This is a genomic window from bacterium (genome assembly GCA_021372615.1).
Taxonomy (GTDB): Bacteria; Armatimonadota; Zipacnadia; order Zipacnadales; family UBA11051; genus JAJFUB01.
Map to the genome: position 1 here is coordinate 1 of JAJFUB010000040.1, position 57,671 is coordinate 57,671.

The window sequence follows — 57,671 nt, forward strand, 5'->3', positions numbered from 1 at the left end:
GATCGGCACGGTCTGCTTGTCCTCGACCACGTAGTCCACGAACGCCTGCTGCAGGTACGTGTACAGGTCGGTCAGGTCGGGCGTCATGGGCTTCCAGCCCTTCTGACCGTACAGGTTGAACTGCCAGCCGGCGCTCATCCACGGCTGCTCGCCGACGATGAGGACGCAGTCGCGCCCGCTGTCGAAGCGCACGCGGGCTAGATTGCGCCCTTCCTGGCCGACGTTCATCACCGACACCGCCCGGTCGCCGAACACGCCATAGGCCATCGACAGCGCGTGGATGCCGTAGTAGACCAGATCGTTGCCGCAGCTCGAGGTCGCTACCCACACGTCGCCCCACTTGCCCTCTGCAACTTCCTGCTTCGTGTTCACGATGTCGGGGACGAAGCGCAGCGAGCTGGAGCACATGAACTTGCTGCCCGTCTCGTCCACGACCTTCTGGACCGCCAGCGCCTCCTTCGTCGTCATCGAGAGGGGCTTGTCGCAGAAGGTCGGCGTGCCGTTCCGCAGCGGGTAGAAGGCGTACTCGTACTGCCTGGCGGTGCCGTCATCCACGATGACGACAGCATCCACGTCATCACAGCAGGCTTCGGGCGTGTCGGTGACTTCGGGGATGCTGCACACCTCGGCGAGCATCTCGGCGGTGTTGCGCAGCGGGTCCCAGACCTTGGTGACCTGGCAGCCGGGGATGCGCTTGGTGGCGGCGGCGAAGGTGTACTTGTGCTCGGCATAGAGTTGCTGGCGCTTCCCATCGTCGAACCCGTTGTAGGTGCAGGCGAAGGCGGTGCCATGGAAGGAGCCGGGCGTCCGGGGGGCTTGCGGGTCCTTGTAGATGGGGCCGTAGCTGCCGGCGGAGACGAGACCGATGCGTAGCATGTGGAGACACTTCCTGTGAGTTGAGAGTTGGGAGTTCGGAGTTGAGAGTAACGGCGGTGGTCCGTCCCGGAGGGACGGTTCTGACGGGCGGGGGTTTCAACCCCCGACGACGGGTGGCCCGCCAGATCACACCGCCCCGTGACAGTACACGACCTGCACCGGCTCGTCCGTCGTGCGGCGAGCACAGTGCTCCACACCGCGACCGACGTAGACCGCCACGCCGGGTTCCAGCGGGATGACTTCGCCGCCCACCTTGATCTCCCCTACCCCGGAGATGACGAACACGGCCTCCTGGTCGGCATGGACCTGCGGCGTGCCGAACTCCGTGGCGGTGTAGCAGGCCCGACCGAGGTTGAACCCCGAGGTCGTCGGGATGGCCTCAGTGCCGATGAGGTCCTTGCTCCAGCGGTCGGGGAAAGGGCGCGGCTCGACGGAGCTCTCGTTGGTGCTCAGCATGGCGTACCTTCTTCTCAATATGCCCGTAGGCCCGCCTAGAGACCCAGCAACTGGGCGGCGTTGCCCGCGCCGATCTTCTCGACGTCATAGCCCAGATCCCGCAGGACCTCCATGCGGATGATCGCGGGCTCGGGGTAGCAGAACGGGATGCAGCTACCGAAGACGATGCGGTCGGCGCCGAGGGCCTCGACCAGCCGCTCCAGCTCCTTCGTATACACCACATCCGGGCGGCACATGTCCACCCAGGTGTTGGCCGGGAGGCCATCCCGCTTCGTAACCAGGTCGCTCCCGCCGACACCGGCGGCGTTGCTGACCAGGAACTTCGTGTTCGGGTGCGCCGCCGTCAGCGCCGCCACCTCATTGAGGTTCACGTCCGGCGTGTCCAGCAGCCAGTGACGCTGCCGGTAGTCCTCGACGCGCTGGGGGATGCTGACGACCATGCCCAGTTCTGCCGCGGCCTCGGCCAACGCGTGGCAGCAGCCATCGCTGAGCTTGTAGTTGTGCCACGACGGGTAGATGCGCACCCCCGGCGCCCCCATCGTCTCGCGGCACCACTGCAAGTCCTTCTCCCACGCCGCATAGGCCGGGTTGATGACGGCGAAGGGAATGAGCCGCTGTAGGGCGGGGGCTTGTACCCCGCCGCCGCTGTCGTTCCCCTCTCCGGAGCGAAGCGCAGCGGAGCGAGGGAGAGGGGTAGGGGTGAGGACGCCGTTGAGCGCCTCCCACATCTCCTCATTCCCCGCGTGGCAGTTCCGGTAGCAGATGGCGCTGGCGGACGACACGCAGGCCTGCGCGATGCCGGCGCGGTCCATCAGCGCCAGCAGCCCCTCAGGCGTGTTGTAGTGCAGCCGCCGCGCGGCGAAGTGACCCAGATAGGCATTGGTGTCAATCAGATGCATAGTGCGTGTCCTGTAGTGGCGCGATTCATCGCGCCCTAGCCTTCGCCCCAACCATGTGGGCGCGATAAATCGCGCCCTAGCCTTCGCCCCAACCATGTGGGCGCGATAGATCGCGCCCCTACGCTCTCCCCACCAGTCGCAGGAAGTTCCCCGAGGCGACCTGCTCGAGTTCGGCCAGCGACACCAGCCGCCCCAGCGCCTGCAGCTTGCCGACCGAACTGGCGATGCTGCTGTCCGTCGCAAACAGCAGGCGGTCCACGCCGACCGTGCGCAGGGCCAGCTCCATCATGCCCTCATCGTAGACGCTGCCGCTGATCTCCAGGTGCACCCCCGGGGCGTCGGCCAGCGTCTTGCAGCACCACTCCCAGTCGCCCCCGCCGCCGACATGGTCGGCGATCAGCTTGGCCTCCGGGTAGCGGCGCGAGACCTCGGCGATGTGCCCCGAGCTCGTCCGATTCGCCGGCCAGTTGGCCACCTGCGACGTCACCCGCTGCTGGTTGTTCACGATCCCCCAGCCCAGCTCGATGCAGCGCTCGATGACCGGGAAGTTGACCGGGTTGGTCAGCGTGTAGTCATCGAAGAGCTTGATGCCCACGAAGTTCGGGTGCTGGCGGCAGCGCTCGATCTCGGCGAGGGCCTCCCGGCAGTACCCGGGGTTCACATAGGCCCAGCCCCAGATGCGGTCGCCGCGACGCTCCATGAGATCAATGGTGCGGTCATTGGCCCGGCGGAACAGCTCGGGCGTGGCGGGCTTGGGGGTCATCACCATGCACACGAGGGTGTCCATCCCGAAGCGGTCGGCCGCAGCAAACACGGCTTCCTCGGTGGAGGGCCCGTCGGGGTTGTCGTAGCCGCTGGTGAAATGAACGTGCGTGTCTATGATGCGCATGGCCGTGAATGATGGATGATGAATGCGGAATGATGGATGCGCGATGACACGGTGTCTACTCCCATTCATCACTCATCATTCATCGTTCATCACTAGCTCCTTCCCACTAACCTCAGGTAGTTCCCGCTCCAGATCTTGGCCCTGTCGTCCTCGCTGATCTGCGCCGCTTTGATCTTCCCCACCCCGGCGCTCAGGCTGCCGTCGCAGGCGAAGACGAGGCGATCGGCCCCGACCTCCCGCACCGCCAACTCGATGGCGCCCTCGTCCACGACGCTGCCGCTGGTGTCGCAATGCAGCGACGGAGCCGTGGCCGCCTGCTTGACGGTCCACTCCCAGTCCCCACCGCCGCAGATGTGCCCGAGGATGATCTTGGCCTCGGGGTAGGCGTTGGCCATGCGGCTCAGGTGGCCCGCGTCGGAGATGTACGGCTGGCTGGCCATGGCGTCGGTGCAATGGCCCTGGTGCTCGAGGATGACGCAGTCCAGCTCGAGGCACTTCTCGATGATCGGCCGCAGCACCGGGTCGTCGAAGAAGTACTCGTTATACAGCTTCACGCCCACCATGTCCTCGATCTGCAGGCAGCGCTCGATTTCTGCGAGGGCCTCGGGGGTGTAGCCGGGGTTCACATAGCAGTAGCCCCAGATGCGCCCGGGGAACTCGCGCATGGCCGCGATGAGGCGATCATTGGCGGTGCGGAAGGTCTCGGGCGTCGAGGGCCGCGGGGCCAGGCAGGAACAGACGAAGACATCAATGCCCAGGCGGTCCCCCAGTTCAATCTGGGCGGCGTCGCGGGTTTCGGTGAAGCTGAGGCTGAAGTCGGACGGCCAGCTCACGTGCGCGTGGGCGTCAATAACCATGGGTGGACTCCTGGCCCAAACAGAGGCAGCGGACGAGGTCGGGCGAATGACCGATCTCAGGCGCCCCCGCAGAACCAGTTCAGGTAGTTGCGCTGGAAGACATCTTCAGGCTTGGTCAGGTACATGATGCCATCCACGATGCCCGCGATGGCGACGAAGGGGCTGAGGATGCCGCAACTGAGGATGCTGACCAGCAGGTAGATCAGCGCCAGCTTGGTGTTGCCCAGGTAGAAATGGTGGATGCCGAGCGTACCCAGCAGGATCGCCAGGATGCCGGCCACCATCTTGTCCTTGGGCGCCGCGGCGCCGGGGGTCGCCGCGCCATAGCCGGGCGTCGGGGTGACGAAGGGCACGCTGCCGGCGGCGGGCTTGTCCGCCGCGAACTCCGGGATCATGTCCAGGGACAGCCAGTTCGGGTCGCCCTCGCGGTTGAGCTTCTCATCCGGCGCGACCTGACCCGCCCGGATCCACTCTCGCACCTGCTCCTCGGGGTAGGGGCCGTTCGCGACGCCGTTGCGCAGTAGGTACCAGTTTGCCATCTTCCGTCCCTCCAGCACTCGGTGATCGAGTTTGCTTTTCCCTGTCCCGCACAGAACACCTCCTGCAGGTCCGTGGCTTTGTGCGGGGAATATGGGGTGCATGACGGGGGATCGCCCAGCGCGGAAGGTCACCGGACATCGTGCGCGGCAGAGAGCACCGATGAGGATCTACACCTGGTTCTATCCCGATGCAGTGCAACTGGCGCGCCCCGAGTACGTGGCGGACATCGTGGCGCGGCTGAAGCGCCTGCGCGCCACCGGCCTGTACTGCATGGCCGATGAGGGGGACGTGTTGCGCAACACCGCACCGTGGCGCGCGTTCGTCGCCCGCTGCCACGACGAGGGCCTCGATTGCCAGCTCGGCTTCCTGCCCTTCTCCGAGCCCCCCGACCCCACCCCCGAGATGCTGCGGCGGCGCTACACGTATCTGCAGGACGGCGAGCTCAAGTACCGCGGGCTGTGCCCGGCGTGGCCCGAGAACCGGATGCTGGCGGCCCATCGGGCCACCCAGCTTCTGGACGCCCTGCAGCCGCCGGCCCTGCACCTGGACTTCATGCGCTACTACTTCGCCAACAACCCGATCTTCGGCGTGAACCTGGAGTGGGAGGACGGGCGCAAGTGGCTGGACACGTACTTCCATTGCGACTGCCCGCTGTGCCAGACCGAGCGTCTGGAGCTGCTGGGCCGTGAGGCCACCACCTACGACCGCCAACACCCCGCCTTCATCTTCAAGCGCATCCAGCAGCGCGGCCAGCATGTCGAGGAGGTGCTGCGGGCCCTGCGGCGTCTGACGACCCAGCACGACATGCGCCTCACCGTCGCGGTTCGCGTCCAGGTCTTCAACCGCGCCCTGATCGAGGGCCAGGACTGGCCGCGTTGGTGTGAGGAGGGCCTGGTGGATGCCGTCTCGCCGATGAACTATGCCACCGACCTGGCGACCGTGGAGCACCGCTTCCAGGAGAACCAGCGGCTGCTGCGCCAGACACGGGTCGAGGTGCTGGAGGGCCTGGCGCGCCGCAGTAGCGCCGGGGGGAACACGCCCGAGCAACTCCTGGCCCAGGCCCAGCGGGTCGTCGAGCTGGGGGCAGACGGGGTGGCGCTCTTCCACCTGGGAGTGCTGGACGAGGAAGACTTCAGGCTGTGGGAAGCGCTGTGACGCCCCGGAGACCAGGGCCATGACCGCCACCATGCGACAACCGGCCGCCGAGACTGAGCGCGCCCCGCTGCTGGAGCTGCGCCACCTGACCAAGACGTTCGGCGGCCTGCGCGCGGTGGATGATGTGACCCTCGGGGTGCCCCCGGCGCATGTCTTCGGCCTGATCGGGCCCAATGGCGCCGGGAAGACGACGCTGTTCAATGTCGTCTCCGGCCTGTACGCGGCGACGGCGGGAGAGATCCTGCTGGACGGCAAGCGCCTGACCGGCCTGCCTCAGCACGCCATCGCTGCCCGGGGCGTGGCCCGCACCTTCCAGAACCTGCAGGTCTTCGGCGGCATGACCGTACTGGAGAACGTGCTGGTGGGATGCCACCGGCACGGTTCCCAGGGCGTCGTGTCGGCGCTGCTGCACCTGCCCGCCCTGCAGCGCGAGGAGCGGCGGCTGCGCGAGCAGGCCGATGAGGTACTGCAGTTCGTGGGCCTGTCCGACCATGCCGCCGACCAGGCGGCGGCTCTGCCGCCGGGGCAGCAGCGACTGGTGGAGATCGCCCGGGCGCTCGCGGCCCGGCCGTGCCTGCTGCTGCTCGATGAGCCGGCCGCGGGCCTCACGACTCACGAGACGGAAGTGTTGGGCGAGCTGATCGGCCGCATCGCCGCCACCGGGCTGACCACGGTGCTGATCGAGCATGACATGAGCCTGGTGATGGATGTCTGCAGCCTCGTGGCCGTACTGGACCAGGGCAAGCTGCTGGTGGTGGACGAGCCCCGGGCCATCCAGGCCAACCCCCAGGTGGTTGCCGCGTACCTGGGCGACGAGGAGTAGCGGCGCGATTCATCGCGCCGGAGGGACACGTACCCGAGATGGCCTCGCGGAGCCGTATGGGTACGCGACGGACATGGGCGCGATGAATCGCGCCGCTACACGCCATGACCAACAGCCTGCTGCTCACCTTATCCGGCCTCAACGTCTACTACGGGCGCCTGCACGTGCTCAAGGGCGTGTCGCTGCACGTCAACGAGGGTGAGGTCGTGGCGCTGCTGGGGGCCAACGGCGCGGGGAAGACGACGGCCCTGCGGGCCATCAGTGGTCTGCTGCGCCCCGCCAGCGGCACCCTGACTTTCGCCGGCCAGAGGATCGCGGGGCACAGCCCCGAGCGTCTGGTGCGGCTGGGCATCACCCAGGTGCCCGAGGGGCGACAGGTGTTCGGCCCGCTGTCGGTGCAGGATAACCTGCTGCTCGGGGCGTACACGCGCCTGCGCCGGATGCCGACGCGCGAACTGCAGTCCGACCTGGAGCGCATCTTCGAGCTGTTCCCGCCGCTGCGTGACAGCCGCCTGCGCCGCGCCGGCAGCCTCTCGGGCGGCCAGCAGCAGATGCTGGCGATGGGCCGGGCGCTCATGGCCCGCCCGCGGCTGCTGCTGCTGGATGAGCCCTGCCTCGGCCTCGCCCCGCTGGTCTCCCGCCAGATCATGCAGACGATCGTGCGCCTGCGCGAGGAGGGGACCACGATCCTCCTCGTCGAGCAGAACGCGCGTGCCGCGCTCCGCATCGCCGACCGCGGCTATGTCATGGAGACCGGCAAGCTGGTCCTGGAGGGGTCGGCCGAGGAACTCATGCGCAACAAGGACGTCCGCCGGGCGTATCTGGGGAAGGACTACGAAGAGGTCTAGGCCCCGCGTGGGCGCGCGTGAGGACACGCGCGCCCACGCGGCACTTGTCGCTTCCCGATTCCCGGGTCCCGAGGTCCCGCCATGGCCATCTACAACCCGCGCTATGAGAGCATGAACCGCGAGGAGCTGCTGCAACTCCAGCTCGAGCGGCTGCAGGCCACCGTCAACCGCTGCTACAAGAACGTCCCCTTCTACCGGCGCCGGCTGGATGACCTGGGCATCGAGCCCGAGGGGCTCCAGAGCCTCGACGACCTCCGCGCCCTGCCCTTCACGACCAAGGCCGACCTGCGCCAGGCCTACCCGTACGACCTGGTGGCCGTGCCGCTGCGCGAGGTTGTGCGGTTCCACCTGTCGTCGGGCAGCACCGGCTCCCCGACCGTCATCGCCTACACCGCCAACGACCTGAAGCACTGGACGGAGCTGGTGGCGCGCAACTTCGCGGCCGGGGAGATCACGCGCGAGGACGTCGTGCAGATCTTCTTCGGCTACGGGCTCTTCTCGGGCGGCTTCGGCCTGCACCAGGGCGCCGAGGCCATCGGGGCCTCGGTCTTGCCCGTGTCCGAGGCCGAGCTGCCCCAGCAGGTGAAGATCATGCAGGATTTCCGTAGCACCGCGCTGGTGGGCATGCCCAGCTACGCCCTCGCCATCGCGGGCGCGATGGAGCAGATGGGGATCGAGGCGAACTCGCTCAGCTTGCGGGTGGGCCTGTTCGGGGCGGAGCCGTGGAGCGAGGAGCGGCGCGCGGAGATCGAGCAGCGCCTGTACATCCGCGCGTACGACATCTACGGCCTGGCGGAGATGGGCGGCCCCGGGGTGGCCGGAGAGTGCCCCGAGCGCAATGGCCTGCACCTGGCGGAGGATCACTACCTGGTCGAGGTGCTGGACCCCGACACCGGCGAGCCGGTGCCCGAGGGCTGCGAAGGGGAGCTGGTCTTCACCACCCTGACCAAGGAGGCGCTGCCGCTCATCCGCTACCGCTCGCGCGACCTGGCTTCCCTGGACACGCGGCCCTGCCCGTGCGGGCGGACCACCGCGCGCATGTCCCGCGTCTTCCGCCGCACCGATGACATGGTCATCATCCACGGCATGAACCTGTTCCCCGCCGACGTGGCGCGGGTGCTGACGGACTTCCGCGAAGTCAGTCCGCACTTCCAGCTCGTCGTGGAGCACCCCGGTGCGCTGGACGAACTCAACGTCCGGCTGGAGCTGGCGGGCCTGCCCAGTGACATCAGCGAGCGGGTGTTCCGCGTGCGGGACACGATCGCCCAGCGCCTGCGGCAGGAGTTGGGGGTGGACCTACGGGTAACGCTGCTGGAACCGCGCAGCCTCAGCGGCCAGTCCGGCAAGTACCCGCGGGTGGTGGACCAGCGGAAAGTCTAGGGCCGCAACCGTTCCCCCTCCCTGTGAGACGCGCAGCGTCTCCGGAGGGGGCAGGGGGTAGGCAGCCGTGGCCGGTTCCCTACGACGCCCTACCCCCGCTGCTGCGCAGCGACCCCTCCCTGAAGGGAGGGGTTGGCGGTAGGCAGCCGTTGCCGTTCCCCACAGCCTCCTCCCCCCCGCTCCTTCGCCTCTACACTACCCGGTTGACCGGCGGCTCGCCGGCCAGGATGTTGACGATGTTCACGCAGGTGTCGCGGCGCACGTCCTCCACTGCCTCCTCGGAGTAGAAGGCGACATGGGGCGTGAGGATGACGTGCGGGAAGCTGCGGAGGGGGTGGTCCATGGGCAGCGGTTCCTGCTCGTGGACATCCAGCCCGGCGCCGGCGAGGGCCCCCGCCTGCAGCGCCGCCACGAGCGCCTCGGTGTCCACGACCGAACCTCGGCAGGTGTTCACCAGATAGGCCGTCGGCTTCATCAGACCCAGCGTCCGAGCATTGATGAGGTGGTGGGTCTCGTCGGTCCCCGGCACGTGCAGGTCCACGACGTCGGACCGCTGGAGCAACTCGTCCAGAGAGACCAACTCGACCGGCCGGCCGTCTACGGCTACATCGCTGGCGTAGGCATCGAAGCCGATGACTTCCTTGAAGAACGGGCGGGTGCGCTGCACGACCGCGCGGCCGATGCCGCCCATGCCGATGACGCCGAGGGTCAGTTGGTTCAGGCGGCGGACGGGCACGAGGTAGTCACTCGACCATTCGCCCGCGCGCACCTTGTCGGTGGTGAAGACCAGCTTGCGGACGAGGGCCAGGATGAGCGCGGCGGCGTGGTCGGCGACCTCGTCGGTGCAGTACTTGGGGGAGTTGGTGACGGCGATCCCGCGCTGCCGGCAGTAGTCCAGGTCAATGTTGTCCACGCCGATGCCGTTGCGGGACACGACCTTGAGGTTCGGGCATGCGTCGATGACCGCCGGGGTGACCGGGGCCCACTGCGTGATGATGGCGATGGGGTCCACGCCGGCGACGGCAGCAAGCACTTCGTCTTCAGTGGTAGTCTGCGCCCGGACGAGGCTGAGGCCGGCCTGCGCCAGGATACTCTCTTCGACATCCAGCTCCTCGGCAATGGTGTAGTCCGTGATGAAAACCTTGGGCATGACTCTCTGTCTCCTGACTCGCAAGAATCGGGACAGACACGTTCCGCCACACCACGTCTCTTCAGCGAGACGTCTCGTGGAGAATCGTGTCTGTCCCGGTTCTGAGTTCTAGCGTTGGTACGTCCCGACGAGTTCCGTCTCCGCGATGATATGTCCTTTCGCCGCCGCGCGCAACTGTCTCTTGTCCACGTTCGCGCCCAGGCCGCTCCTGGCGTCCAGCGCCATCAGACGGAACCGATAATGGTGCACCTTCCCCGGTGGCGGCGCGGGGCCGCGATACCCCGCCTGGCCAAAGTCGTTGCGGCCCTGTGTGAAGCCCGGCTCCGTGGGGTTCACCCCCTGCTTGAGGGCGGTCGTGGTCGGCGGCAGGCCATACACTACCCAGTGGACGAAGTCGCCGGTGGGCGCATCGGGGTCCTCACAGATCAGCGCCAGCTCGACGGCGCCCGACGGAACACCCGTCCACGCCAGCGGGGGCGACTGGTCGGCGCCGTCGCCGGTATGTTGAGCGGGGATGGCTTGCCCATCGGCAAAGGCGGTGCTCGTGAGCGAGAAGCCCATGGTGGAGCCCTCCTTGGCTTGCGTCGGAGTGGCCTGCTCGGGCGCGGTGGCCGGCGCTGAGGGCTGCCGGCAGCCACAGGCCCCGAGTAGACAGAACGCCAAGAGGATGGGCGTTGGTTTCACAGTGTCTCTCTCCCTGTGCGGAGGGTGTCCGCCACCGTTGCGCGCGTGGGGACACGCGCGCCCACGCGCCCCCCGCCGGTAGTGCGGGCCGTCGTCTCGTAGTGCGGATCCTCGGCCGGTAGTGCGGGCTTCCAGCCCGCCAAGGCCACACGGCCCCACCTGGGGCGGGCTGGAAGCCCGCACTACCCCCCCAAGAGGGGGCTGCCCTACCGTGTTCCCGTGCTCCCGTGCTCCCGTGTTCCCGCCTCACTGTTCCCGCCTCACTGTTCCCGCCGTCGCCGTTCACGGCCTCTCCTTCCCCCGGTACCGCGCCGTCACCTCATTGCACGTGGGCAGGAGGCCGTACAACTCCGGCCGGCGGTTGGCCAGCATCATGTCGCGCCAGCCCCACTGCTGGTCGGGCATGTTGTCGCTGAAGTATGACGGGATACCGGCCGTGCCGGGCGTGGCCTGCTGCGCCTTGTGCCCCGAGTAGTACACCCGCGGCCGATCCAGGGGGATGTCGTAGCTGATGATGCCCTCCTCCGCGAAGGTGGAGGCGGCCATGACCTGCCCGTACGGGTCAATGATGAGGCTGCGCAACGACGGGTCGGAGGTGGGCCAGTGGGCGCAGGCGAGCCACACGCCGTTGTCAATGGCCCGCGCCCGTAGCATCGTCTCATTGGTGCGGCCCGACGCGCCCCACATCTGGCTGGCGTCAATGATGATCTCGGCGCCCAGCAGCGTCAGCGTGCGGTCGAACTCCGGGATGTACAGGTCGCCGCACTCGTGTGACCCCACGCGCCCGAAGTCTGTGTCGAACACCTTGATCTCCGGGTAGCCGCGCGGCCAGTACAGCGCCTGCGCGTAGATCTCCTGCCCCTGCCGGTCCCACACGCGCAGGTAGCTGACTTGCTCGCCCTCCCCGATGCCGCCGATGGCCACGTACGCGCCCAGTTGCTTCGCCAGCGCGGCGACGTCCCCCATGACCTGCCGCGTCGTCGCATCCTCGACCTTGGTGCTCATCTCGGACAGCAACACGAGGTCCGGCTTCAGCGGCGTGGCCTTTGCGATGAGCGCCAGCATCCGCTCCGGCTTCTTGCCCTGCTGCCACGAGTCCTGGCGCGGCAGCCACGCGACCGCCAGGCGGCAGGTGCGCTTGGCGTAGGCCGGCAGCTTTGGCTTCACATACGGCTGCGCCACCGGCGCGAACGCCGCCCGGTCTCCGTAGTTGTTGACGAAGAAGATGTTCTCCGCCTCGTACGCCGGTTGGTAGACCTCCACCTTGCGCTTGTCCAGGTCTACGGTCGCGGTCGCCACGCCGTCCTCGTAGCCCGTGTCGGCGATGGGGCAGCCGACGCGGTTGAGCACCATGCTCCGCCCCCACGCCGCCCCGGGCATGCCCATGTCCCAGCTATTGGTGATGTACGTGCGCGGGTCGGCGTACGTCGCGGCCACCATGTGGCAGTGGCTATCGAGGCAACGGGCCATGAGCAGCGGCTCGTGGCCGCTGTAGTCGCGCACGCGCTCGGGGGCGTCGTGCCACACCAGCACATCGGCGCCCTGCATCGCCAGCACGCTATAGGGCTCGAAGAAGGCGAAGTCGGTCGTGATGGTCAGGCCGACCTTGCCGAAGTCGGTGGCGAACACCGGCAGCTCGTCGCCAAGAGCCAGGTCAGCGGGGTCATCGGCCAGGCGGTGGGTCTTGCGGTACTTGCCCACGAGCTTCCCGCCCCGGTCCAACAGGAACGAGGTGTAGTAGAGCTTGCCGCCGGCCCGCTCGGCCAGTGACACCGCCAGGTACGTCTTGCGGCCGGCGGCGAACTCGGCGAAGGGCTTCAGGCTCCGGGCCGCCCCTCGCTCCGTCACCGAAAGGAACGGCAGGTGCGGCAGCACCACCAGGTCCGTCCGCCTGGGGACCTGCTGCAGGGCCTGGAGCACGTACTCCCTTGTCTGGTACTGCTTACCATCGAGCAGGCAGACGGAGGACAGGACGACGATCCGCTTGGCGGGCGCGGCGGAAGCAGCCATGGCGAGAACTCCTGAGAGCAGAAACAGATGGCGGAGGCCCATGGGGCGACCCTCCGAGGGGGTGATGGTCGTAAACGACCCGGCGTGAATTTCCTTGCCCCGGGGAGAAGGTCCTGCCGCGTGGCCGGCGAATTCCGCCCATGCCCGGGGCACCAAGCTGTCTCCCGGAGGCTTCATGAGTCTCGCTACTCGCCTGATCGGGTTGTTGCGCGAGCAGTCTGCTTCCCTCCACGAGCACCCGGCTTTCGCCGAGCAGGCGCAGGTCGTGTCAGTGGCGCTCGTTGGCTCATTGGCGCGTGACGACTTCCGCCAGGGCGGCAGCGACGTGGACCTGATGGTAGTGCACACCCTCGGCGACAAGCCCGCGGCCGAGGTGGGGGCCACGCAGCCGCTGCGCCGTCTGGTGCAGCACTGTGGCGAGCCGCTGCTGCACCTCGGAGCCGGCACCGGTGTGCAGAAGCCGTTCGTGGTAGACTGTCACTTTGTGGACAGCCTCATTCTGGCCACGCAGCCGCGCTGGGCCGAGCCTTCCCAGTTCACACTGGCGCTCGCCCGACGCGAGATCTACCTGTGGCTCTACGCCTTCGATCTCGTCCAGTATGCCATGCCGCTCTTCGGCCCCAGCCCCGCCCTCGGCGTCCGCGTCCATGAGCCGGTCGCGTACGTGGGCGTCGTGCGACGGCAGTTGCATGATGACCTGCAGACCCTGGCCGCCGGGCCGCAGGAGCCCAGACCCGAGCTGGTGGACCGCTGGAAACTTCTGGCCGGGCGGGTGATGACGGCCCTGGCGCTGACGCGAGGCGGTCGGAGTCTGAAGAAGAACGCCGTCTACCGGGACTTCAACCTGCTGGCCCCCGGCTTCCCGGGCAAGGCCTTCGCCGCCTCGCTCTGGGCCGAGTACCTGTATGGCTCGGTCTTCCAGGACCGTGTCGAATGGCTGCGGCGCTGCCGCCGCTTCTGCGAGGGTGCGGTCGAGGTACTCTGAGGACGCGCGGGGGTCTGTCCCCGCAGGCTCGGCGCAGCCGGGCCGCAGGGGGCTGACCCCACAGACGATCTGCCGACGAGGCACCGACGGGGTCTGTCCCCGGAGCGGGCGGCAATGCCGCTCGCTCCGGGGACAGACCCCTCCAGACTGGATAACCCATGGACCTGATCGGTTACGGGCTGGCGACGCTGGCCCTTGTTTTCTTTGGGCTGTACATGGTGCCCCGCAAGCTCACGGGCTTCGGCGACCGCCCGTTCGTGCTCAGCATGACCCTCGGCATTGTCCTGAGTACGACCCTCCCCCTCCTGCTGGTGCACCACACGCTGCTGCCCGCGCGCGGCCCCGGTGTCTGGCTGGCCCTCGCTTGCGGTCCCCTGTGGTACCTGGGCGTGCTGCTCTACAGCATCTCCGTGTCCGAGATGGGCCTGACGCTGTCGACGCCGATCAAGAACACCACGGCGGTACTGGGCACGCTGGCCGGCCTGATCGTGTTCGCCGAATGGCGTGAGACCCGGCCGGTGGAGGCGCTCGTGGGGTCGGTGCTGGTGGTCGCCTCCGCGGTCATCATCGGGCGCACGGGGGAAAACGACTGCCGTCGCAGTTGCCTGACCCTCAAGGGCACAGGCGCCGCTATCGGCGCCGCGGTGTGCTTCGCTGCCTACGCCGTGCCGCTGAAGGCCGCCCAGCGTGCCGGGCTGGACACGGTCACACTGGTGGCGGTGACAGGCTGGAGCATCCTGCCCACGGCCCTCCTGGCCCTGGCGGTCATGGACCGCGACTGGCGCGGCTGGTGGCGTACGCCGCTGCGTGAGCACGGCTGGGCCGCCGTGTGCGGGGTGCTGTGGGTGCTGGGCACGGTCACCATGGCCGAGGCCATCCGCCGCATCGGCCTGGCCATCACGTGGCCTTTCACGAATCTCAATACCATTGTCACGGTCGCCTGTGGTATCCTGCTGTTCCATGAGGTCAGCGTGCGCAAGTTCTGGAAGGTGTTGCTGCTGGGGTTGGCGACCGGCATAGCAGGGGTGGCGCTACTGGGGCTGGCGCGGCTGTGAGCTGTCGCCGGAGGGATATCCTCGCTGTGGGGGCTCGCGGGGGTGCGACCATGGACGCTGCAGACGCAGAACAACACTGGACAAGCATCTGAAGCTATAATCACGGAAGTGGCAGCGATGGCAGCAAGCAAGCAGTGCTCCAAGTGCGGCGAGGGTTACGACTACGATCTGAAGGCCTGTCCGGGGTGCGGTTACCAGGGGTACAAGATCATCACGGTGGGGGAGAGCTTGGTGTCGACTCCGCTCGCCGGCCCCCCCGGCGGAGAACCGACGGCGGCGGCCCCGCCGGTGGCGCGGCGGCCACAGCTCCAGGCGCAGCGTCTCTTCGCCTGGCTCGCCGCGGCCCTGATGATCGTCTCGCTCTTCATGGTCTGGGTGCAAGCCTCGGTTGTGGCAGCCACCTACCTCAAGATCTGTGAGATGGTGGCGAACAACCTCAACGATGCCGTGGACATGGCAGGGGTGCGCGTTCTGGGCGTGTTCATCCCCGCGCTGGCGGCCCTCGGGCTGCTGAGCGGGGCCATTGGCACTAGCCACGATCGGTCGGCCGGCAGCGGCTTCGTCGGTGTGCTGGGGTCAGGACTGCTGGCGACGCTCGCGGCGTGGCAGATATCCGACTACGTAGGGCGTAGTGGCGCTGGTTTCGTGGACCTGAGCGGTGCGCTGGGGGCGGGCTTCCAGCTCTACACCGGCGCCGCGATAGCTGCCGTGCTGGTGGGTATCTGGGGAGTGCTCTCCTCCCCCAACGCCATCGCAACTGAGGGCGTCCCATCGGCCGCGACGGCGTTCGGTGGGTTTGTGGGCTTCGCGCAGGAGCATCGAGGTGTGTTCGTGGCGGTCGGCATCGCCTGCGTTCTGGTGGGCGCCGGCATCGGGCTGTACCCGAGGTTCCAGGAGGCCCGTGAGAAGGCGCAGACCCTCGCCTGCAGCTCCAACGCGAAGCAGATCGGCCTCGCAGTACTGCAATACACTCAGGACTTCGATGGGAAGATGCCCATTGAGGGCAACTGGTGCGAGGCCATCTACCCTTACACCATGAATGCCGAGATCCTGGTCTGCCCGGCGTTGCGCAAGAGCAAGTCCGGCTACGCGATGAACCGGAACACACAGGGCGCGCCAACGGCCGACCTGGCCCTGGGCTCCGCCCTGGTGTTTGAGTACTCCGGTGGCTGGAACGGTTGGGGCGTACCGAGCCAGGACCTCGCCTACCGGCACAAGGGCAGCGCGTGGTACGTGGCGAACGACGGCCACGCGGCCATGGTCTCGCCTGGGGGCGACCTGCTCTCCCTGGACGGGCCTGACCTGCGACAGACGGCGGCTGAGGGGGACACAGGCGTGGGCCCAGACGCCCCGGCGGAGCCTGACGACACCGACGTGGGCGTGCTCGTCCCATACGACGGTGGCGATGGTTTCACGGTACTCCGACCCGATGGCTGGGAGCCGGAGCGGACGTCACAGCAGAACCTGAGCACCGTGGAGTTCAAGAACCAGCGCGGCGTAGTCCAGTGCAAAGTGCAATGGTCCCCGCAACCAGCCAGCGAGTCCCTGGACGCCTACCCGCTCCGGACCGAGACGAACTGGCGGAAGGGTGGGCGACCCTATCAGCGCGTTGCTCTGGCCCCGGTGTCCGTCAGCGGTCGCGATGGGCTGCGCTGGGAGTTCGTGCGTGAGGTGGACGGCCAGATGATGCATACGCTCGACGTCTTCGTGAACTGCGACGGCATGGGTTACGCCATCTGGTTTCGCGCGCCGGAGTCCGAATGGTATAGCTGGGGGCCGATGGCTGACAAGATCGTGACCAGCTTCCAGCTCCAGTGAACCGGGGGTGCGTCTGACCCTCGCCGGCAACTGACGCCGCCGCAGTCTGGCCGGCCGAACTGTTGGCGCCCGAGCGCTAACCACTGCCGTACGAGCGGCCATTGACCGCGAACATGCCGTCAAACGAAGTGAAATGAGGCAACCGTCGTGAACGTCGTCGTGATCGTCCTGGATAGCCTCCGGCCCGACAAGGTCGGCTGCTATGGCTCTTGTGTCCAGACCCCCGTCATTGACCGTCTGGCGTCTCAGGGGGTGCTGCTGGAACGCTGCTACGCGGAGTTCCCCAACACCATCCCGGCCCGCACCGCTCTCGTCAGCGGCATCTACACCTTCACCAACCGCCCGTGGAAGGAACTCGACCCCGGCGACCAGCACATCGCCGAGATCTTCCGCGACGGCGGCTACCGCACCGCCGCCTTCTCCGACACGCCCTTCAACAACGGCGCCCACATGGAGCGGGGCTTTGTGGACTTCGTCCACTTCCCCATGGGCAAGTGCCTGGCGCCGATAGACGACCAGCCGCTCCTGCCGCCTGACGATGCCTACTTCCCGCCCGGCTTCCCCGAAAAGGAGTACCTGTTCTACCCCAAGACCCGCGCCAACCGCGAGTACTGCATGGGCAAGTACGGCAAGTACCTGCCGGAGCTGATGACCGATGCCGTCAGCGAATGGCTGACGGAGCACCAGAGCGAGCGCTTCTTCCTGTGGGTGGACAGCTTCAACCCGCATGAGCCATGGGACGCCCCGGAGCCCTACCGCAGCATGTACGGCCCGGCCCGGGGCTATGAGGGCCGGTACCTGCCGATGCCGATGGGGCCGGACATGTCCTGGACGCAGCCGGGCGACCTGGAACACGTTCACGCCCTCGCCAACGCCTGCGCGACCGAGACCGACTTCTACGTGGGCCACATCCTGGACAAGCTCGACGAACTGGGGCTGGCCGAGGACACGCTGCTGGTGCTGCTGTCGGACCACGGGGTGCCGCTGGGCGAGCACGGCTCGATCCGCAAGTTCAACTACCCGCTCTACGAGGAGCTGTCGCACACCGTCTGCATGTTCCGGTGGCCGAAGCAGTTCGCCGCCGGCCGACGGGTGGCAGGGCTGACACAGAACCTCGACCTGCTCCCCACCCTCCTGTCGGCGGCGGGCCTCGAGGCGCCGGTCAATCCCGAGGGTCTCGATCTGCTGCCCCTGCTGCGCGGCGACGTGGACCGCGTCCGGGACGAGCTGTACCTGGGAGCCTTCAACTACAACGCGGGGGTCGTGACCGACGAGGGGTGGAAGTTCATAGACCACCGCGGGGAGCGCCCCAACGAGCTGTTCCATCTGCCGACCGACCCGCTGGAGCGGCGGAACGTGATCGCCGAGAACAGTATCCTGGCGGCGGACCTGTACCATCGGCTCTACGACTTCTACGAGCCCTGGCGCTGGAAGCGTTCCCGCCACCACAAGCGGTAGGTCGCGCCGCGGGGGCGTTCACGAGGCAGAAATGGTACGAGGGGGCCGTCGGAGGACGGCCCCCTCGTTGGTTGTGGCGGCCTGGCGAGTCGCGGCGGAGGGTAGTGAGTCGCGCCTCCGGCGCTCACGACACACGGAGGGGGGTGGGGGCACCGCCAGGACGGGCGCTACCGCGCCCGCCTAGCATGAGCCGCGCCTCCGGCGCTGCACGGCAGCGTCGCACGGCGACACAACGCATAGCGGGTGCCGCGTCCGCCCGAGCGCCGGAGGCGCGGCTCATGCTAGGCGGGGGCGGAAGCCCCCGTCACCGCGCGCCATCCCTTTCCCCCCACACCCGTCCGCCCGAGCGCCGGAGGCGCGACTCAACCTAGGCGGGGGCGGAAGCCCCCGTCACCGCGCGCCATCCTCTCCCCCCTCCCCAGCACCCGCCCCGTCCGAACGCCGGAGGCGCGACTCAACCCCAGTGCGCCTCATCGAACTCGATCCCCTGATCGCTCAGGAAGCGGCGCACCTCGTCGCGGAATGACTGCTCCTGGTGGTGGGCCTCCTGGTTCGCGATGTACGCACGGACTGTGGCCAACCCCCGCACGCCCACGCCGAAGGCCCCGTACCCCTTCTGCCACGAGAAGCCCCGCATGTCGGGGAAGGTGTCGTGTAGCCACCGCGACGAGTTCGCCTTGAGGTCGCGCACGAAGTCCTGGACAGCCTGCTGCCTGGGCAGGCTGGCGAGGATGTGGACATGATCGTGGGTGCCATTGATGAGCACGGGCGTGCCGCGCCGTGACCCGACCAGTGTGGCTATGTAGCGGTACAGAGGGGCGCGGGTGGCTTTGTACAACTCAGTGCTCTCTTGGCCGACGCCAAAGACGATGTGGAGGTAGACAGCAACGTAGGAATCGGGCATGACGAACCCCCGGTATGGAGAGTCGCGCCTCCGGCGCTCACGACACACCGAAGGAGGGAAGAAGGCGCGCCGGAGGACGGGCGCTACCGCGCCCGCCTAGCATGAGCCGCGCCTCCGGCGCTGTACGACACACACGACATGACAAGACAGCACCCACCACACACCGCACCACACGGCACCCCGTTGTGCACCGCACCCCCCTCGCGCGCACGCCCAACCCGAGCGCCGGTGGCGCGGCTCAAGCTAGGCGGGGGCGGAAGCCCCCGTCGCGGCCCGCGCCCCTCCTCATCCCCCTTGGGCGCACGCCCAACCCGAGCGCCGGAGGCGCGGTTCATGCTAGGCGGGGGCGGAAGCCCCCGTCACCGTCCGCGCCCCTCCTCATCCCCCTTGTGCGCACGCCCAACCCGAGCGCCGGAGGCGCGACTCAACCTAGGCGGGGGCGGAAGCCCCCGTCACCGTCCGCGCCCCTCCTCATCCCCCTCGCGCGCACGCCCAACCCGAGCGCCGGAGGCGCGACTCAGCCTAGGCGGGGGCGGAAGCCCCCGTCACCGTCCGCGCCCCTCCTCATCCCCCTGCACCCGTCCCTCCTAGCGCCGGAGGCGCGGCTCAGGCCTTCGCGCACACTAGCCGTCCGTCGGTCGTCGCCGCCACCACCATCTCCCCCACTGCCAACAGGCGCGTGGCCGCTGCACCCAGCGTATCCTCCGCCACGACCTCGCCCGCCAGGCTCAGCCACTGGAGCCGGCCGTCCTCGTGGGCGACACACAGGGCGTCTCCGCTGGCACACAACGCCGTGCAGGGGCTGGCGTCTACATGACGCCACACCTGTCGCCCGTGACCGTCCACCAGGTGCACGTCGCCCGTCGCCGAGGCCGCCGCGATCCCCCGGGGCGTCACCACCAGCCCGCGCGGGTCATCGCCGATGCTGTAGGTCCACTTCTTCACGCCCAGTCGGTCAATGCAATGGATCAGCGTGTCGCTGCCGACGGTGATGACCTCCAGGTCGCCGTCGCCATCCACTTCGGCCACGCACACGAACGGGAAGAGCGGGCCGGCGCTCCAGAAGTCGTTATAGTCCTCGTCTTCCCACAGCCGCAGGCCGTCGGGCGTTACGGCCGGGACGCAGAAGTAGACGGTAGCGACCGCGATCTCGTCGCGGCCGTCGTGGTTCAGGTCCCCCGCCACGACGGTCGTCACCGAGTGCGCCGCCGTGTCGAACGTCCAGCGCAGGCTACCCTCGGGGGTGATCGCGTGGACGCGCCAGGCGTCCGTGCCGACGATGGGCCACAGTCTCCCGTCGCCATCGAGGTCGGCCACGGCCAGGGCGCGCCCGTGGGCGGGCAGGTGCGAGTTGCGCGGCAGCGTCAGGCGCAGCCGCTCGCTGCCATCGGCGTGCAGCAGCCGCAGCAGGCAGTCGTGCCCCGTCGCGACGACGGTCGTCTCGGCCTCACCCCACAGCCGCGCGGCCAGGACGGCCCCGATCTTCCCCTCGGCTCGTGCCAACTCGATCAGTTCGCCCTCCGTGGAGACTTGTGCGATGAGACCGTCGTCGCAGCCGACGAGCAACGACGGCCGACCGGAAGCCGGCGCTCCCGAGGCCAGGCACGTCGCCGGCGAGGGGAGAGCCACTTCCCACACCGTCGCGTGGGCGGGCGTGTCCACACGCCCGCGACCGGCCGCGTGGGTGGGCGTGTCCTCACGCCCGCCACTGGCCGCGTGAGGACACGCGGCCCCACGCGACACCAGCGCCGTCAGCCGCTCCCCCTCCGCAAACACATGGCTCCCGGCGTCCTCCACCTCGAAGCCATCGGTGCCGATGACGACCGACCGCCCCTCCCCGGTCAGTAGCACCCGCCCCTCGTGCAGCCGCACCTGTCGCCGCGGCGCCTCAACCTTGCCGTTGGGCAGCAGCAGGTTCACGAAGCACGCCTGCTCGCCGGCGGCCAGGCGCACATGCTGCGTCTCGCGCAGCACCTGCGGGATGCCGGCGCCGAAGTGGTACTCCGGGTAGTTGAGGCTGTTGACCGACGGCGGCTCGGCATCCAGCCGCCGGGCCGAGTCGGTCGCCTCGATCACGTGGAAGTGCTCGCCGTCATGCACGGTGTGCAGGCCCCGGTCGGTCAGCTTCGTCTCCGCCAGCGTGCGCCACGTGCACCGCAGCTCGTAGTCGCCGCACTGGCGCGCCGTGAGCGTGTCCATCACCAGCGCGCAGTCGTTGCGCAGCCACAGGATCGTCCGCTGCCAGTCGCAGCCGTTGTAGTCCGGCAGCGTCGTCTGGGTGAACGCCCCGCCGCTGAACTCGAACGCCTTGTCCAGCCGTGCGGTCACGGGGATGTCGGCATGCTGCCCGTCGCGAATGACCATCATCATGTTGTGCTGCTGGGGCATGCGCAGGATGTAGTCACTCTCGGCCAGGAAGAGCCTCCCCCGCGCCTGGTACTGCAGGATCGAGTTGGCGTCCGGGTGTGCGTGCTGGCCCATGCCCATCCCCTGCAGCAGCAGGTAGTCATCGGTCGCCTCCCAGCCGCCCCGCAGGGACAGCTTGTCAAAGCCCTGCTCAGGCGGCACGGTGGGCGCCAGCGGCGGGGGCGGGTAGCCCGGGAAGCGCGGCAGGTGCCCCCAGCGGTGGATCACCGGGTCCATGGGCAGCACAAAGAGGCCAACACGCTTGCGCAGTGTCGGGCTGTCGGGTGCCACGGTCAGCCCTGCTGACCGTGCGGTAGGATCACCCAGCTCCCGGGTGAACACGTCGCTCGCCGCGGCCTGTGGCGCGTGCTGCTCCGCCAGCCACTTGTAGCCGGCATCGTGGTGCCACTCGGCTGCCCGCAGCAGGATGTTCCCGGCGCCCGTGCCGGTGATGTGGTAGCTCCCGCAGTCCCCGTAGGGCACCAGCTCGCGGGCGTTGTTCATGATGACCGCGGCCAGATCGGCATAGTGGCAGAGCTTCTCCGAGGCCGCGTACGAAGCGTCCCCCGCGGCCAGCGACACCCGCAGCAGGTGGTTGCCCACGAGCCAGTTGTAACCGGACCCACCCTCGTCGAACGACCGCCCCGCCGTGGCCGCCCGGGCGAACACCTGGAGGCTCTTGCGCAGCCATCCGTCCATCTCGGGCAGGCGGTAGTCATGCCGCTGCAGATACAGGCACGAGAAGAACAGGCCGGTGGCCGGGAAGGTGTGGTGGTTGAAGATCTGGTGGTCTTCGTCAGTGATGCGCCACTTCTGGTAGGTGATCGAGTCCTGGCAGTACTGGGCGCAGGCGACGAGGAAGTTGACGGCCATCAGCCGCTCCTCATCGGTGAAGAAGGGCAACTCTTCGACGGCGTCCCAGTCCAGCGCCATCCGGTCGGTCCAGAAGTCCACATGGCACATCTTGGCGAAGGTCAGCGGCACGCGCCCGGTGGCGTACGGGATCAGGGCCTCAACGAACGCCCGCGCCCAGCGCTCCTCGCCACTTTTCGCCGCTACGCTGAGGGGGTGCAGCAGCAGCGGCATTCCCGTCGCCGACTCATCGAGGCTCTGCAGACGCGGCAGCCACTCGGCCGGGTCCTCCGTCTGCACCGCCGGCCCGCGCAGGTGCAGCGGCGCCGTGGGAGCGCCGGCTTCCAGCCGGCCCATCAGCTCGGCCACGCTCGCCCGGCACGCCTCCGGCGTGTACCCCAGCGCGCACAGCACATTCGCCCCGTCTCCATACGGGTTGTGGACCGACCGCACCCTGTAGGACGCGTGGGAGCGGTCACCGACCGCGACCTCATTTGCCGGGTAGTCCCCGTCCCCCAGGAACCCCAGGTACTGCAGCGACCGCAGCAGCATGTTGTTGGCCGCGTGGCCGATGGCGACGACCGTCGTGCCCAGGCCCTCGGGGTTCCAGCACTGGGCCTGGTCGAGGGTCAGCACCGTGGCCCCGGTCAGCTCCTCGAGCTGCTGCTCCAGCTCCTCAGCGATGGCGGCGAACTCGCCCTCCCGCGGGGCGGCCACCAGGACCTCGTCCAGCGGGGTCTTCTCATACAGCGGGGCCAGCCGCGTGATGCGGCCGGGGTCCACATGCAGCTCAATCATGGCGCCTTTGTCGGCCATCGGGTTCACCTGTGGGGACGGACTGGAGTAACGACCGGGGGTAATACGCCGGGGGATGGGAGAAGACCTCCGCCGCGCGACAGCGGTCGGCAAACTGGCGCTGCCGCCCTAACGCTGGTACGCAGGCTGCGGCGAGTACGGTGTCCGGGAGGGAGACGTCGGCTGCGCCTGGCCCGGCATTCCGTAGGGCGACGCCTGCTGTCCCGGCGCTGCCGGGTTCGCCGGCCGCTGCGACGGCGTGACGCCGGGGGTCGGGACCTGCGAGGGGGTGTTCGCCGACGTCTGTGGCTGGCCAGGCGGCTGGTACCCGGGGGTGCTGGGCGCCAGCGGATGGGTCGGCGCCAGCGGGTTGGGGGGCAGTTGCGGCGGCGTGTAGGTCGGCACCTGGATCTGACCGGTGGGCATGAACTGCTCTGCGTTCGGGAAGTTCAGCGGCGGCGTCGTGTAGGGCCCCGAGGGCGAGAGGGATCGGGAGGGGGACGAGGCCGCGGACTGCGTCGGGGCTGACTTGACGATCGCCTGGGCGGTGTCGTATTCCTGGCGGATGGGCCTGATCCACGGGTTGTCCGGGTCCGTGGTCTCGGCCGCCTGCACGAACTTCCCGCACTCAGCCAGCCAGGCGAGGCCGTCCTGCACCTGGTTGGCCTCCCCCGCTGCGGCCGCGCGCAGCAACGCCGTCGCCCCCAGGAGGGCCTGGGCCGTGGACTTGATCCGCTTGGTCGAGCGCAGCGAGCGGTCCACCGGTCGCCGCTTCGGGTCCTTGTCACAACGCTTGATGCAGTCGCGCAGCCATGCGTCGCAGTTGTCCAGCGCCTTCGTGTCGCCCTGCTTCGCCTGCTCCAGGAGGCGCTCGAAGGCAGCCTTCGCCTCCTCCTCGCTCCAGAACTCAATGCACGACATCCCGCCACACAGCGATGCCTCGGACATGCACTCTTCCAGTTTGAGTGCCTTCGTGAATGACGCGCGCGCGCCGGCGAAGTCCTTGCCCTTGACCTGGCTCATGCCGCTGCGGTACAGGCTCGCAGCTCGCGCGTGCGGGCTGGTCAGGTCGCGAAACCACACGCCGGACATCGCGACGACGAGGAGACCGCAGATGATGCCCCCGATCACGCGCCCCGGGGGGATCTGTCCCGCCCTCGAGGCGCGGGTCCCCGCCGGTCGCTCGGCGGCCACCGGCGCCGCGGCGGTGGGAGACATGGGCTGTGGCGGGCCGGGCGCAATCGGCGGAAAGGGGGTCGGAGGCAGGGGAGCGGAGCGGGAGGGGGGTGCGGCGGGCGCCGGAGCGTCACCGGGCGCCTTCTTGCACCGCGGGCAGACCCTGTCCAGCTCCGGGGTCATGGCATAGCCGCAGTGCGGACAGCCTCCCCGGCCGGGGAGCCGCACACCGGTGGCGGGATGGTCTGGCATAGACGCCCCCTCCTGGTACATGTCGGTTAGTGGTTGATATTCTGCCCCGGTCGCCAATGTCCTCCCCGGTGTCGCCATCGCCCCCCGACATTCCGGGTGCGCACAGGAATCGCCATTCGCCCGGCGAAGGGGCTGCCGTCGCGGACTCCCTGCCACAGGAGGCGCCGCCCGTGCCAGCCCTACTCTCGTCGGTCATCGCCGTGCTGATCGCCGCTGTAGTCTGCGCCGCCGGCCCGCCTACCGTCGCCTACACCCCCGACGACCACACGCTCCTCCTACACCACTTCGAGGGCAACACCGGCCATGGCGGTATGGACGCCGACTTCGCCAGGGGCAACCCCTCGCCCGTCGCCGGCGGCGGCGCGCCCACTCTGGTCGCGGGCAAGATTGGCCAGGCCTTCCTGTTCGCGCCCAGCTACCGCGGCCTGCTCTTCGCCGGGAAGGGCAACTACAACCCGAAGCAGGGCACCGTCGAGTTCTGGATGCGTCTGCCGGCCCTCGTGCCCGGAGCGTGGCGGGCCACCAAAGGGCTGTGGCAGACCTACCAGGGCGACCTCGCCAAGTCGCGCCTCGTCATCTGCGTGGGTGACTTCAACTCCGCCCGCACCGCCAGCAAGCCGACCAACCTCGTCGCCGACCTGCTGGACGGCCAACTTGGCCTCAAGACCGACATCGGCAACTGGAAGCCGGACGAATGGCATCACGTCGCCCTGCTCTGGGACGCGCAGACGGCCCGGCTGCTGCTGGACGGAGTCCGCGTCGCGGAGGGCAAGCACCCGCCGCTGGAAGCCGCCCCGGTCTTCGAGGTCGGCAGCAACACCGTCGAGGCGCTCGATGAGCTGCGGATCTCGGACGTCATGCGCACCGAACTGGAGGTGTCCAACGCTGTGAAGCAGGAGACGTCCTTCAAGCCTCTCGCCGACAGCAAGCCCGAGGCGCCCCGGCCCCTCCCGCCGCTGCCCTCTCCCCCACCCCGGCCAGCCGTGGTCGAACTGAAGCCCGGCGTGCCTAACCTGTTCGTGGATGACTACCTGATCGAGACCCAGACCAGCCTGATCCGCCGCCTGGGGCAGGTCACCAAGGTCGAGCAGCCGGTCATCCGGGCCGAGGGCCTGTGGGAGGAGACCGCGGCCTTTCCCTTCAGCGGCGGCGCCCTGCGCCTGGGCGACAACGACTGGCGCCTGTGGTACCAGACCTACATCCGCTGGCGGTTGGGCAAGGATGGCACGAGTCTGTGCTACGCCACGAGCAAGGACGGAGTGCACTGGGAGAAGCCGAAGCTGGGGCAGTTCGAGATCCGCGGCGGCAAGGACAACAACGCCGTCCTGCACATGCCCATGGACAACGCCAGCGTCCTATATGACCCGGACGACAAGGACCCGCAGCGCCGCTACAAGTGCGTGGTCTACCAGAGCCTCGAGGAGGGGACGGGCTGCTACGGCTACACCTCGCCCGATGGGATCAAGTGGACCCGCACCCCGCACATCCTCATCAAGGGCGCGGGCGACCGCACATCGGCGTGGTACGACCCCCTGCGTCACAAGTGCGTCATCTTCACCCGCTACAACATGGTCTACCCGGGCCGCTACATCTTCCAGTCCGAGAGCGACGACTTCGAGCACTGGACTGAGCCCCAACTGCTCTTCGACTATTCTGCCATAGACAAGCCCAAGGGCGTGCAGCACTACGGGGCGGGGGGCTTCGCCTATGGCGACATGTACGTGGGGTCCCTGGAGATGTTCCACGTGCCGTACCGGCGGCTGGACACGCAACTGATCTGCAGCCGCGATGCGAAGTTCTGGCAGCGGGTGTGCGATGGGGAGGTCCTCTTGCCCAACGGGCCGGAGGGCAGCTTCGACCACTTCTGGGCCTTCCCGGCGGCGACCGCGCCGATCCGGGTGGGGAAGGAGCTATGGTTCTACTACGCGGGCCGCGGCCACCCGCACGCCGGCCCCGCGCCGCCAATCTGGCCCGGCGAGGACGACGTCGCCAAGCCCCACCAGTCCTACTGGGCGAGCACCGGCCTGGCGAAGCTGCGGGTGGACGGCTTCGCCGCGATGGACGCCAGCGGCGAGGTGGCGACGCTGATCACGGTGCCACTGCAACTGCGGGGTCTGTCCCCGGAGGGGCGGCCGCAGGCCGCGACGCAGGGGGCTGACCCCGCTGCCGCTCCCACCCGGGGTCAGCCCCCTCCCGGCCCTGCGGGCCGTCCAGGGACAGACCCCTTGGCGCTCTTCATCAACGCCGACGCCGACAACTTCCCGGCGGGTAGTTCATGGCTGAAGGTCGGCCTGATGACACCGGACTTCACCCCGATCCCGGGCTTCGAGGCCGACAAGTGTACTCCGCTGAAGTCCGACAGCGTGGAATGGCAGGCCACGTGGGAAGGCAAGCCCGACCTGAGCAAGCTGGCCGGCCAGAAGGTGCGGCTGCAGTTCCAGCTCCTCAACACACGGCTATACTCGTTCACGGTCAGGTGAGGGGGCTACTGCCCCTTGGTGATGGTGACCCCCGCCACTGCCAGCTCCCCGGTCCCGATGACCGCCAGCCGGAAGTCGCTGCCGTTGGTGCGGTTGGAGAACCGGGCGTCCTGTAGTGTGAACGTCTCGCGCCGCCATGTGTTCGTGCCGCCGAGCGTCACGCGTCGGCCGTCCTTGAAGGCCCCCTCGTGTATGCTCGCCTGCGGGTCCAGCGAGTCGTACTGCAAGATGAACCCCTCCGCGCCCCCGTCGTAGACCTCGACCTCGATGGTGATCTCCCCCGGGTCCAGGTCGAAGACGAAGCCGTCATCCAGCGCGAAGTAGACGTACCGGCCGTGCGTGTCGTTCGGGGCGCTCTGCAGGCACCGCTTGCCGCCGACTTCCGCCTCCACGGTCAACCCGTCCCCGGCGTTCGACACCTTGACGCCCCCGTCCGCCCGGCCCTTGCCCAGGTCGGCCTTCAGCTCCGTCGCCCGCGCGTACGGCCCGATGGTCAGCTCCACTTGCGCGCCGGCGTGGAACAGGTCCGCGTACTTGCGGGTCAGCTCGATGTACTGCCGCCCGTACTCCCTGGACTCCGCCACATCGGTCCCCTCGTGGAACTCGTTCCACGTCTCGACCATCACCAGCTTCGGGCGCCGCACCGGCTTGTAGTGCAGCAGCCGCTCCCAGTTGCCGGCGTAGAACTGCCCGTCCTGGCGCGGCACGATCAGCGGCTTGCGCCCGCGCACGGCCGTGTGGTCGTAACCCGGCCCCACCGCCGCGCAGCCCGCGAGGCTCAGCCCGCTCACGGCCGCGCCCCAGTTGCAGGTGCTGTCCGCCTCGCCCTGCCAGCCGGTCTGCTTGATGAGGTAGGGGTTGACGCCGAAGTCCTTCTGGAAGCGCTCGCGGACGTACGGGAAGAGCGCCGGGTCTTGCTTGGCGGCGAAGCCGGGGGAGTACAGCAGGATGAGTGGCCGGCCCTCGCGCGCCGCCCAGTGGCGTGGCGGGATGTAGCTGAAGAAGTCGCGCACGGTGCAGTAGAACCATGCCTTGCCGTCGGGGGTGCTCAAGTCTACCTGCCGCCCGGCGCGGTTGTGCGCCAGCGTGGAGGTGTCGTAGAACAGCGCGACCTGCGGGTGGGCCTCGCCCGCCTGGTCCATCTGGTCGCAGGCCTCGACCAGGTGCGGCAAGCCCTGGAAGGACCAGGCCTCGTAGCCGCTGGGGCAGCCCCAGTACACCGGCGCGGCGAAGTCCACCCCGGCGGCGGTGATGTCCGCCAGTTGCCGCCGCCACCACGCGGTCGAGTTGTAGCTGTAGTCATCCCAGCTTGGCGGGTGGTCCTGGCAGGCGTCGCCGCCGTCGGCGTACTTCACATGCGCGCCGGAGACGACATCATACCAGTAGAACAAGTAGGTACCGATGAGGGGCTGCTCGGCCTCGAAGCTCCGCACCGCAGTCAGGTCGGCCGCCTTGAGGCCGATGGATGGTCCCGGTGCGGCCGGCTCGGCGAACCATGACTCCTCGGCGCACAGCCCCGGTGTGAGTGCGAGACAGCACAGAGCCACGAGCATGGGGCGAAGCATGGCGCTGCCCTCCTGCAGTTGTGTGAGGCCCGCCGCCCGGTACGCCCGACACTCCTATCGGGCGACCACTGTTACAACCTTCACCGCGCGGCCCGCGACCTCCTTGCCTGGAGCCCCTCCTCAAGACGACGGGCGCCGCCGGAGGTCGGCGGCGCCCGCGAAGGCAATCACGTGCGTGTGGCACTCAGAACGGGTTATGTCCGTACAGCCGCGAGTTATCCGACGTGTAGGCGCTGTTGAAGATGGTCTGGCGTGTAAGCCACTTGCCGTGCCCATCGAGGAAGGTGACGTTCGCACCGTTGTTGTGGCGTGAGCTGCAGCGGTTCTCGTCGTTGCCGTCACCAGCGCCATTGGGATGGGCGTTGGGGTAGTGGAGCCAGCAGTAGATGATCTCATGGCCGCGCGGGTCGGTGCTGGAGGTCTGCGCATCCATGAAGATGGCGGCCTGAGCCGGGTAAGGGATGCTACCGAGGGAGACACCGCCTCCGCAGCCGGCGTTGTGGTTGTAGACGATGCCATAGTCGGCGTTGGTGCCATGCGGGCTGCAACTGGGGCACTGCAGGACTTGCGTACTCTTCAGGTACGGCGCGATGACCTGATACCAGTGCTTGCAGCTAGTGGCCGTGCAGCCGTGGTCGCCGTACGGGGAGGTCATCTCGTCATAGTCCTGGCAGTACTGCATCTCCGCCAGCCCCAACTGCTTGATGTTGCTCAGGCAGGACGACTGCCGCGCCTTCTCGCGTGCCTTGGCGAAGACCGGGAACAGGATCGCCGCCAGGATGGCGATGATAGCGATGACCACCAGTAGCTCAATCAGTGTGAAGCCACGTGTGCGCATCTCGATCCTCCTTCTGCAGGTGCACGATACCCCCTACCATGATGATTTGCCGTCGTGCCATATTCCTCCTGCTTTGGCACCAGAACATTCCGCGCCCAACGAAAGACCGTGTCCTGGCAAGACATGTGAGCAGACTTGCCCACGGCGGCAAACGTTTCGCCCGCTCCTGGCCACTAAGACCCTGACGCGTCACGCATACCACCGGGCAGGACGACCATGACCATACACTTGCTGGCTCGATCTCGGCTTCGCCTCGGCCCCGACAGGATCCGTTCCCGCGATCGCGACGCGTGGAACGAACTGGTGGCCCGCGAACACCAGCGCCTGTTCAATCTCCACCTGCGCCTGTGCGGCGACCGTGACACCGCCTCCGACCTGACGCAGGAGACCTACAAGGCGGCCTTCGAGACCGCGCACAACTTCGCGGGCCGCTGCACCGCCGAGACGTGGCTGTACGGGGTGGCGCTCAATGTGAACCGCAACTGGCGGCGACGCCAGGGGCGGGTCAGCCCGCCGGAGATCGCCGACGAGGCCCTCCCCGACCCGCAGCCATCGCCGGAGCAACTGGCGTTGCTGCATGAGCAGAGCCACCTGGTGTATGCGGCGGTGGCCGGGTTGCCGGAGACGTATCGCGAGGTCGTCGCGCTGCGCTACTTCGCGGGCGTGCCGGCGGTGGAGATCGCGGCGGCGGAGCAGATCCCGGCCGAGACGGTGCGCTGGCGCCTGCACCGGGGGCTACAACTGCTGTGGGCGGCCCTGGCGCCGCAGCTCGGAAAGGAGCAGAACCATGACACGGCGGCCAACTGAACAACTGACCCCGTTGGAGGAGACCTTGACGCACCTGCCGCAGGAAGAGGCCCCGGAGGGGCTGCAGGACCGCTGCCTGGCGGCGCTGGACGCGGCCGGGCCCGAGTCGTCGGAAGAGCCCGAGTCGTTGGAGGGGCCGGCTACCAGCCGGCCCAAGCGTCCGATCCCCTGGAACCACTTCGCCGTGGCGGCCGCGGCCAGCCTGGTGATCGCGCTGGTGGCCATGCCGCTGCTGCTGTCGCCGGCCAAGTCGCCTCGGCAGCCGATCGTCAGCGCGGAGGGACCGGCCGGGCCGTCGGCCGCGGCACAGCACACCTCGTCTATGGCGGGTGGCGTCATGTACGAGGCTGCCGACGTGCCCGGTATGCCGGAGCGCAAGCCGTCCGCGGGAGCGCCCGGAGGCCCCGCCGCCATGCCCACCTCACCGGCGCCGGCCCGCGCGGCCCGCGCCCCGAACGCCACCGCCGCACACAAGGTCATGGTCGGGCGAGAGGACATCGACCGCCTGCAACCGAGCGCCACCGTACCGGCCGTGCCGCCCATCGCCGCGGGTGCCGAGATTCGATCTGTCGTGCCGGCGCCCTCCCAGCCCTGGTACGACCGCTCCGAGGGCCGCCAGAAGATCAGCCGCCGCGCGATGCAGATCGAGGCGCCGGACGTGGAGGAGACCTACCAGCAGATCGTGGCCGCCATCGAGAAGGCGGGGGGCTACATCGAGCGCGAGGATCTGATGGTGCAGAAGGGCCAGCCGGACCGGGCGACGATCTCGGCCCGCGTCCCGGCGGCCGCCTTCGACGCCGTGGTGCAGCAACTGCGCGGCCTGGGGAAGCTGCTGAAGCTGACGGGGAGCAGCGAGGACCGCACCCAGGAGTACAAGTCGCGCGGGGCGGACATCCGCGGCCTGAGCGCCGCCGAGCAGGACCTCATGGACCACTACGCCCGGGAGCGCAACGCCAGCCGCAAGCAGGCCCTCAAGTGGGAGCTGGACTCCCTGCGCCGGACGCTCCACGAGGAGAAGCAGGCGCTGCTGGCGCTCGCCGCCGAGACCAACTTCGCGTACCTGGACATCCAGATCGTCGAGGGCAGCAGCTTCTGGCACAGCGTGAAGGAGAAGTCCGCCGACGCGCTCCCCATCGCCATGGCGATCGCGCTGGCCGCCCTGCCCTTCTTCGTGGTGGGGATGATGTGGAGGCGGCGAGGCTAGGCTGCGACGCGGCGGAGTGACGAGAGTCGCGGGGTGCCCGCCGTAGCGCGTAACGCGCAGGCGGACGGGGCCCCGCGACTTGCCGTGCGTCCGCCGGGGGCCTGATGCAGCGAGGGGAGAGGAGGACCCTCGGGTGTGTCGCCCCTCCGGGGCTCTGGGCGGGGGGAGGGATGGTGGGAGCCCTGTGGACGGGCGCTCCCGCGCCCGCCTAGCATGAGCCGCGCCTCCGGCGCTGACGGCAGCGGCCCTTGCCCGCCGCTACTAGCCCATGCCGGTACGTCGTTGCCGTCGCCCATGCCCGGTGCCGTTGCCATCGCCCAGTGCCCGGGTGCCGTTGAGGCCCGGAGGGCCGACTCAATCTAGGCGGGGGCGGAAGCCCCCGTCACCCCCGAGCCCCTCCTTCCCCTCGGTGGAGTCGTGGGGTGCCCGCGCGTGCGGGGTCGGGTGGGTCGCCCCTCCAGGGCTCTGGGCGGGGGGAGGGATGGTGGGAGCCCTGTGGACGGGCGCTCCCGCGCCCGCCTAGCATGAGCCGCGCCTCCGGCGCTGACGGCAGCGGCCCCCTCTCCTGTTCCGATGGGAGCCCCGCAGGGGCGGCATGTCTCACCCGCACTTCACCGTCAGCTTCTCCCCCGCCCCGATCACGACCGCTTCGGCGAAGCACACGTCCCCCTCGCGCACCTCACACGCCGCCCTGGTCTTCCCCAGCTTCGCCTTCACCGTCTTGCCCTTCAGGAACGGCAGCCCGAGGCGCTCCAGACGCAGCTCGCCGTACAGCACCTTGAGCTTGGCCCCCTGCTTGTCCGCCTCGAACACGCCCCAGGCGCCCTCGACGCACCAGAAGCAGCGGAAGCCCCGGTCAAGATCGAGGGGAGCGAACGACAGCCTCGCCCGGGTCATGTCGAACTGGAACCCGCTGAAGGCATTCAGCAGCGCATAGCTGGCCATCGAGCGCGCGTAGTTGTGGCCGCACTCGATCTCGTTCCATGGGTTGCGCCGCTCGCCGTCGTAGCGGTCGCGCACCCCGCGCACCATCGCCAGGCCCTGCTTGACGCCGCCCTCCATGATGAGGTGGCAGGCCGCCTGGTACTCGAAGCCGTGCATGGTCTCTTCGGAGTAGGGCACCGGCACCACGGGCTTGCGCCGGCCCGCGGGCCACTCGACCATGACCGTCCCGGCCTCGTCGTTGAGTCCGAAGATGCGGCACGGGTTGAAGTGCTCGCGCAGGCTGGGCTTGAAGTTGTGGCGGTGGATGGCACGCAGGGCCTTGCGCACCCGCCCCGGACGGAAGATGTCGCCCAGGCCGCACAGGCTCGCGTGCCACTGGGCCAGCACCTGGTCAATGCCGCAGCCCGCGCCGATCTGGTACTTCAGCTCCTTGTGTTCGGCATCCCAGTAGGCGCCGAAGACGCCGGGGTCGGCGGCCCTGTAGGGCTCCAGTACGCTCCGGTCCTCGAGGCTGACCTGCTGCTGATAGTACTCGCCATTGAACAGGTTGTCCTCGACCCACTCCTGACCCCGCGCCAGCAGGTCGAGGTACTGTTCCGCCGTCTCCGGCTCGCCGCAGGCCTCGGCCATCTCGGCGGCGGCCTTGAGGGCGGCCAGGTAGAAGCCGGTGAGCCAGGCGTTCGGGCCGAACAGCTCCATGTCCAGCGTGTGGTGCTGCCGCCCCCAGAGCACGCCGGTCCGGTCCGGGTCCCAGCGGTCGGTGTTGGTCGGCGCCCAGGCGAACTCTAGCGACTGCTTCACGCGCGGCCACAGGGACTTCAGCCAGGTGGTGTCGCCGCTGATCTTCCACTCCCGGTAGGTCTTGATGACCCCGCCGAGCTGCCCGTCGGCGCAGGGGCGGAAGCCGGAGCGCTGCCGCCCGATCGGCAGTTGCAGCCGGAAGGCCATGCCCCCGTCCTCGCGCATGTTGTAGCGGTAGTCCAACTCGCGCATGGAGCGCTCCAGCTTGGGGAACAGGAACGGCAGGGCGTAGGCGTAGTTCCAGACATGCTGACAACTGCCCTCACAGCACCCGGCCTCGCACCCGCAGCCCTCAAAGCCATAGAACGACCCGTCGGTGAGGCGCAGCACGGTCGGGCTCTTGAGCAGCGAGATGTTGGCCGAGACGGCGTCCACGACTTCCGGCGGCAGCGTCGAGGCGAACAGCGCGTCCCTGAACCGCAGCGTCTCCTCCTGCAGCCGGTCCCAGTGCTTCAGCGCATACTTCGCCGTCGCCGCCGAGCCGTCGAACAGCGTGGCGTAGTAGTGCTGCCAGACCGCCGGCTGGCACTCCCCGCAGTCGCACTTCGCGGGGTTCCAGTAGTTGGTCATGTTCGGGCAATGCCAGGCCAGCACGAAGCGCACCGTCGCGGTCTCGCCGGGGGCGACGGTGATGCGGGCGGCCAACGTCGCGTGGTCATGCCCGCGACCCTCCTCCGGCTGGTAGCGGCGGTTGCGCAGCGCCCCCGGCTTGGTGAAGTCCTGCCAGTAGACGCCGAGGTTGTCGAACCACGAGCCGCGGAACCAGTACTCCTGGTGGCTGGCCTGCGCGGCATCGGTGGCGATGGTCAGCTCGCCCTTCGCGGGGTCGGCGGCGTCGAGGACAGTCTCCTGCAGCGCGATCGCCCGCACGCCGCCTGCCCGGCTGGCGGTGTTGACGGCGCCCCGGGCTGCGGGATTCCGCGTCGTGAAGGCGACCGTGTAGTCGAGGGTGTCGTGGCCCGTGTTGGTGACGGTGATCTGGAAGAAGGCCGCCGGGAGGCTGGAGTCGGCATCATTGAGCGGGATGAACGGATTGAAGGCCCGCAGGCGGACTTTGCCCGGGAAGCGCGGCTCGCGGAAGGCGATCTCGGCGACGGGGAACTCGCCCCGGAACTCCACCTCGCGGAAGTGGGGCAGGCCGGCCAGCGAGTCGCGCGACACGCCGAAGCCCGAGCCGAAGTACATGCTGCGGCTGGCGCCCACGTACGGCGGCGGCTCGTCGCCATGCAGCACCCGTGCGTCGAGCACCTCCCCCTCGCGCTCGGCCTTGATCGCAAAGTGCGTCTGGCCGTTGGTGCTACCCTTGGCGGGACGGCCGAAGATCTCCCAGTCCAGGAGCCGGCCATTGCCGCCCAGACCCACGCAGCCGCTGCCGATGCCGCCGAGGGGGAAGGAGATCTGGCTGAGGTTGCGACCGGTGTAGACAGTGCCCTTCTTCATTCGTGGGTCTCCTGCAGGATCGGGTTACGGGACAAGGCCGTGGGTGTCGCGTCGTGTGTGACGGGCCCCACGGCCGGCGGCGGGGCCCGGCGCACACGACGCGACACCCGCCGCCTACGTCAGCTCCTCGCACAACTCCCCCACCAGCCGCACGAGGTTCATGTCGCCATTGGGCGGCACCTGGTCGGCGGCGCCGAGCACGAACTTGCCGTAGTCCCAGTGGTGCGCGACGATGCTCTCGACCTGCCGCTTGATGTCGTCGGCGGTGAAGGGCGGGGCGAACATGGCCCCCGGCATGCCGCCGAACAGGATCAGGTCGGGCCCGGCCAACTCCCGCAAGTCGGCGACCGCCACATCGCCGCATGGCTCCGGCGTGACCGACTCCGCGGCGTCCAGCCCCGTCGCCGCCATCAGCGGCAGGATGCCCTTGAGCGTCCCGTCGACATGGGACAGCGTCTTCTTGCCGTGATCGTGCAGCTTGCGGATCTGCTCGGTGTAGAAGTCGAACTGGTAGTCACGGAACAGGCGGGTGACGACCTCGCCGGTGAGGTTGTCGCAGAACTCCACCAGCGGCGCCGGCGAGCCGCAGATGACGTCAATGATCCGCGCGTTGCGTGCCAGCATCACCTCCACCGTCCTCTCCACCTCATCCCTCGCATCGGCGAGCAGGTACGACAGGTTCGTCACGCCGCACCATTCGGCCAGGAGCGAGGAGATGCCCCCGCGCGGGATCGCCGCCACGTGGATGCCCTGATCGCCGGTCAGCTCCAGACCCCGCAACCACGAGTCGTAGGCCGGGAAGATCTCCTGGGCCTCGTACATGTAGCGGATGATCGCCAGATGCTCGGGCGCGGACACGGGGTACTGCAGCCAGGCCGTCGTGCCGGCGAAGGGCATGTCCGCCTGTACCCCGGTCATGCTGCCGCAGGGGCTCGTGTACGTCGTGATGACCCGGTCGCCGTCGCGCTCCTGCCGGGTCTCGATCTGGGCGTCGCTGTGCGAGCCGTAGACACCCGTGAAGCCCAGGTACATGCCGCAGTGGTGGTCGCGATGGAGGCGCACATAGCCTTCCTCGCCCTGGTACTGCTCGGGCAGGTCGCCCTGCAGGCTGTGGGCATGGCGCCAGTAGCCCAGGTCACCGAACCACGGCAAGTGGTCGGGGCGTTCCCCGGCGAAGACGGCGAGTAGTCGTTCGCGGAAGGTCATCAGCAGCCTCCATGGTGGGGACAGACCCCTCACGCCTCCCCCGGCTCCAGCGCCAGCGCGGCCGGGTGCCACGGCGGCGCGGGGCGACTGACCGTCAGCACATAGGCCGCCGTGGCCCCGCCGTCCTTGGCCGCGCGGGCAGCCTGGTTGACCGTCGCGCCGGTGGTGTAGACATCATCAATCAGCAGGATGCGCTTGCCGTCCACGGCGTGACCCACCGCCGCGAACGCCCCACGCACGTTGTCCTCGCGCTCCTGGGGCGTCAGGCGGATCTGGGGCGTCGTGGGCCGCGTGCGCGCGAGGCCGATGACCAGGGGCAGGCCCGTCAGGCGTGACAACTCGGTGCTCAGCAGCAGCGCCTGGTCGAAGCCGCGCCACTGGCGTCGTCGCGGGTGCAGCGGCACGGGCACCAGGCAGTCCACCTGCCCCAGCGGCAGCCCCTGTGGCGGCTCCGACTCCACCGCGAGGCGGTCGGCGAGCAGTCGCGCCAGGGGGCCCTGCAGTCGCCGCCGATTGTGGAACTTGAACTGCAGCACCGCCGTGCGCAGCGTGGCCGTATGGATCCCGACTGACCGCGCGCCGTCGTAGTACCGCCGCGTCTGCGCGCACTCGGCGCAGATGTCGCGCGTGACCGGGCTGCGCGGCAGCAGCGCCCCACACAGCCGGCATTCAGGCGGCTCATGGGGCAGCACCTGCGCCAGGCACGGCGCGCAGAAGGCCTCCGGCCCAAGCGTGTCGCAGACCTCGCAGCGCGGTGGGTAGAGCAGGTCCAGGAGGGCCTGGAGGATCGAGCGACCGGCCGAGGCACTCATGTCGCGCGCCACTTCGCCGGGGCGGGACGGCTCCCCTCCCGCCGTCACCTCGCCTCAGCCCCCCAGGTCCTCGACGCGCCGCAGGTAGGCGGCCATGTCGAACTTCCGCCGCAGCCCCGCCGCGTTCATGGTGCGGACCTTCCCGAAGATGGGCCGCTCCATGAAGGGCCGGTCGTGCTTGCCGAAGCACCAGGCCACATTCGCGAAGGACACCGGGTCGCGTCCATCCAAGAAGTACTTGTTGTTCAGGCACAGAATCCGGCCGAACGCCTCGCGCGGGTCAGGGCTCCACGCGATGATCTGCTTGCCCCAGTACATCCGCATGTACCCGTGCATGAAGCCTGTCAGCAGCATCTCCCGCATGGCGGCGTTCCAGTACTCGTCATGCGTGTCGGCGGCTTCGAGCTGCTCAAGCGTGCACACGTACGGCCGCCGGTCGTGTGCGTGCTCGCCGAGCGTCTGCGCCTGCCAGCCGACGAGGCAGTCGAAGCTGTCATAGCGGGGGTTGTGGTGGACGAAGTTCATCGCCAACTCGCGCCGGACGAGGAGCTGCTCGAGGAAGCGCGCGGCCCCGTCACCGCCCACCTCCTGCGCCATGGGCGCCACCTGCAGCGGCGAGATCTGCCCGAAGTGCAGGTAGGGGCTCAGGTGCGAGGTCGCGTCGGGACCCGGCTCGCGACTCTGCTCGGGGTAGGCGGCGAGCCCCTCGCGCAGGAAGCGGCGCAGCAGCTTGAGCGCCTGGCTCGTCCCGCCGGTGAAGCGCGAGCCGCTGCCATAGCGCGGCAGCGCCGCCACACCGTCGAGGCCGTCGGTGTCGAGGTCGTCGCCGTGGAGGGGCCGGATACTATCCGGCCCGCCGTTCGCCTCTCCCCCCTCCCATCGTCGCCTCAGCCGCTCCCGCGCCACCGGCCGCAGGTACTCCCCCAGCAGCTTCGTCAGCTTCGGCCGGAGCGTGTACGCTCCGGCCTCCTCCTTGCCTGACACCTCATCCACGGGCACGACGACTTCCGTCTCGACTTGCACCACCCGGCACGGGGCGTTCCGCGCCACCTGCTCGCGCCACTGCTTCTGCAGGCGCAGGTAGCCCCGGTCGCACACGAGCAGCGACGCCTCCCCGGCCAGCGCCAGGGCTGCCGCCGGGGGCTGCCGCCGCTCGATGGCCAGGGGGATGTCGCGCTTCGCCAGCGCCGCTGCGGTCTCCCGCAGGCCCTCCAGCATGAACCGGTAGTGCCGCTCGTTGGCCTCGGGGAAGTGTGGCGTGAGGCCGAAGACGACGCGCAGGGGCTGGTCGAGGCGGTTGGCCTCGGCGATGGCGTGCTCAAGCGCCGGGTTGCACTCGGCGCGCTGGGCCGCCTGCATCCAGTACAACACGTACCGGCCCGGCTGCACCGGCCGCGTGTTGAGGTCAGTCACGCGCGCGTTGGCCATACCCGCACCCTTCCTACTGCCGGAAGCCCACCGCCTGCCCCGTCTCCGTCGTCACCACCGCCAGCGGGCCCTGCGGCGTCTGCAGCACCCGCAGGTCCACCGGCTTGCCCCCGAGCTTCCCCAGAGCAGTGATCTCGCCCTGTCCGTTCAGCGCCGCGACCGTGCCGTCATCGCAGCCGATGCAGAGGCGGGCCGGCAGATTGCCGCCCCCTCCGACGACACGCGCCACCGTCGGCGGCGCGGGCATCTGCCGGCTCCAGAGCCGCTGCGCTTTCCCGTCCAGTGCCACCACCAGACCCGCCGCGATGGCCACGACGATCTCCGGCTTGCCGTCACCGTTGACGTCGCCCACATCCATCATGCGCAGGTTGGCGCGCGCGGTCGGCACGCCGGGGCCGAACTGCGCATTGTACAGCGGCGTCCCACTCTCGCTGTAGATCGTGATGCGGTTCCACGTGCCGTTGATCGCCGAGACGATCTCGGGCTTGCCGTCGCCGTCGAGGTCCACGCGGAAGTTGTCCTCGCGGTTCATGCAGTCCCACCCGCCGACATGGGTGTGGCCGGCGGGGACGCCATCGTAGCCCGAGCCCGTGCGGGTCATCGTCTTGCTGCTGACGACGGCCATGTTCACGCCATCGTTGTGCCAGCGCGCGACGAGCAGGTTCTTGCCGCCGTCGGGCGCGTCCACCAGCAGGAACTTGCGCCCCGGGCCCCAGAACACCGGCAGGCGCTTGAGCAGTTGTCCCTTCGCGTCGAGTATCTCCAGCGTGCAGGCGCTGCCCACGAAGGCCCGTTGCTCTCCGCCATCGAACGCGCCGCTGTACAGGCCGTAGATGCCCGGGTGGGCCGACTTGAACCAGTACTGCTTGCCCGCCTCGTAGACGGCTTGGTCCATCACCGACGTGAACTCCCACTGGCGGTTCCCCTGCTCGTCGAACGCCACGACCTGCTCATCGGCGCAGCCGACCAGCAGGAGCTTGGGCGCCGCCCACCAGTTCAGGGCGCGCACCTCGCCGGCGAGGTCGAGCTTGCGGACGACCTTGCCGGCCGCGTCGAGGATCACAACCGACTTGCCGACCGGCACGGCCATCTGGTCGCCTGCTGCCGAGGGGATCACGATCCCCTCGCCCGGCTTCCCGCCCAGCTCCGCTGCCATCGTCGGCTTCAGCTCCGCCGCTGCCAGCTTCGAAGGCGCGGCTTGCGCCGCGAGTGCTTCAGCCCGCAGCTTCCGGCCCTGCTCGACCAACCCCGGCAGTTGCGCCGTGAGCGGCTTCCATACCGGCGTGGCAGGCGTGGCCTGGCTCAGCGTGTGTCGCCCGGCAGGCAGTTCGAACATCGTCAGACCGTCCGCGCCCGGCTGGCCCGTCAACTGCTTGCCGTCATAGCCCACCGCGGGGCTCTGCAGCGCCAGTCCGAGCTTGACGGGCTGGGTCGCGTCTACCTGGAGCACGCCGTGCTCGAAGTCCCAGTCCGCCGCCACGGGCTCGTCGGCCCGCAGCAGCGGCAGCTCCAGCCCGGCCTGCGTCAGCCCGTGGCCGTACAGATGCTGCTCGGTCAGGATGACCAGCTCGCCCCGGTTGCCCCGGAAGTCGCCGACGGAGGCCACGCCCGCTTCGGGCAGGGCCAGAGCCGCCGCGTTGTCGGCAATCCGCAGGCACTGGAGGGCTTCATCGCGGCCGGTGGTGTTCGCGCCCAGGAGCGTGAAGGAGATGCGGTGCTGCCCGCTCTTGATCGGCCCGCGCCAGACCATCTCGTTGATGCCGCCCGGCTTGACCTCCAACACATCACCGGGGCGTAGCTCGCAGGCGACCGCCTGCGTCGCAGCCGCCGCCCCCTCCGGCTGCACACGCACCCCGATCAGCCCGGCATAGCACCGGCTGGCCTCGGGACGCTGACCCACCACTTCCAGCTTCAGCGTGTGCGGGCCCGCCGCCAGTTGCTGCCGGCCCAGCGGCACCCGCTGCGAAGCCACCGCCGGGGCGTAGTGGTCCACCTTCTCGGCCACGACCTTGCCATCGAGGGACAGCTTCACGAAGCCCCGGTCCGCGTAGTTGAGCAGGTCCACGAACACCTCGCCCGTCACCGGCTGCGCCAGCGTGAAGGGCATCTGCACCCACGCACCCGGTGCGGGAGCCTTGAGCAGCACAATGTCTATCGAGGACAGCTTCGACAGCAACTCGGCCGGCGTGCCGGGGCCGCAGGTGCAGTCGGCCTGCAGGGCGGGGAAGCCGAGCCAGCCCTGGGGTAGGCCGCGCGGCAGTTCCCTGACGCGCACGGCCTGCTCCCTGGCGTCCCATGAGCCGCCCGGCACTTCCCAGGTCGTCTCCAGCTTCATGTTCTGGCTGTCGGTGCGGAAGGTCAGGTCGTCGCACACCAGGGCATAGCGTCCGGTGCGCAGCGCCAGCGTCCGCCGCCAGTTGGCGAAGGGCAGCTTCGGCACTTCGCCCACGCACACGGCCGTGCCGCCGAGGACGTCGCGCCGGAGCAGTGCTCCGTCCATCGCCACCTGCGGCTCGACCATCCCGTCGGCGCTGGACAGCACCTGGTTGTGGTAGCCCTTCAGCATCGTCGTCCCCGCCAGGCGCAGCTCCAGCAGATCGTACGTGTGATAGGGGTTGCGCCCAGCGCCGTTGTAGCCGTCCAGCAGCACATAGTCGCTCGCCGGACCCAGCGCGCTGCGGTAGCTGCCCCAGCGGAACGACTGGTTCTGCGGGAAGCTGGCGCCCCGCGCCTTCCACATGGCCTCGGGCATCCAGTGGATCGTCCAGGTGTTGACGACATCCGTGGGCGGCGCGGCCTTGAACTCGGGGCCGGGCCAGAAGGACTGCCCCAGACGGAAGATGTCCTGGTCGAGCGTGATGTGCTCCCGGTACCACAGCCAGCGGCCGTCGCCCAGGATGTACGCCGCCTTGTTGAGCATGTTGAGGGCCGAGGCCGTCAGGCCCCAGTCGTTCTCCAGGCCCGTGGACAGGATCTCCTGCGTCTCGAAGGTCCGCCGCAGGTTCGCCATCATGTCCGGGTCGCGCTTCCCGGTGAAGAGCAGGTAGTCCAGCATCGGGTCATAGTACGAGGTGAACCAGAAGAGGTGGTCATTGTACGAGGCCATCCAGTAGGTGCGCTTGAGGGCCTCGAAGTAGTGGTCCCCCGCCGCCATGCACCGTTGCCAGACGGGGGAGGGGTGGTCCTTTTGGAAGTAGCGCCCCAGCGCATAGAGCGCGAAGGCGGCCCAGTCGCCGTGCCGGTCGCCGACGATCGGCTGGGGGTCCGTCTTCCCGTACACGCCCTCGACGACGCGGTGGGGCAACTGCCGCGCGAGGGCGTTGGTGATCTTCAGCCGCTGGGCGTCGGTGAGGTCCGGGCTCTCCTCGATGAGGTCCCACAGCACCACCATCATGTGCGCCGCGTAGTGGTACGGCCCGGCCAGCGGGTCATTCTTGTTCTCGATCCGCTCGCCGTCGTACTCCTCGATCTCCTTGATGGCCTGCGCGTCGGGGAAGCTGAGCCGTAGGAACTCCTGCAGGCTCTGCTTGTCCCCGGTCATGTAGTAGTTGGCCATGTGCTTGGAGATCATGTTCCAGCCGAAGTAGCCGGAGCTACCGTACATCCTGGAGGCTTCCCAGATCTCCATCTGCTTGACATCGGTGGCGGGCTTGTACGCCGGGTCGAGCTTGATCTCGGCTAGCCAGCCCAGCGCCAACTCCCCCTTCCCCACCCGCACGGCGGACGTCCCGCCCGCCTGGCTCGCCCCCTGCCCGGCTCCGAGCGCCGCCCCTCCGGGCCCCAGTGCCGGCGTGGCACCCTCTCGGCTCGCCCCCCCTCCGGGCCCCAGTGCCGGCGTCCCGCCGGCCCCGAGCTTCCCGATCAGCACCTCCGTCCCCGCCTGCACACCGGCCACATCGCTGCCGCCGACGAACAGGAAGTTCTGCCCGTCCCCGTGCGGGCTGTGCAGTGTCCGCACCACATACCCGCCGGGGCCGGGGTATTTGAGGTCCAGGAAGGTGTAGCTCTCGTCATACAGATGGCTGATGAACGAGTTGGTGGAGCGGTTGCCCAAGAGCACGAGGTTGCGGAAGGCCGAGGTGTCTGAGCGGAGCATCAACTCGAAGTCGGTGAAGACCGAGACCTCAACGCCGGTGGCGGCCTTGATGGCCGCCTGCAGCTTCTTGCCCTCGGCCGCGTACGGCTTCGGCGCGACGATGGTCGCTTCGGGCTTGCCCGCCCGCACCAGCCAGGTCGTCAGGTGCAGGTCCTTGAGCTTGTCATACTGCGGCACGACGGGTTCGGGGATCTGGGGTGCGGCAGGTTGCGCAGCCACGGGGGGCGCCTCCACTCCGGATTGCAGTCTCACGTCATCCACGATCACCTGCGGCGTCGGATCGCGGTGGCAGTACAGGTAGATCGTCGCGGTCTTCGCGTCCGGCGGCGCGATCATGTACGCCGCCACCTCACCAAAGCCCTCGGCCGGCGCGACCAGCGGCACCTGGACGAACTTGTCGCTGGGCTGGAAGCGCAGTTGCAGTTGCGCCCCGGCAGTGGACGCTCCGGCGCTGGTCGAGACCTGCACGCTGACCTTGTAGGGGGCGCCCGCCTGGATGGGCACGGACTGCGTGACGCCGATCTCGTGGGTGGTGCTGCCATCGGCGATCAGCAAGCCCTGGCCGGTGCGTCCCGGTACGAGCGAGAGCTTCTGGGTCGGCTGCCCGCCGGCATACAGCCCCCAGGCTACGGGCACGCCCTTGTCCGTGAGGCCCTCGTCAAAGGAGGCGTTCTTGAGGGGAACATCCTCGGCGGCGAGCAGTGGCGCGGCACAGAGCAGCAGGAGCAACAGGATGGGGGTACGCATGGCTGGCGGCCTCCGTGGCAGGGGACGGTGGATGGCCGGAGGTTCGGTGTGGGGGGAGGGAGGACCTGCGGAGGCAACGGGCTGGAAAGCCCGCGGTCCAACGGCGGGCGGCTCTGGAGAGCCGCGCTCCAACGGCTGCCGGCTGGAAGCCGGCGGTCCTACGGCTGGGCGGAGTAGACGTCGAGGGCCAGGTTGTCGTGCTCACCTGCGATCAGCTTCGCCCAGCCCGCCGCCCCGACCATCGCCGCGTTGTCGGTGCAGAGCTTGAGAGGCGGATAGCGCACGGGGAGGCCCAGTTCCTCGCCAAGCTGCGAGAGGCGCTCGCGCAGGAGCTTGTTGGCCGCGACCCCGCCGCAGAGGAGGATCTGGCGGAGGCCGCTATCGGCCGGCTCGGCCTCCGAACGGCTCCTCACCCCTGCCCCTCTCCCGCGCGGTGCGGCCGCGCCGGAGAGGGGTTCAGCGGCCGCCTTCCGCACGTTCCGCACCAGCGTGTCCACCACTGCCTCCTGGTACGAGGCCGCCAGGTCCGCGACCGGAAGTTCGCCTGCCTGGCGTAGCTGCTCCACCAGCCGCAGCAGCGCCGTCTTCAGCCCCGAGAAGGAGTAGTCCAGGGAGCCCTCGATGACCGGGCGGGGCAGGTCGAACCGAGCTTCGCCGTGCTCCGCTGCCGCCTGCATCGCGGGGCCACCGGGATAGCCCAACTCCAGCACGCGTGCCGCCTTGTCGAGTGCCTCCCCGGCGGCATCGTCGCGGGTGCAGCCAAGCAGCTCCATCTCAGCGCGCGAGCGCAACAGCACGAGGTCGCTGTGGCCCCCCGAGACGATCAGGCAGAGCGCCGGGAAGTCCTCGGGCGCCCCCTCGGAGGGGCCGGCTACTAGCCGGCCCGATAGGTCGCAGAAGTTCGAGTTCACGTGGGCATCTAGATGGTTGACGCCCACCAGCGGCAGGCCCGTGGCCAGACAGTAGGCCTTCTGGGCGCTGACGCCCACGAGCAGCGAGCCGATCAGCCCCGGCCCGTTCGTGACCGCCAGGCCCCCGAGGTCATCCCACGTCACCCCGGCCTCATCCAGCGCCGCCTGGACGACATGCGTGATGGCCTCCACATGCTTGCGGGACGCCACCTCGGGCACGACGCCGCCGAAGAGGGCGTGGATCTCCTCCTGGGAGGCGACATGCGAGGACAGCACGCGCCGCCCGCCGGCCACGACGGCCGCCGCCGTGTCGTCACATGAGGTCTCGACGGCGAGGACCAGTTCAGACTTCAAGGCATAGCTCATAGTCGTGACGTTCCAGCCAGCGGTCGTAGGCTTCCTGCAGCCGCTCGATCTGCGATGGGGCCTCCAGGTCGGGGATGGCGACGATGATCGCGTCCTCGTTGGTGTCCTGGTAGTACCCGCGGCGGCGATGCAGGTACTCAAAGCCCAGCTTGGCGTACAGCGCCGCGGCCCCGTAGTTGCTGACGCGGTACTCCAGGATGGCGTAGGGGTTGCCGTACTCGCGGGCCTGCTGCAGCATGGTGAGCATCAGGATCTCGCCCAGGCCCCCCCGCCGGTACTGCGGGTCTACGGCGATGGTGCAGATGTGCGCTTCGCCCGCGAACATCCAGGTGCCGATGTAGCCGGCGAGCCGGTCCTCCACCTCAGCCACGAAGAAGTGGCTGCCCAGCCGCCCGCTCAGCTCCTCGCGGAGCGACTGCTCAGACCACGGGCTGGAGAAGCTCGCGTTCTCGATGCGGACGACGTCGGGGAGGTCGTCAAGATGGGCGCGCCGGATCCGCAGCCGCCGCCGAGAGGGGCCTGTCCCGACGGAGGGGTCTGTCCCCGGAGGAGCGGCGCCGCCGCTCTGCAGGGGGCTGACCCCGTCAGCACACGCGCCCGCCATGGGGTCAGCCCCCTCCGGGGACAGACCCCGCGCCAGGTCCATGTTCCGCATCCGCTCCGCCTGCGAGGCGAGGAGGTACAGCGGTTGCAGCGTGAAGGCCGCGCGCGGGTCCGCCTCCTCCACGCGCGCTGCGGCCAGGTGGGCCACCTCGGCCGCTCGGGGGTGTGTCTGGCAGACGATCAGACCACTCGGCAGGGAGGAGACCATGTCTCCCAGCGCGTCCGTGGCCGGGCCGATGATGTGCCGGATGCCGTCTAGCAGGTCGGGCAGTTCCTCCACTGCCACGACGCGCGGGGCCGACAGCTCGCGGGCGCCGCCCGCGGACCGGGCCCACAGCCCGGCATAGACATGGCCCCGCCGCGCCTGCTGCAGCACCAGCAGACGCTCCCCCTCCCCCACCTCGGCCGCGGCGGCGATGGCCTCCTGAGTGGGCACGCCCACCAGCGGCAGGCCCAGCACATGGGCCAAGGCCTTGGCGGTGGCCATGCCGACACGCAGGCCGGTGAAGGAGCCGGGGCCCCGGGAAACGGCGATCGCGTCGAGGGCCCAGCCCTGCGCGCTCTTCACGCCCGGCAGCGCCGCGATCCGCGCGGTCAGCTTCTCGCACAGGTCCATGCGGCTGGGGAAGCTCTCGCCGGTGATGACGCCGTCATCCCACAGCGCGATGCTGCTCACATACTCGGAGGTCTCCAGCGCTAGTACCCGCATTGGCGCAAGTGCTCCAGCAATTCCCGCGCGCGGGGCCCGTGGGCCAGCACGGTCAGCACGCGCGCGTCGTCGACATGGCGGCAGTCAATCTCCAGGTGGTCGGGAGGCAGGGCGTCGGCCACATTGGCCGCCCACTCGATCGCGACGGCTCCATCGGCAAGCCAGTCGTCCAGCCCCATGTCGAGCAGTTCGTCACCACTGGTCAGGCGGTAGGCATCCACATGATACAGCAAGGGCGCGGAGCCGGGAGGAGCGGTCTGGTGGCGACGCATGATGACGAACGTGGGCGACGTGACACGCCCGACCGCGCCCAGGCCGGCCGCCAGGCCCTGCACGAACACGGTCTTGCCGGCGCCCAACTCCCCGTTGAGCGCAATGACATCACCGACGCCGAGCGCGCCGGCCAGGCACTCGCCGAGCCGTCGTGTGGCTTCGGGGCAGGTTGTGGTGAGGGTGAGCATGGTTTGTGTTGTGCAATGCCATCACTTATGCTATCATGATGGCACCAGACGCTCCTAGAAGGTGGTCCACGTGACACGCATGCAGATACAGCTAACGACAGAGCAACACCAGCGCCTGCGTGACCTAGCCCTGCGCCGCCAGGCGTCCGTCGCGAAGCTGGTTCGTGACTTCATTGACGACGGCCTGCGCAAGTCCACTGAGCCGGACCGCGCCGATGCGGTGCGGCGTTTCCTGGCGTCGGCTGGCAGCGGGCACTCAGGGCATTCTGACATCTCGCGCCGACACGATGACTACCTCGAGGAGGCGTACCGGTCTTGACCACGTTTGTGGACACTTCGGCCATCTTCGCGTACTACGACACTGATGACGAGGCCCATGATGTGATCGCCCCGCTTTGGGCAGCTCTGCTCGCAGCGGATGCCCAGCTAGTGACCACGAACTACGTCCTGCTGGAAGCGGCTGCATTGCTCCAGCGCCGCCTGGGCATGCAGTGGGTGCAGCGTCTACAGACGGAGGTCCGGCGGATCGTCCAGATCGTCTGGGTGGACGACGAGCTGCATGACCTCGCCGTCACTGCCACGCTGGCAGCCAACCGGCGCCATCTGTCGCTTGTGGACAACCTCAGCCTCGAGATCATGCGGCGTCTGGGCATCAACTACGCGCTGGCCTGCGATGAGCACTTCACCGAGCGCGGCTATGAGCTTCCGCCGTTGCCACCCACCTGAGCCGTCGGCACTGTCTCGAAGATCACATACGGCGGGCATTCCTCCAGCAGCCGTACGTGGCGCGGCCAACGCGCCTGCACCTGCCGCCAGTAGGTCGGCCTCGCCAGGCCGAGCTTGGCCGGCGCGGTCGTCAGCACCTCGGCCTCCCGCGCGAACGGGACCCACTTGCCTTCGGTATGCCCCATGTTGCCCGGGTAGTCGTACTCCGACACCGGGTCGCCCACCGACATGACGCCGTACGGGTAGTAGTACAAGGCCGAGGGCGGGGTGTAGCCATAGCATACCAGGGCCTCGCCCGGGGCCGCATGGTCCGCCGCCGCGGCCAGGACGGGCTGCTCGGTGATGACATGCGGCGGGGCCTTGCCCACAAAGCCGTAGGTGACGTGCAGCGGCACGATGAGGGCTGCCGCCAGTGCCACACACGCTAGGTCGCGCCGGTCCGTCGCAGCCGCTGCCAGCACCACAATCCCCCCGACCAGCAAACAGCCCGCCCACACCGGGGTCATCACCCCCGCCGGCAGCCCGGCCTGCGGGAAGAGACGCTGGCCGAAGACACCGACCCCCGCCCCAAACAGCAACGCCAGAGCGCCGGAGGACAGCAAGCTCCAGCGCCCCTCACGGCCGGGGCCGGCCAGATGTCGCCCGATCAGCAGCGCCACCGCCGGCACCGCCGGGATGATGTACTGGATGAACTTCACTGGCGGCGGGATGTAGACGGCGATGGTGGTCAGCACGCACAGGCCCAGCAGCAACGTGAGGCGCCCCGCCGCTTCGCCCGGGCGGCGCAGGTCGCGCCAGGCCCGTCGCACCACCCCGGGGACGCATAGCGTCCACGGCAGGATGCCGCCGAGCAAGAAGGCGATCGTGTGCCACCACGGCTGCCGGACCGGCGCCTGGCGCGTGAGGCGCCAGGCGTTTTCGTGGCCGAAGAAGAACGCCAGATAGCCCGGGTTGGCCCGCTCGCAGGCCCAGTACCACGGTACGGTCAGCACCAGGAACAGGCCGAGGCACAGCGCCCATGGCACATGCCGCAGGGCCCCGAGCCGTCGCGTCAACGCCAGCGCCAGCAGGAAGGGCACGCTCACCAGCACCAGCGCGATCGGCCCCTTGGTCAGCATGCCCAAACCCAGCAGGCCGGCGGCGCCCACATACCCCAAGCGACGCTCGCGCCCGCCCTCGGACGCCCACCAGCAGCACCAGAGGGCCCCGGTGATCACCGCCGCCAGCGGCATGTCAAACCGCGCATGGCGGGCCATGCAGAACCACAGCAGACTGGAGCCGAGCACGACGGTGCTGCAGAGCGCCTCGCGCGGGCCGAACACCCGCCGGGCCATCCCATACACCAGCGCCGTGCACAGGGCCGCGCACAGCATCGTGGGCAGCCGGAAGGCCCCCTCGGTCTCGCCGAACAGGGCCATGCTGGCCGCGTCCATCCAGTGCAGCAGCGGGGGCTTGTCCAGGTAGGTCAGGCCGTTGAGGCGCGGGGTGACGAAGTCGCCGCTGCGCAGCATCCCGCGGGCCACGGCGGCATAGCGTGGCTCGCCGCGGGCGATCAGGCCGAAGCTGCCGAGGCCGAAGCCGTAGACGAGGCAGGCTACCAGGAAGACAAGCAGTGTGGCGCGGCGCGCGGCGCTCACGGCGAGCCGCTCTCCCCGCCGGGGTCGGCCGGAACGGGCGCCCCATCACCAGGCGCCTGAACCTCTGGACGCGGCCGCCAGCGGCGCAGCACCAGCGCCGAGGCCCCGGTGGCCATCAGCAGCGCCCCCCACACGTCAGCCGGGTGGTGCATGCCCACCGCAATGCGGGACAACCCCACCAGCACCCCGACGAAGAAGACCGGCACGCTGGCCCCCGGCACGAAGGCCAGGGCCACGGTCGCGATCGCAAAGACCGAGGCCGTGTCGGCGGACGGGAACGAGCGGTAGCGGTTACCCGAGGGTCGGGCGTCGGGGCCATCCAGGGGCACGAGGCGGTATTCGTACTTCGGGCGCTCCCGGCGCACCGTGAGCTTCGTGGCGTTCACGACGATGCCCGTGGCCAGCAGACAGCCCAGAGTCAGCGCCAGCCACCGGTGAGCCAGCCGCCGACGCAGCAGCAGCCCGACCCCGTAGACCAGCAGGAGCGCGATCACCTGCTTGTCGAGCTTGCCCAGGGGCTTGATGAAGGGCAGGGCCGCCTTGAAGGCCGCGTTGGTCTGCAGGGCGTGCTGTATCTGCAGCGTATACGGGTCCACCCAGAGCCAGATGGCCGGCAGCGCGACCAGGCCCAGCAGCCACAGGCATAGCCACGGGCAGCGGCAGCACGGGCGGGTGGGCGCGGTCTCCTGGCTCACAGCGGGGGCGCTCCTTCGTCGGCGGCAGGTGGCGCGGGCGCGTCCGGCGGCTGCCAGAACTGCAGCCCCGCGCCGATCAGACTCAGGGCAATGCCCGCCACACGCTGCAACACCCCCACCGCCAGGGCCGCCGATTGCGGGATCCCGGCCCACTGCAACAGGAGCAGCGTCGCTCCCTCGGTCCAGCCGATGTTGCCGATGCTGACCGGCACGATGCCGGTGATCTTCAGAATGACCGCCACGGCCACCATGCGCAGGATGGGCAAGGGGTGCCCCAGCGCCGCGCACCAGTACTGCACCGCCAGACCCGTGCCCATGATGCCCACACACGACACCAGCCACGAGGCGGCCAGGCTGCCCCGGTGGTGGCGGTACTGCAGCAGCGCGCTGGACACCTCGATGAGCTTGTCCACGACTTTGCGCGCCAGTCGGGCGACCGTGCCGGAGGGCTGGGCGCCCGCGGCCGAGACCTGGCGTCGCGCCAGCAGCACTGTCGTCACTGCGGCCAGCGCCCCGCCGCCGAGCAGGATGAGCATCGTGTAGCGGAAGGGCGGGAAGTCCACGAAGGCGCCGATGACGAGCCCGAAGACCACCAGTGAGCCCCAGCCAACCACCGCGCGATCCACCACCACCGAGGCCACCACAGTCGCCGTGGTGCCCTGGCCCCCGCGCACGGCCAGATACGACTTGGCCACATCGCCGCCGACGGTCGAGGGCATGAAGTTGTTGTAAAACAGGGCGATGAAGCCCAGCCGCAGGGTCTCGGCGAAGGGGAGGCGCACGCCGGCCGGCGGGAGCAGCAGGTGCCAGCGCAGGATGGAGATGACCCGCACGGCCAGTTCCACCACGAGCGCCCAGGCTACCCACGCGGGGATCAGCTCGCGCAGCGCTGTCCACGTCTCACCCAGCGGCACGGCGCGCAGCACGATGCCGACGAGCAGCAGCGTGGCCAGGAGACGTACCAGGAGGAGAAGAGGGCGTTTCCGACCGGAGGTGTCCTTCGTCATAGTCGGCGAGGAGTGTAGCAGATTCGCGGGCGGAAGACCAGAAGCCCGGCGGCCGGGGCCGAGATGGGGCCAGTGCGGAATCCGGGGCGCGTGGAGGGGATGACGAGCAAAGGGGGAACCCTCCGCCGACGAGCGCCGAGTCAGCAACGCGCGGGCGCGGACGTCCCGGATGCGCCCACGCGACACCCACCAAGGAGACTTCCATGAGCAAGAGCATCATCAACCTGGCCATCGTCGGTTGCGGCGGCATTGCCGGCGCGCACCTGAACGGCTACACCAACCTCATCAAGGCCGGCTACGACCGCTTCCGCTTCGCCGCCCTGGTGGACCCGAACCCGGCCAATGTCGAGAAGTTCCAGACGCGCATCAATGAGCTGACCGGCGATGTGCCGCCGGGCTTCGCCACCGTCGAGGAGATGCTCAAGGCCGGCCCGATTGACGGGGTGGACATCTGCTCGCCCCACGCCATGCACCATGTCAACGCAATCCCCTGCCTGAAGCAGGGCATCCCGGTCATGATCGAAAAGCCCTGCGGCATCACGATCAAGGCCAGCCACAAGATCCTGGCGGCGTCGGAGAAGTCCGGGGCGTTCGTGGCCACCGCCGAGCAGGTCCGCCGCTGCAAGCCCGCGCGGGCGATGGAGTGGGCCATCAACAAGCAGAAGATGATGGGCGCTCCGCGCTTCATGACCATGCAGGTGTTCGGCTACCAGCAGTTCGACTGGACCGCCTACGCCTTCGCGTGGCGCGGGCTGAAGCTCCTGGGCGGCGGCGGGATGCTCGTGGACGCCGGCGCGCACTTCACCGACATGATGCTCCACGTCTTTGGCCCGGTGAAGGAAGTCACGTGCGACCTGCGCACCTTCTTCCAGCCGACCCTCAACGGCCCGCTGGGGATCGGCAAGAAGAAACTGGATGTCGAGGACACGTGGCTGGCGCAGCTCCGCTTCGAGAGCGGCTTCATCGCCGACTGGGGCTACTGCCGCGAGGCCCGGGGCCACAAGACCCGCACCGGCGTGTACTACGGCTCCAAGGGCTCGCTGCGCGACAAGCAGGAGTGGATGCACCCCTTCCAGTTCGGCGCCGACTTCGTGGACAACGACGGCAACGAGCTGGCGTACGAAGAGATCGAGAAGCAGTACATGGCCAGCCTGAAGCCCAAGCAGCAGGAGAAGCTCTTCCCGTACGGCCTGGGCGACGGCATGAGCAACGAGACGTGGGACTTCGTGGACGCGATAGACAAGGGCCGCCAGCCGGAAGTCACCGGCTATGATGGCATGATGGCCAAGGCCGTCTGCTACTCGCTCTACGAGTCGGCCGCAGCCGGCAAGTGGGTCAGCGTAGCGGACGTGGCGAGCGGGAAGGTGAACGCCTACCAGAAACCGATCGATGAGTTCTGGAAGATCTAGGACTGGCGGTCCATCGCATCGAGGGGAAGGCCGTCAGTGGCACACAAGAGGCGCCAGAACAAGAGGCCGAAGAGCAAGAAGCGAACTCAGGCTCCGCGCGAGCGTGGCGGTACGCGAGGCCAGGGCCGAGGCGGCGGGCTAGCCGCTGGCTCCGCTTCGACTGCCGCCGGAGGCGGGCGGGAGGGCGGCCGCAGTCAGGAGACGCGTCGAACACTGTCTCTGAATGTGATGGCTGGCCTCTTGGTCGCACTCATTCTGGTGATCCTCGGCTTGGTGCACGAACTCGTGGTCCCCGGGGTCGGCCGCGCTCAACGTGGCGACATTGAGCGGATTGAGAGCCGCCTCAAGGACATCGATCGCACCATCAGCAGACTCGCGACGGATCCTCAGACGCGTGAGCCCGAGACCCGCCCGACCCAGAGGGAGATCATCGCGAAGGCCCGCAGCCATGCCCCACCCAGCGGCGCGACGCAGGCGCTGCTTGACGCGGTTGAGGAAGACATCCTCAAGAGCGGCGTACTGATCACCCAAGGCAGGCTCCACGGGGCCGAAGCGAGCTTGCGCAATGCCCGCCGCAGGCTCTCTGAGCTGCCAGCGGCAGCGGCTACACAACAAGGTCGCTACTTTCTGGAGGCCATGTTGAGCCTCCAACACTCTTCCCTTCTTGCCTTTCAGGGAGATATGCGCGGCGCGGCGGCAATGGGCGCGAGCGGCCTCCCAGCTGCAGACAACGCACGCGATCCCATGCTCCGCCGTCTTCTGCTCATGCAGGTGGCCAGCGCTGAAGCCGACTGCGGTCAGTGGGACGTCGCCGCGGAGCACGCAGAAGAAGCCCGACGCCTTGGTCCGGATGATGCCCGAGCCACCGTGTTGTCTGGCGTGTGCTATGACATGCTGTCGCGACCTGACTTGGCACTGAGGAGGTTCGACACAGCGATCGCTCAGCTATTCCGCGGTACCTCGCTGGAGGAACCCGAAGCCACACACCTGCTGGCCACATCGTACTCGAACCGAGCTATACTTCAGTGGCGGCTAGGACAGCTAAGGGACTCGAAGACCGACTTCGACATGGCTGTGGCCATTCTGCAGCGCATGCAGAAGGACGGCAACGATGTCCGGTACGAACTCGCCCACTTCGTCAACAACCGCGGCAACATCCTCGGGAACCTAGGCTACGCCCTCGCTGCCTACTTGGAGCACCGACGTGCGCTCAAGATGCAGCGCGCACTGCAATCGGGGGCGCCGAGCGTGATGGCGCCCGAGATCGCCATGACACTGAATGACATGGGCAATACGCTCACAGGCCTGCATCTGGCGGTGCTGGCGGAGAGCCGCTTTGGTGAGGCTGAGAGGATGCTGCTACCCTTAGCGGACAGTGACGAGATCGGGTACGGACGCGAGCTGGCGCTTGTCCTGTATAACCGGGCGGAATGCCTCAACCTCACGTTCCGTGCCAAGCGTGCTCTGGATTGTGCTACCCGTTCGGTCGCGATCTTCAAGCGTCTGGATGCGGCTCTGCCGAACTGTTATCTTGAGGACTATGCGAACGCTCTCAGCGTTCGGGCCCACGCCCTATGGATGCTGAATAGGGATGGAGAAGCGGCGGATGCGTCCGGTGATGCGGTCGCCGTGCGAAGACGACTTGCATCCCTGAACGAGCACCTTCACCGACACGGGCTTGCCATCGCACTGAACAACCAGGCCGTCGTGCTGGAGGCCTGTGGGCGATGGGAGGAAGCGAAGGACGCCGCGAAGGAATCCGATCAGGTCCTGCGCAGTCTGATGACGGATACGCCGGGAGCATACAGGAGCGAGGCGATAGCGTTCTGGATGGCGCGCCGCGCGATGGCTGTTAGGCACTGGGTTCGGGGCGTGCTAGGGGCTATCTGGCCATGGTGAGTTCGGCGCGGTTGCTGCCTCATCCGAGTCGGCGGGATGCGGACTGTAGCTCGTATCGCAATCACAGCCCTGCCGAGGGAGGAACCATATGATCACGGTGTCTGGCCCCTCCGCCCGCATCGCCTTCGTCGGCGCGGGCAATCACTCGACCGAGTCGCTCTACCCCAATATCGCTCACATCCCCGAGTTCGACCTCGTGGGCGTGTGCGACCTGGACGCGGAGAAGGCAGAGCGGGCCGCGCACCTGTACGGGGCACCGCAGTGGTTCACGGATGTCGCCACGATGCTCGCCGAAGTGAAGCCGGAGGGGGTGTGCATCTGTGGCATGCCCGACATGCACCATGCGGTTGGGCTGCAGGTGCTGCGGGCCGGGGTGCCCTTGTTCACTGAGAAGCCCCCGGCGTTCACCGCCGCCGAGGCTGCCGAACTGGTGCAGGCCGCGGAGGCCAGCGGCGTGTGGGGCATGGTCGCCTTCATGAAGCGCGTCGCCCCGGCCAATGTCGTGGCGAGGGAGCTGATTGACCGCGGCTCCGCCCCCAACGCCAGTAGCGCAGGCGGCTCGCCTGCGCGCGCGGGCGAGGCCGCCCGCGCTACTGCGGAAGGGGGCGCCGGCACTGTGGGAGACATCTTCGGCGGTCTGAACTCACTGGCGATGATCCACGGCTCCGGCCCGTACACCGAGATCCGCCGGATGCTGCTGTTCAATGCCATCCACATGCTCGACCTCGCGCGGTTCTTCGCCGGTGATGTGGCCGAGGTCTTCTGCCATCGCTCGCCCGCGGGCAGCGCCGTCCAGGCGCTGTCGATCAGCTTCCGCTTCGTCAATGGCGTCGTGGGCCAGCTCAACATGAACTCCTCGGTCACATGGCGCGACTGCTTCGAGCAGGTGTACCTGAGCGGCAAGGGCGCGGCGATGCTCATTGATGCCTCGCGCGAAGTGCAAGTCATGTCCGGCCAGAGCCGCTTCGCCGACGCCCCCGGCGTGGACACTGCCGGCTGGGGCAGCCGCTACTACGTGTCGGGCAACCTGTCGGGCTGGACTGCCGGCGGGCACTACACGCGCGGCTACCACGGCGAGCTGCAGCATTTCGCGCGCGCTGTGCTGGGGCAGGTCGCGCCGGCTGCGACACTTGTGGATGGCCTGCGCGCGATGGAGCTGATCGAGGCCATCATGCAGAGCACCGAGACCGGGCAGCCGGTCAGCCTGTGATGTGAGGGGATGAAGTGCGACACCCGTGACGCTACCGGGGGGCGCGAGACACCGAACGGAGTAGCCCATGAACCTCCTGGTCCTCAACGGCAGCCCTAACCGCGATCAGGGCAACACGCACAAGGTCCTGCAGCCCTTCGTGGACGAGGCGCAGAAGCTGGGCGCCAGTGTGGAGACGCAGTTCGTCGCCGATCTGGACGTGCAGCCCTGCCGCGGGTGTTACGCGTGCTGGAAGGCGCGCGGGGACTGCGTCATCGAGGACGACATGCGCTGGCTGCTGCCCAAGATGGCGGCGGCCGATGTGCTCGTGCTCGGCGTGCCCCTCTATGTGTTCCACATGCCCGCGCCGATGAAGGCCATCCTCGACCGCACCATCCCGCTCGCCAGCCCGCAGATCGAGATCGTGGAGGGCGAGTGCCGCCACCTGCCCCGCGAGGGCACGGGGGCCGACATGATCCGCTCGATGCTGCTCGTGTCGGTGTGCGGCTTCTGGGAGGTCGAGCACTTCGACGTGCTGGCCACCTGGACCGAGACCTTCTGCCGCACCGCGGGCGCCCGCTGCGCCGGGAAGCTGCTGCGCCCCCATGCGTATGCCTTCGCCGCCATGCCGGGGGTCGTGCCGGCCAAGAGCAAGGTCGTTCGCGCCCTCAAGCGGGCAGCGCACGAGCTGGTCGGCGAGGGCCGGGTGTCGCCGGAGACCGAGGGCGCGGTCGCCGCGCCGCTGATGAGCCAGGAGGCCTATCTGAAGGCCGCCAACCGGTCGTGGTAGGACGGACACGCACTCCCACCGTGTGACAAAGGAGCCCCATGTCCCGCCAACTCGCCCTCGACGCCATTCGCTGCCAGGCCGCACCGCGCATGGCCCACACGGAGTACAGCCTCGGGTACCACCACGACTACATCAAGCAGACCACCGGCCTGGCCTCGAACGAGCCGGGGGCGATGCGGAAGCTGTACGAGCTGTGGGAGATCGACTTCAACTGGGGGACCCACGAGGGCCTGCACGGGGATTGGGGCAGCCGGGGGCGGGCAACCGACATGGGCCACGCCGTCTATGCCGCCGATGGCAGCGACTTGCGCCAGCCCCGGGAGTGCCCCTTCAAGACCGTCGAGGAAGTCTGGGCCTTCGACCCCATCGCCGAGTACGGCCTGCCCGACTTTGACGAGCAGGTCGCGGCGTATGAGCAGATGGTGCAGGACAACCGCACGAACTGGCCCGACCAGCTCACCACCGGCGGGTACTACAAGAGCACCGTATCCGGGTGCATCGCTGCCTTCGGGTGGGACATGTTCCTGCTGGCCTGCGCGGACCGGGCGAAGATCGAGCCGGTGCTGGAGCACTTCGCCCAGTGGACGCTCTTCCACATGCGCGCGTGGGCCGAGACGAGCGCCGAGGCCATCATCCAGCATGATGACTTCGTGTGGACCGAGGGCGCGTTCATGAACCCGGACATCTACCGCAAGGTCATCATCCCGAACTTCGCGGAGATGTGGAAGCCGCTGCACGCCGCGGGCAAGCAGGTGCTGTTCATCTCGGACGGCAACTACATGGAGTTCGCCGAGGACATCGCGGCGGCGGGGGCGGACGGGTTCTTCTTCGAGCCCATGCACAAGTTCGAGTTCATGGTCGAGCGCTTCGGCTCGTCCCACTGCCTGATCGGCAGCGACGTGGACTGCGTGGACATGGCCTTCCGGCCGTGGGAGACCGTCCGGGCCAGCATGGACCGCACCTTCAAGCTGGCGGAGCGGTGCCGGGGCCTGATCTGGGCGGTAGGCAACCACCTGCCGGCGAACATCCCCGACGCGATGATGCAGCGGTACATCGAGTGCTTCCTCGAACACAGAAAGCGGTGATGCTGCGGAGCAGACCTGACGCTTCGCCGGCGCCCCGCGGTCCGCACAGCGGAATCGGCACGGGCCTGGCAGGTGATTGCGTACGGGTGGCGAACGACAATAAGGACTATCTGCGTCTGCTGTGCTCTTTTCTTGGCCATTGTCACTGATCTGCACGATCCGCGGGCGGGGCCCGCTTGGATACCGATCCCTGTGAAGCCATGAGGAGGCGTAGCCATGCGACGCAAGTGCGGATTCACTCTCATCGAGCTGCTGGTGGTCATCGCGATCATCGCCATCCTGGCAGCGATTCTCTTCCCCGTCTTCGCCAAGGCCCGTGAGAAGGCCCGACAGACCACCTGCACCAGCAATCTCCGGCAGATGGCGACTGCGGTGCTGATGTACGCTCAGGACTATGACGAGCGGCTGCCCGGCCCGGTGGCCTGGAACCCAGGCCAGCCGTTGCCCTGGGATCTGGTCATCCTCCCCTACACCAAGAACTGGCAGCTCGTCATGTGCCCCAGCAACCCGCGCTCCAGCATGAACGCGTGGGGGCCGTACTACACGTTCACCCATCCCGCCTTCCCCACATACTCCTACAACGCCAACCTGGTGGGGGCCTCGCTGGGGCAGGTATCGGTGCCGGCGGAGACGTGCATGCTGGGGGACTCGCAGCACCCCGGGCTGTCGCTCCAGGACGTGCGCACGGCCTGGCCCAAGATCTGCGCCGACTTCGGCGGCCATGGCGGCTGTCCCGCGAAGGGGCCGATAGGGGATGCCCTCCCCTACGCGGCCCACAACGACGGCAACCTGCGCGCCTATTGCGACGGCCACGCCAAGTGGTGCGCCTTCCTGTCCATGGTGGGCGGGCAGTTGCGCTATGCGCTGTAGGGGGTGCTGACGGTCGTGCTCCGGTGCGGAGGGGGCGGCCATCCCGGCCTGCCCCCCTGGCGAGTGTGTGTTCCCGGGGGCGGTGCCGGCCCTCGTCGTGCAGGTTGTCCTCCCCCCCACGCCGAAGCCTCCGATCTGGTACTGCATCTCACAGCAGACATGACGAGAACCCCAAGAGGGCCCTATACATGCGGACCGCCGACCAGTCGCTGGCCGAGGTGAGCCGTGGAACCTGATGCCGACGCCAGAGGGAAGGCGGAGAGCCGCGCGCATGGGGGCCGGCCGCTTTGGCTGCGCGTGTTTGTGCAACTCATCCTGGGCGGGCTGCTGGGAGTGATCGCGCCGCTGTTGGCCGTGGCGCTCTCCCCGCTGTCCTCCCCGACGCTGCAGTGGGCTCTGGGCGCCGGGGTCCGCAAGACGGGCATGCTGGCGCTCATCCAGCTCGGGGGCGCCCTGCCCTATCTGCTGGCAGGAGCGATCGCGGTGGTGGTGACGTGGCTGGTCGTGCGCAAGCCGTGGGACGCCATGGGCGCCGTGGCGCTGGAGGCCGCCGTCGTCGTGACCTTCGGCGTCACCTGCCGGCCCTCCAGCGACGCTGCCATGCCGGCATGGTGGTGGCCGACGATGATTGCCGGTGAGGTGCTGGCGCTGTGCGTGGGGGCAGTGCTGGTCGCCCT

General features: G+C 68.7%; 45 protein-coding genes and 1 pseudogene (1 of these 46 running past the window's edge). 20 read left to right on the forward strand and 26 right to left on the reverse strand.

Annotated elements, in window-relative coordinates:
- The 7 genes and pseudogenes from LLH23_06420 to LLH23_06450 form a co-directional block, all read right to left on the reverse strand.
- Window positions 1-876, reverse strand: an 876-nt coding sequence (locus LLH23_06420; GenBank protein ID MCE5238110.1) for a Gfo/Idh/MocA family oxidoreductase, incomplete at its 3' end; no start/stop codon positions are given.
- A gap of 126 nt (window positions 877-1,002) precedes the next feature.
- On the reverse strand, window positions 1,003-1,332 hold the full coding sequence (locus LLH23_06425; protein ID MCE5238111.1) for a cupin domain-containing protein: 330 nt from the start codon (window positions 1,330-1,332) through the stop codon (window positions 1,003-1,005).
- Window positions 1,333-1,367: 35 nt separating this feature from the next.
- Window positions 1,368-2,231, reverse strand: coding sequence for an amidohydrolase (locus LLH23_06430; GenBank protein MCE5238112.1), 864 nt, complete (start codon window positions 2,229-2,231; stop codon window positions 1,368-1,370).
- A 118-nt stretch (window positions 2,232-2,349) separates the two neighbouring features.
- Window positions 2,350-3,120: an amidohydrolase gene (locus LLH23_06435; protein MCE5238113.1), complete on the reverse strand. Its 771-nt coding sequence runs from the start codon at window positions 3,118-3,120 to the stop codon at window positions 2,350-2,352.
- Between the two features lie 92 nt (window positions 3,121-3,212).
- Entirely contained in the window at window positions 3,213-3,977 is a 765-nt protein-coding gene (locus tag LLH23_06440; protein ID MCE5238114.1) for an amidohydrolase family protein, read from the reverse strand.
- A gap of 56 nt (window positions 3,978-4,033) precedes the next feature.
- Window positions 4,034-4,261, reverse strand: a complete 228-nt coding sequence (locus LLH23_06445; protein ID MCE5238115.1) for a TM2 domain-containing protein — start codon at window positions 4,259-4,261, stop codon at window positions 4,034-4,036.
- Window positions 4,262-4,357: 96 nt separating this feature from the next.
- A pseudogene (locus LLH23_06450) lies at window positions 4,358-4,516 on the reverse strand (DUF4339 domain-containing protein).
- A 160-nt stretch (window positions 4,517-4,676) separates the two neighbouring features.
- Between LLH23_06450 and LLH23_06455 the strand changes: the two are divergent.
- The 4 genes from LLH23_06455 (at window position 4,677) to LLH23_06470 (ending at window position 8,723) form a co-directional block, all read left to right on the forward strand.
- Window positions 4,677-5,672 carry a hypothetical protein gene (locus tag LLH23_06455; protein MCE5238116.1) on the forward strand — a complete coding sequence of 332 codons (996 nt, stop codon included), beginning with the start codon at window positions 4,677-4,679 and terminating at the stop codon, window positions 5,670-5,672.
- 19 nt (window positions 5,673-5,691) lie between these two features.
- The gene (locus tag LLH23_06460) at window positions 5,692-6,495 is read left to right on the forward strand and encodes an ABC transporter ATP-binding protein (GenBank protein MCE5238117.1); all 804 of its coding nucleotides are present in this window, start codon (window positions 5,692-5,694) and stop codon (window positions 6,493-6,495) included.
- A 119-nt stretch (window positions 6,496-6,614) separates the two neighbouring features.
- Entirely contained in the window at window positions 6,615-7,343 is a 729-nt protein-coding gene (locus LLH23_06465; GenBank protein ID MCE5238118.1) for an ABC transporter ATP-binding protein, read from the forward strand.
- A gap of 81 nt (window positions 7,344-7,424) precedes the next feature.
- Window positions 7,425-8,723, forward strand: a complete 1,299-nt coding sequence (locus tag LLH23_06470) for a phenylacetate--CoA ligase (GenBank protein ID MCE5238119.1) — start codon at window positions 7,425-7,427, stop codon at window positions 8,721-8,723.
- 190 nt (window positions 8,724-8,913) lie between these two features.
- Here LLH23_06470 and LLH23_06475 read toward each other — a convergent pair whose 3' ends face one another.
- The 3 genes from LLH23_06475 to LLH23_06485 form a co-directional block, all read right to left on the reverse strand.
- Window positions 8,914-9,873: a C-terminal binding protein gene (locus LLH23_06475; GenBank protein MCE5238120.1), complete on the reverse strand. Its 960-nt coding sequence runs from the start codon at window positions 9,871-9,873 to the stop codon at window positions 8,914-8,916.
- A gap of 108 nt (window positions 9,874-9,981) precedes the next feature.
- Window positions 9,982-10,434 (reverse strand): YbhB/YbcL family Raf kinase inhibitor-like protein, encoded by a 453-nt coding sequence (locus tag LLH23_06480; protein ID MCE5238121.1) that lies wholly within the window; start codon window positions 10,432-10,434, stop codon window positions 9,982-9,984.
- A gap of 405 nt (window positions 10,435-10,839) precedes the next feature.
- Window positions 10,840-12,567: a carbon-nitrogen hydrolase family protein gene (locus tag LLH23_06485; GenBank protein ID MCE5238122.1), complete on the reverse strand. Its 1,728-nt coding sequence runs from the start codon at window positions 12,565-12,567 to the stop codon at window positions 10,840-10,842.
- 175 nt (window positions 12,568-12,742) lie between these two features.
- On the opposite strand from LLH23_06485, the gene LLH23_06490 reads away from it, so the two are divergent.
- From LLH23_06490 to LLH23_06505, 4 genes are all read left to right on the forward strand, one after another.
- Window positions 12,743-13,552 carry a nucleotidyltransferase domain-containing protein gene (locus tag LLH23_06490; protein ID MCE5238123.1) on the forward strand — a complete coding sequence of 270 codons (810 nt, stop codon included), beginning with the start codon at window positions 12,743-12,745 and terminating at the stop codon, window positions 13,550-13,552.
- 158 nt (window positions 13,553-13,710) lie between these two features.
- Window positions 13,711-14,607, forward strand: coding sequence for a GRP family sugar transporter (locus LLH23_06495; protein MCE5238124.1), 897 nt, complete (start codon window positions 13,711-13,713; stop codon window positions 14,605-14,607).
- A 117-nt stretch (window positions 14,608-14,724) separates the two neighbouring features.
- Complete coding sequence (locus LLH23_06500) at window positions 14,725-16,425, forward strand: hypothetical protein (protein MCE5238125.1); 1,701 nt, start codon at window positions 14,725-14,727, stop codon at window positions 16,423-16,425.
- Window positions 16,426-16,572: 147 nt separating this feature from the next.
- On the forward strand, window positions 16,573-17,883 hold the full coding sequence (locus tag LLH23_06505; GenBank protein ID MCE5238126.1) for a sulfatase-like hydrolase/transferase: 1,311 nt from the start codon (window positions 16,573-16,575) through the stop codon (window positions 17,881-17,883).
- A gap of 454 nt (window positions 17,884-18,337) precedes the next feature.
- On the opposite strand, the gene LLH23_06510 is transcribed toward LLH23_06505, so the two are convergent.
- The 3 genes from LLH23_06510 to LLH23_06520 all read right to left on the reverse strand — a co-directional run bounded on the left by LLH23_06510 (window position 18,338) and on the right by LLH23_06520 (window position 24,268).
- Complete coding sequence (locus LLH23_06510; GenBank protein ID MCE5238127.1) at window positions 18,338-18,787, reverse strand: transposase; 450 nt, start codon at window positions 18,785-18,787, stop codon at window positions 18,338-18,340.
- A gap of 606 nt (window positions 18,788-19,393) precedes the next feature.
- Window positions 19,394-22,861 (reverse strand): hypothetical protein, encoded by a 3,468-nt coding sequence (locus LLH23_06515; GenBank protein MCE5238128.1) that lies wholly within the window; start codon window positions 22,859-22,861, stop codon window positions 19,394-19,396.
- Window positions 22,862-22,969: 108 nt separating this feature from the next.
- Window positions 22,970-24,268, reverse strand: coding sequence for a hypothetical protein (locus LLH23_06520; protein MCE5238129.1), 1,299 nt, complete (start codon window positions 24,266-24,268; stop codon window positions 22,970-22,972).
- A gap of 170 nt (window positions 24,269-24,438) precedes the next feature.
- Between LLH23_06520 and LLH23_06525 the strand changes: the two genes are divergently transcribed.
- On the forward strand, window positions 24,439-26,748 hold the full coding sequence (locus tag LLH23_06525; GenBank protein MCE5238130.1) for a hypothetical protein: 2,310 nt from the start codon (window positions 24,439-24,441) through the stop codon (window positions 26,746-26,748).
- A 5-nt stretch (window positions 26,749-26,753) separates the two neighbouring features.
- Here LLH23_06525 and LLH23_06530 read toward each other — a convergent pair whose 3' ends face one another.
- Together LLH23_06530 and LLH23_06535 are read right to left on the reverse strand one after the other, a co-directional pair.
- Window positions 26,754-28,313 carry a DUF5010 domain-containing protein gene (locus tag LLH23_06530; GenBank protein ID MCE5238131.1) on the reverse strand — a complete coding sequence of 520 codons (1,560 nt, stop codon included), beginning with the start codon at window positions 28,311-28,313 and terminating at the stop codon, window positions 26,754-26,756.
- A gap of 184 nt (window positions 28,314-28,497) precedes the next feature.
- Entirely contained in the window at window positions 28,498-29,151 is a 654-nt protein-coding gene (locus LLH23_06535) for a DUF1559 domain-containing protein (protein MCE5238132.1), read from the reverse strand.
- 216 nt (window positions 29,152-29,367) lie between these two features.
- Here LLH23_06535 and LLH23_06540 point away from each other — a divergent pair, with 216 nt between their 5' ends.
- Together LLH23_06540 and LLH23_06545 are read left to right on the forward strand one after the other, a co-directional pair.
- A complete protein-coding gene (locus tag LLH23_06540) occupies window positions 29,368-29,958 on the forward strand; it encodes an RNA polymerase sigma factor (protein MCE5238133.1) in 591 nt (196 codons plus the stop codon).
- Window positions 29,939-31,162: a DUF4349 domain-containing protein gene (locus tag LLH23_06545; protein MCE5238134.1), complete on the forward strand. Its 1,224-nt coding sequence runs from the start codon at window positions 29,939-29,941 to the stop codon at window positions 31,160-31,162. Before LLH23_06540 ends, LLH23_06545 begins: the two co-directional genes overlap by 20 nt.
- 600 nt (window positions 31,163-31,762) lie before the next feature.
- Here the strand turns inward: LLH23_06545 and LLH23_06550 are convergent.
- The 8 genes from LLH23_06550 to tsaE form a co-directional block, all read right to left on the reverse strand.
- Window positions 31,763-34,348, reverse strand: coding sequence for a non-lysosomal glucosylceramidase (locus LLH23_06550; protein MCE5238135.1), 2,586 nt, complete (start codon window positions 34,346-34,348; stop codon window positions 31,763-31,765).
- Window positions 34,349-34,462: 114 nt separating this feature from the next.
- Entirely contained in the window at window positions 34,463-35,554 is a 1,092-nt protein-coding gene (locus tag LLH23_06555) for a hypothetical protein (GenBank protein MCE5238136.1), read from the reverse strand.
- Between the two features lie 29 nt (window positions 35,555-35,583).
- Window positions 35,584-36,366, reverse strand: coding sequence for a ComF family protein (locus tag LLH23_06560; GenBank protein MCE5238137.1), 783 nt, complete (start codon window positions 36,364-36,366; stop codon window positions 35,584-35,586).
- 54 nt (window positions 36,367-36,420) lie between these two features.
- Complete coding sequence (locus LLH23_06565) at window positions 36,421-37,794, reverse strand: deoxyribodipyrimidine photo-lyase (protein ID MCE5238138.1); 1,374 nt, start codon at window positions 37,792-37,794, stop codon at window positions 36,421-36,423.
- Between the two features lie 13 nt (window positions 37,795-37,807).
- Complete coding sequence (locus LLH23_06570; protein ID MCE5238139.1) at window positions 37,808-42,637, reverse strand: VCBS repeat-containing protein; 4,830 nt, start codon at window positions 42,635-42,637, stop codon at window positions 37,808-37,810.
- 158 nt (window positions 42,638-42,795) lie between these two features.
- Complete coding sequence (gene tsaD, locus LLH23_06575; protein MCE5238140.1) at window positions 42,796-43,902, reverse strand: tRNA (adenosine(37)-N6)-threonylcarbamoyltransferase complex transferase subunit TsaD; 1,107 nt, start codon at window positions 43,900-43,902, stop codon at window positions 42,796-42,798.
- Complete coding sequence (tsaB, locus tag LLH23_06580) at window positions 43,892-45,226, reverse strand: tRNA (adenosine(37)-N6)-threonylcarbamoyltransferase complex dimerization subunit type 1 TsaB (GenBank protein ID MCE5238141.1); 1,335 nt, start codon at window positions 45,224-45,226, stop codon at window positions 43,892-43,894. Before tsaB ends, tsaD begins: the two co-directional genes overlap by 11 nt.
- A complete protein-coding gene (gene tsaE, locus LLH23_06585; GenBank protein ID MCE5238142.1) occupies window positions 45,214-45,687 on the reverse strand; it encodes a tRNA (adenosine(37)-N6)-threonylcarbamoyltransferase complex ATPase subunit type 1 TsaE in 474 nt (157 codons plus the stop codon). Before tsaE ends, tsaB begins: the two co-directional genes overlap by 13 nt.
- Before the next feature lie 79 nt (window positions 45,688-45,766).
- On the opposite strand from tsaE, the gene LLH23_06590 reads away from it, so the two are divergent.
- Window positions 45,767-46,006: a hypothetical protein gene (locus LLH23_06590; GenBank protein ID MCE5238143.1), complete on the forward strand. Its 240-nt coding sequence runs from the start codon at window positions 45,767-45,769 to the stop codon at window positions 46,004-46,006.
- Window positions 46,003-46,413, forward strand: coding sequence for a PIN domain-containing protein (locus LLH23_06595; protein ID MCE5238144.1), 411 nt, complete (start codon window positions 46,003-46,005; stop codon window positions 46,411-46,413). The genes LLH23_06590 and LLH23_06595 overlap by 4 nt, the downstream gene beginning before the upstream one ends.
- On the opposite strand, the gene LLH23_06600 is transcribed toward LLH23_06595, so the two are convergent.
- The 3 genes from LLH23_06600 to LLH23_06610 are packed head-to-tail and all read right to left on the reverse strand — an operon-like array spanning window position 46,383 to window position 49,752.
- Window positions 46,383-48,050: a glycosyltransferase family 39 protein gene (locus tag LLH23_06600; GenBank protein MCE5238145.1), complete on the reverse strand. Its 1,668-nt coding sequence runs from the start codon at window positions 48,048-48,050 to the stop codon at window positions 46,383-46,385. The genes LLH23_06595 and LLH23_06600 overlap by 31 nt on opposite strands.
- Window positions 48,047-48,745 carry a phosphatase PAP2 family protein gene (locus tag LLH23_06605; GenBank protein ID MCE5238146.1) on the reverse strand — a complete coding sequence of 233 codons (699 nt, stop codon included), beginning with the start codon at window positions 48,743-48,745 and terminating at the stop codon, window positions 48,047-48,049. Before LLH23_06605 ends, LLH23_06600 begins: the two co-directional genes overlap by 4 nt.
- Window positions 48,742-49,752, reverse strand: a complete 1,011-nt coding sequence (locus LLH23_06610; protein MCE5238147.1) for a flippase-like domain-containing protein — start codon at window positions 49,750-49,752, stop codon at window positions 48,742-48,744. The genes LLH23_06605 and LLH23_06610 overlap by 4 nt, the downstream gene beginning before the upstream one ends.
- Before the next feature lie 203 nt (window positions 49,753-49,955).
- On the opposite strand from LLH23_06610, the gene LLH23_06615 reads away from it, so the two are divergent.
- From LLH23_06615 to LLH23_06645, 7 genes are all read left to right on the forward strand, one after another.
- The gene (locus LLH23_06615) at window positions 49,956-51,161 is read left to right on the forward strand and encodes a Gfo/Idh/MocA family oxidoreductase (GenBank protein MCE5238148.1); all 1,206 of its coding nucleotides are present in this window, start codon (window positions 49,956-49,958) and stop codon (window positions 51,159-51,161) included.
- Between the two features lie 240 nt (window positions 51,162-51,401).
- A complete protein-coding gene (locus tag LLH23_06620) occupies window positions 51,402-53,060 on the forward strand; it encodes a hypothetical protein (protein MCE5238149.1) in 1,659 nt (552 codons plus the stop codon).
- A gap of 88 nt (window positions 53,061-53,148) precedes the next feature.
- A complete protein-coding gene (locus LLH23_06625; GenBank protein ID MCE5238150.1) occupies window positions 53,149-54,270 on the forward strand; it encodes a Gfo/Idh/MocA family oxidoreductase in 1,122 nt (373 codons plus the stop codon).
- Window positions 54,271-54,337: 67 nt separating this feature from the next.
- On the forward strand, window positions 54,338-55,039 hold the full coding sequence (locus LLH23_06630) for a flavodoxin family protein (GenBank protein ID MCE5238151.1): 702 nt from the start codon (window positions 54,338-54,340) through the stop codon (window positions 55,037-55,039).
- Between the two features lie 38 nt (window positions 55,040-55,077).
- On the forward strand, window positions 55,078-56,124 hold the full coding sequence (locus LLH23_06635) for a hypothetical protein (protein MCE5238152.1): 1,047 nt from the start codon (window positions 55,078-55,080) through the stop codon (window positions 56,122-56,124).
- A 216-nt stretch (window positions 56,125-56,340) separates the two neighbouring features.
- Window positions 56,341-56,994: a prepilin-type N-terminal cleavage/methylation domain-containing protein gene (locus LLH23_06640; protein ID MCE5238153.1), complete on the forward strand. Its 654-nt coding sequence runs from the start codon at window positions 56,341-56,343 to the stop codon at window positions 56,992-56,994.
- Window positions 56,995-57,219: 225 nt separating this feature from the next.
- Window positions 57,220-57,671, forward strand: the 5' portion of a protein-coding gene (locus LLH23_06645; GenBank protein MCE5238154.1) for a hypothetical protein. The gene runs 64 nt beyond the window's last position; the window shows 452 of its 516 coding nt (coding positions 1-452); its start codon is at window positions 57,220-57,222; the stop codon falls past the right edge of the window.

Excerpts from the sequence above, each read along its gene's own strand:
- LLH23_06425 (MCE5238111.1), bottom strand. The coding sequence starts at position 1,332 with ATGCTGAGCACCAACGAGAGCTCCGTCGAGCCGCGCCCTTTCCCCGAC.
- LLH23_06430 (MCE5238112.1), bottom strand. The coding sequence starts at position 2,231 with ATGCATCTGATTGACACCAATGCCTATCTGGGTCACTTCGCCGCGCGG.
- LLH23_06435 (MCE5238113.1), bottom strand. The coding sequence starts at position 3,120 with ATGCGCATCATAGACACGCACGTTCATTTCACCAGCGGCTACGACAAC.
- LLH23_06440 (MCE5238114.1), bottom strand. The coding sequence starts at position 3,977 with ATGGTTATTGACGCCCACGCGCACGTGAGCTGGCCGTCCGACTTCAGC.
- LLH23_06445 (MCE5238115.1), bottom strand. The coding sequence starts at position 4,261 with ATGGTGGCCGGCATCCTGGCGATCCTGCTGGGTACGCTCGGCATCCAC.
- LLH23_06455 (MCE5238116.1), top strand. The coding sequence starts at position 4,677 with ATGAGGATCTACACCTGGTTCTATCCCGATGCAGTGCAACTGGCGCGC.
- LLH23_06460 (MCE5238117.1), top strand. The coding sequence starts at position 5,692 with ATGACCGCCACCATGCGACAACCGGCCGCCGAGACTGAGCGCGCCCCG.
- LLH23_06470 (MCE5238119.1), top strand. The coding sequence starts at position 7,425 with ATGGCCATCTACAACCCGCGCTATGAGAGCATGAACCGCGAGGAGCTG.
- LLH23_06475 (MCE5238120.1), bottom strand. The coding sequence starts at position 9,873 with ATGCCCAAGGTTTTCATCACGGACTACACCATTGCCGAGGAGCTGGAT.
- LLH23_06480 (MCE5238121.1), bottom strand. The coding sequence starts at position 10,434 with ATGGGCTTCTCGCTCACGAGCACCGCCTTTGCCGATGGGCAAGCCATC.
- LLH23_06485 (MCE5238122.1), bottom strand. The coding sequence starts at position 12,567 with ATGGCTGCTTCCGCCGCGCCCGCCAAGCGGATCGTCGTCCTGTCCTCC.
- LLH23_06490 (MCE5238123.1), top strand. The coding sequence starts at position 12,743 with ATGAGTCTCGCTACTCGCCTGATCGGGTTGTTGCGCGAGCAGTCTGCT.
- LLH23_06495 (MCE5238124.1), top strand. The coding sequence starts at position 13,711 with ATGGACCTGATCGGTTACGGGCTGGCGACGCTGGCCCTTGTTTTCTTT.
- LLH23_06500 (MCE5238125.1), top strand. The coding sequence starts at position 14,725 with ATGGCAGCAAGCAAGCAGTGCTCCAAGTGCGGCGAGGGTTACGACTAC.
- LLH23_06510 (MCE5238127.1), bottom strand. The coding sequence starts at position 18,787 with ATGCCCGATTCCTACGTTGCTGTCTACCTCCACATCGTCTTTGGCGTC.
- LLH23_06515 (MCE5238128.1), bottom strand. The coding sequence starts at position 22,861 with ATGGCCGACAAAGGCGCCATGATTGAGCTGCATGTGGACCCCGGCCGC.
- LLH23_06520 (MCE5238129.1), bottom strand. The coding sequence starts at position 24,268 with ATGCCAGACCATCCCGCCACCGGTGTGCGGCTCCCCGGCCGGGGAGGC.
- LLH23_06530 (MCE5238131.1), bottom strand. The coding sequence starts at position 28,313 with ATGCTTCGCCCCATGCTCGTGGCTCTGTGCTGTCTCGCACTCACACCG.
- LLH23_06535 (MCE5238132.1), bottom strand. The coding sequence starts at position 29,151 with ATGCGCACACGTGGCTTCACACTGATTGAGCTACTGGTGGTCATCGCT.
- LLH23_06540 (MCE5238133.1), top strand. The coding sequence starts at position 29,368 with ATGACCATACACTTGCTGGCTCGATCTCGGCTTCGCCTCGGCCCCGAC.
- LLH23_06545 (MCE5238134.1), top strand. The coding sequence starts at position 29,939 with ATGACACGGCGGCCAACTGAACAACTGACCCCGTTGGAGGAGACCTTG.
- LLH23_06550 (MCE5238135.1), bottom strand. The coding sequence starts at position 34,348 with ATGAAGAAGGGCACTGTCTACACCGGTCGCAACCTCAGCCAGATCTCC.
- LLH23_06555 (MCE5238136.1), bottom strand. The coding sequence starts at position 35,554 with ATGACCTTCCGCGAACGACTACTCGCCGTCTTCGCCGGGGAACGCCCC.
- LLH23_06560 (MCE5238137.1), bottom strand. The coding sequence starts at position 36,366 with ATGAGTGCCTCGGCCGGTCGCTCGATCCTCCAGGCCCTCCTGGACCTG.
- LLH23_06565 (MCE5238138.1), bottom strand. The coding sequence starts at position 37,794 with ATGGCCAACGCGCGCGTGACTGACCTCAACACGCGGCCGGTGCAGCCG.
- LLH23_06570 (MCE5238139.1), bottom strand. The coding sequence starts at position 42,637 with ATGCGTACCCCCATCCTGTTGCTCCTGCTGCTCTGTGCCGCGCCACTG.
- tsaB (MCE5238141.1), bottom strand. The coding sequence starts at position 45,226 with ATGCGGGTACTAGCGCTGGAGACCTCCGAGTATGTGAGCAGCATCGCG.
- tsaE (MCE5238142.1), bottom strand. The coding sequence starts at position 45,687 with ATGCTCACCCTCACCACAACCTGCCCCGAAGCCACACGACGGCTCGGC.
- LLH23_06590 (MCE5238143.1), top strand. The coding sequence starts at position 45,767 with ATGCAGATACAGCTAACGACAGAGCAACACCAGCGCCTGCGTGACCTA.
- LLH23_06610 (MCE5238147.1), bottom strand. The coding sequence starts at position 49,752 with ATGACGAAGGACACCTCCGGTCGGAAACGCCCTCTTCTCCTCCTGGTA.
- LLH23_06615 (MCE5238148.1), top strand. The coding sequence starts at position 49,956 with ATGAGCAAGAGCATCATCAACCTGGCCATCGTCGGTTGCGGCGGCATT.
- LLH23_06625 (MCE5238150.1), top strand. The coding sequence starts at position 53,149 with ATGATCACGGTGTCTGGCCCCTCCGCCCGCATCGCCTTCGTCGGCGCG.
- LLH23_06630 (MCE5238151.1), top strand. The coding sequence starts at position 54,338 with ATGAACCTCCTGGTCCTCAACGGCAGCCCTAACCGCGATCAGGGCAAC.
- LLH23_06635 (MCE5238152.1), top strand. The coding sequence starts at position 55,078 with ATGTCCCGCCAACTCGCCCTCGACGCCATTCGCTGCCAGGCCGCACCG.
- LLH23_06640 (MCE5238153.1), top strand. The coding sequence starts at position 56,341 with ATGCGACGCAAGTGCGGATTCACTCTCATCGAGCTGCTGGTGGTCATC.